The sequence below is a fragment of the Flavobacterium sp. GW821-FHT11G01 genome, assembly GCF_058808175.1.
Map to the genome: position 1 here is coordinate 1 of NZ_JBXARK010000009.1, position 57,671 is coordinate 57,671.

General features: G+C 33.8%; 53 protein-coding genes and 2 tRNA genes (1 of these 55 running past the window's edge). 28 read left to right on the plus strand and 27 right to left on the minus strand.

Annotation, left to right across the window (positions count from 1 at the left end; all coding sequences use genetic code 11):
• Positions 1–357: 357 nt before the first annotated feature.
• The 5 genes from AC1RRN_RS16045 to AC1RRN_RS16065 all read right to left on the minus strand — a co-directional run bounded on the left by AC1RRN_RS16045 (position 358) and on the right by AC1RRN_RS16065 (position 5,497).
• The gene (locus tag AC1RRN_RS16045; protein WP_492968267.1) at positions 358–2,256 is read right to left on the minus strand and encodes an amidophosphoribosyltransferase; all 1,899 of its coding nucleotides are present in this window, start codon (positions 2,254–2,256) and stop codon (positions 358–360) included.
• Between the two features lie 81 nt (positions 2,257–2,337).
• Positions 2,338–3,261 (minus strand): PfkB family carbohydrate kinase, encoded by a 924-nt coding sequence (locus tag AC1RRN_RS16050; protein ID WP_492968268.1) that lies wholly within the window; start codon positions 3,259–3,261, stop codon positions 2,338–2,340.
• 339 nt (positions 3,262–3,600) lie between these two features.
• Positions 3,601–4,521, minus strand: coding sequence for an alpha/beta hydrolase family protein (locus AC1RRN_RS16055; RefSeq protein ID WP_492968269.1), 921 nt, complete (start codon positions 4,519–4,521; stop codon positions 3,601–3,603).
• Positions 4,522–4,530: 9 nt separating this feature from the next.
• The gene (locus AC1RRN_RS16060) at positions 4,531–4,926 is read right to left on the minus strand and encodes a hypothetical protein (RefSeq protein WP_492968270.1); all 396 of its coding nucleotides are present in this window, start codon (positions 4,924–4,926) and stop codon (positions 4,531–4,533) included.
• The gene (locus tag AC1RRN_RS16065; RefSeq protein ID WP_492968271.1) at positions 4,910–5,497 is read right to left on the minus strand and encodes an RNA polymerase sigma factor; all 588 of its coding nucleotides are present in this window, start codon (positions 5,495–5,497) and stop codon (positions 4,910–4,912) included. Before AC1RRN_RS16065 ends, AC1RRN_RS16060 begins: the two co-directional genes overlap by 17 nt.
• A 375-nt stretch (positions 5,498–5,872) precedes the next feature.
• On the opposite strand from AC1RRN_RS16065, the gene AC1RRN_RS16070 reads away from it, so the two are divergent.
• Positions 5,873–6,220 (plus strand): DUF6249 domain-containing protein, encoded by a 348-nt coding sequence (locus tag AC1RRN_RS16070; protein ID WP_492968273.1) that lies wholly within the window; start codon positions 5,873–5,875, stop codon positions 6,218–6,220.
• Between the two features lie 60 nt (positions 6,221–6,280).
• Here AC1RRN_RS16070 and rnhA read toward each other — a convergent pair whose 3' ends face one another.
• Both rnhA and purN read right to left on the minus strand, forming a co-directional pair.
• Positions 6,281–6,760, minus strand: a complete 480-nt coding sequence (rnhA, locus tag AC1RRN_RS16075) for a ribonuclease HI (protein ID WP_492968274.1) — start codon at positions 6,758–6,760, stop codon at positions 6,281–6,283.
• Positions 6,761–6,842: 82 nt separating this feature from the next.
• Positions 6,843–7,427 (minus strand): phosphoribosylglycinamide formyltransferase, encoded by a 585-nt coding sequence (gene purN / locus AC1RRN_RS16080; protein WP_492968275.1) that lies wholly within the window; start codon positions 7,425–7,427, stop codon positions 6,843–6,845.
• Positions 7,428–7,602: 175 nt separating this feature from the next.
• Here purN and AC1RRN_RS16085 point away from each other — a divergent pair, with 175 nt between their 5' ends.
• The 16 genes from AC1RRN_RS16085 to AC1RRN_RS16160 all read left to right on the plus strand — a co-directional run bounded on the left by AC1RRN_RS16085 (position 7,603) and on the right by AC1RRN_RS16160 (position 26,977).
• Positions 7,603–7,839 carry an acyl carrier protein gene (locus AC1RRN_RS16085; protein ID WP_007137004.1) on the plus strand — a complete coding sequence of 79 codons (237 nt, stop codon included), beginning with the start codon at positions 7,603–7,605 and terminating at the stop codon, positions 7,837–7,839.
• A 184-nt stretch (positions 7,840–8,023) separates the two neighbouring features.
• Positions 8,024–9,277, plus strand: a complete 1,254-nt coding sequence (fabF, locus tag AC1RRN_RS16090) for a beta-ketoacyl-ACP synthase II (RefSeq protein WP_492968276.1) — start codon at positions 8,024–8,026, stop codon at positions 9,275–9,277.
• A 9-nt stretch (positions 9,278–9,286) separates the two neighbouring features.
• Positions 9,287–10,027 (plus strand): ribonuclease III, encoded by a 741-nt coding sequence (gene rnc, locus AC1RRN_RS16095; RefSeq protein WP_192186427.1) that lies wholly within the window; start codon positions 9,287–9,289, stop codon positions 10,025–10,027.
• Positions 10,028–10,151: 124 nt separating this feature from the next.
• Complete coding sequence (locus AC1RRN_RS16100) at positions 10,152–10,640, plus strand: IPExxxVDY family protein (RefSeq protein ID WP_026982519.1); 489 nt, start codon at positions 10,152–10,154, stop codon at positions 10,638–10,640.
• A 5-nt stretch (positions 10,641–10,645) separates the two neighbouring features.
• Entirely contained in the window at positions 10,646–12,076 is a 1,431-nt protein-coding gene (pyk, locus tag AC1RRN_RS16105) for a pyruvate kinase (protein WP_492968277.1), read from the plus strand.
• A gap of 543 nt (positions 12,077–12,619) precedes the next feature.
• Complete coding sequence (locus AC1RRN_RS16110) at positions 12,620–14,308, plus strand: arylsulfatase (protein WP_492968278.1); 1,689 nt, start codon at positions 12,620–12,622, stop codon at positions 14,306–14,308.
• Positions 14,309–14,370: 62 nt separating this feature from the next.
• A complete protein-coding gene (locus AC1RRN_RS16115; protein ID WP_492968279.1) occupies positions 14,371–15,387 on the plus strand; it encodes an HAD family hydrolase in 1,017 nt (338 codons plus the stop codon).
• 83 nt (positions 15,388–15,470) lie between these two features.
• Positions 15,471–17,093 (plus strand): arylsulfatase, encoded by a 1,623-nt coding sequence (locus AC1RRN_RS16120; protein ID WP_492968280.1) that lies wholly within the window; start codon positions 15,471–15,473, stop codon positions 17,091–17,093.
• A gap of 102 nt (positions 17,094–17,195) precedes the next feature.
• On the plus strand, positions 17,196–18,017 hold the full coding sequence (locus AC1RRN_RS16125; protein ID WP_492968281.1) for a hypothetical protein: 822 nt from the start codon (positions 17,196–17,198) through the stop codon (positions 18,015–18,017).
• 40 nt (positions 18,018–18,057) lie between these two features.
• Positions 18,058–19,509 (plus strand): DUF1254 domain-containing protein, encoded by a 1,452-nt coding sequence (locus AC1RRN_RS16130; protein WP_492968282.1) that lies wholly within the window; start codon positions 18,058–18,060, stop codon positions 19,507–19,509.
• 31 nt (positions 19,510–19,540) lie between these two features.
• Positions 19,541–21,016 carry a DUF1254 domain-containing protein gene (locus AC1RRN_RS16135; RefSeq protein WP_492968283.1) on the plus strand — a complete coding sequence of 492 codons (1,476 nt, stop codon included), beginning with the start codon at positions 19,541–19,543 and terminating at the stop codon, positions 21,014–21,016.
• A gap of 41 nt (positions 21,017–21,057) precedes the next feature.
• On the plus strand, positions 21,058–22,458 hold the full coding sequence (locus AC1RRN_RS16140; protein WP_492968284.1) for a DUF2252 domain-containing protein: 1,401 nt from the start codon (positions 21,058–21,060) through the stop codon (positions 22,456–22,458).
• Positions 22,459–22,755: 297 nt separating this feature from the next.
• Positions 22,756–23,337, plus strand: a complete 582-nt coding sequence (locus AC1RRN_RS16145; protein WP_492968285.1) for a DUF4136 domain-containing protein — start codon at positions 22,756–22,758, stop codon at positions 23,335–23,337.
• A gap of 547 nt (positions 23,338–23,884) precedes the next feature.
• Complete coding sequence (locus AC1RRN_RS16150; RefSeq protein ID WP_492968286.1) at positions 23,885–24,724, plus strand: helix-turn-helix domain-containing protein; 840 nt, start codon at positions 23,885–23,887, stop codon at positions 24,722–24,724.
• A 58-nt stretch (positions 24,725–24,782) separates the two neighbouring features.
• A complete protein-coding gene (locus tag AC1RRN_RS16155) occupies positions 24,783–25,748 on the plus strand; it encodes a SphA family protein (protein WP_492968287.1) in 966 nt (321 codons plus the stop codon).
• A gap of 158 nt (positions 25,749–25,906) precedes the next feature.
• Complete coding sequence (locus AC1RRN_RS16160) at positions 25,907–26,977, plus strand: BamA/TamA family outer membrane protein (RefSeq protein ID WP_492968288.1); 1,071 nt, start codon at positions 25,907–25,909, stop codon at positions 26,975–26,977.
• Between the two features lie 67 nt (positions 26,978–27,044).
• Here the strand turns inward: AC1RRN_RS16160 and AC1RRN_RS16165 are convergent, their stop codons facing one another.
• Together AC1RRN_RS16165 and AC1RRN_RS16170 are read right to left on the minus strand one after the other, a co-directional pair.
• Positions 27,045–27,917 (minus strand): CPBP family intramembrane glutamic endopeptidase, encoded by an 873-nt coding sequence (locus tag AC1RRN_RS16165; RefSeq protein ID WP_492968289.1) that lies wholly within the window; start codon positions 27,915–27,917, stop codon positions 27,045–27,047.
• A 73-nt stretch (positions 27,918–27,990) separates the two neighbouring features.
• Positions 27,991–28,788: a helix-turn-helix transcriptional regulator gene (locus AC1RRN_RS16170; RefSeq protein ID WP_492968290.1), complete on the minus strand. Its 798-nt coding sequence runs from the start codon at positions 28,786–28,788 to the stop codon at positions 27,991–27,993.
• Between the two features lie 277 nt (positions 28,789–29,065).
• Here AC1RRN_RS16170 and AC1RRN_RS16175 point away from each other — a divergent pair, with 277 nt between their 5' ends.
• Entirely contained in the window at positions 29,066–30,262 is a 1,197-nt protein-coding gene (locus tag AC1RRN_RS16175) for a C1 family peptidase (protein ID WP_492968291.1), read from the plus strand.
• A gap of 236 nt (positions 30,263–30,498) precedes the next feature.
• Positions 30,499–31,191, plus strand: coding sequence for a hypothetical protein (locus AC1RRN_RS16180; protein WP_492968292.1), 693 nt, complete (start codon positions 30,499–30,501; stop codon positions 31,189–31,191).
• 275 nt (positions 31,192–31,466) lie between these two features.
• Here the strand turns inward: AC1RRN_RS16180 and AC1RRN_RS16185 are convergent, their stop codons facing one another.
• From AC1RRN_RS16185 to rseP, 4 genes are all read right to left on the minus strand, one after another.
• The gene (locus AC1RRN_RS16185; RefSeq protein WP_492968293.1) at positions 31,467–31,748 is read right to left on the minus strand and encodes a GIY-YIG nuclease family protein; all 282 of its coding nucleotides are present in this window, start codon (positions 31,746–31,748) and stop codon (positions 31,467–31,469) included.
• A gap of 67 nt (positions 31,749–31,815) precedes the next feature.
• Positions 31,816–31,889, minus strand: a tRNA-Asn gene (locus AC1RRN_RS16190).
• 38 nt (positions 31,890–31,927) lie between these two features.
• Positions 31,928–32,001 (minus strand) — tRNA-Asn (locus AC1RRN_RS16195).
• A gap of 86 nt (positions 32,002–32,087) precedes the next feature.
• The gene (gene rseP / locus AC1RRN_RS16200) at positions 32,088–33,428 is read right to left on the minus strand and encodes an RIP metalloprotease RseP (protein WP_492968294.1); all 1,341 of its coding nucleotides are present in this window, start codon (positions 33,426–33,428) and stop codon (positions 32,088–32,090) included.
• A gap of 200 nt (positions 33,429–33,628) precedes the next feature.
• On the opposite strand from rseP, the gene AC1RRN_RS16205 reads away from it, so the two are divergent.
• The 7 genes from AC1RRN_RS16205 (at position 33,629) to hflX (ending at position 44,176) form a co-directional block, all read left to right on the plus strand.
• Positions 33,629–34,702, plus strand: coding sequence for an NADH:flavin oxidoreductase/NADH oxidase (locus tag AC1RRN_RS16205; RefSeq protein ID WP_492968295.1), 1,074 nt, complete (start codon positions 33,629–33,631; stop codon positions 34,700–34,702).
• Between the two features lie 120 nt (positions 34,703–34,822).
• Positions 34,823–35,863, plus strand: a complete 1,041-nt coding sequence (locus AC1RRN_RS16210) for a Gfo/Idh/MocA family oxidoreductase (RefSeq protein ID WP_492968296.1) — start codon at positions 34,823–34,825, stop codon at positions 35,861–35,863.
• A 268-nt stretch (positions 35,864–36,131) separates the two neighbouring features.
• Positions 36,132–37,352 (plus strand): MFS transporter, encoded by a 1,221-nt coding sequence (locus AC1RRN_RS16215; protein WP_492968297.1) that lies wholly within the window; start codon positions 36,132–36,134, stop codon positions 37,350–37,352.
• Between the two features lie 227 nt (positions 37,353–37,579).
• Positions 37,580–40,417 (plus strand): TonB-dependent receptor, encoded by a 2,838-nt coding sequence (locus tag AC1RRN_RS16220; protein WP_492968298.1) that lies wholly within the window; start codon positions 37,580–37,582, stop codon positions 40,415–40,417.
• 20 nt (positions 40,418–40,437) lie between these two features.
• A complete protein-coding gene (locus AC1RRN_RS16225; RefSeq protein WP_492968299.1) occupies positions 40,438–41,787 on the plus strand; it encodes a DUF5689 domain-containing protein in 1,350 nt (449 codons plus the stop codon).
• Between the two features lie 137 nt (positions 41,788–41,924).
• Entirely contained in the window at positions 41,925–42,791 is an 867-nt protein-coding gene (locus tag AC1RRN_RS16230; protein WP_492968300.1) for a hypothetical protein, read from the plus strand.
• Positions 42,792–42,946: 155 nt separating this feature from the next.
• Positions 42,947–44,176: a GTPase HflX gene (gene hflX, locus AC1RRN_RS16235; RefSeq protein ID WP_492968301.1), complete on the plus strand. Its 1,230-nt coding sequence runs from the start codon at positions 42,947–42,949 to the stop codon at positions 44,174–44,176.
• 57 nt (positions 44,177–44,233) lie between these two features.
• On the opposite strand, the gene AC1RRN_RS16240 is transcribed toward hflX, so the two are convergent.
• On the minus strand, positions 44,234–45,505 hold the full coding sequence (locus AC1RRN_RS16240; protein ID WP_492968302.1) for a hypothetical protein: 1,272 nt from the start codon (positions 45,503–45,505) through the stop codon (positions 44,234–44,236).
• A 137-nt stretch (positions 45,506–45,642) separates the two neighbouring features.
• On the opposite strand from AC1RRN_RS16240, the gene AC1RRN_RS16245 reads away from it, so the two are divergent.
• Positions 45,643–46,776: a hypothetical protein gene (locus AC1RRN_RS16245; RefSeq protein WP_492968303.1), complete on the plus strand. Its 1,134-nt coding sequence runs from the start codon at positions 45,643–45,645 to the stop codon at positions 46,774–46,776.
• A 63-nt stretch (positions 46,777–46,839) separates the two neighbouring features.
• On the opposite strand, the gene AC1RRN_RS16250 is transcribed toward AC1RRN_RS16245, so the two are convergent.
• From AC1RRN_RS16250 to AC1RRN_RS16275, 6 genes are all read right to left on the minus strand, one after another.
• On the minus strand, positions 46,840–47,790 hold the full coding sequence (locus tag AC1RRN_RS16250; RefSeq protein WP_492968304.1) for a DUF3078 domain-containing protein: 951 nt from the start codon (positions 47,788–47,790) through the stop codon (positions 46,840–46,842).
• A 79-nt stretch (positions 47,791–47,869) separates the two neighbouring features.
• Positions 47,870–48,379 carry a DUF2480 family protein gene (locus AC1RRN_RS16255; protein WP_492968305.1) on the minus strand — a complete coding sequence of 170 codons (510 nt, stop codon included), beginning with the start codon at positions 48,377–48,379 and terminating at the stop codon, positions 47,870–47,872.
• A gap of 163 nt (positions 48,380–48,542) precedes the next feature.
• Positions 48,543–48,866 (minus strand): SUF system Fe-S cluster assembly protein, encoded by a 324-nt coding sequence (locus AC1RRN_RS16260; RefSeq protein ID WP_017494560.1) that lies wholly within the window; start codon positions 48,864–48,866, stop codon positions 48,543–48,545.
• 173 nt (positions 48,867–49,039) lie between these two features.
• The gene (locus AC1RRN_RS16265) at positions 49,040–49,465 is read right to left on the minus strand and encodes a SufE family protein (RefSeq protein ID WP_492968306.1); all 426 of its coding nucleotides are present in this window, start codon (positions 49,463–49,465) and stop codon (positions 49,040–49,042) included.
• Between the two features lie 2 nt (positions 49,466–49,467).
• Positions 49,468–49,893, minus strand: a complete 426-nt coding sequence (locus tag AC1RRN_RS16270) for a hypothetical protein (protein ID WP_492968307.1) — start codon at positions 49,891–49,893, stop codon at positions 49,468–49,470.
• Between the two features lie 11 nt (positions 49,894–49,904).
• On the minus strand, positions 49,905–51,119 hold the full coding sequence (locus tag AC1RRN_RS16275) for an aminotransferase class V-fold PLP-dependent enzyme (RefSeq protein WP_492968308.1): 1,215 nt from the start codon (positions 51,117–51,119) through the stop codon (positions 49,905–49,907).
• A gap of 221 nt (positions 51,120–51,340) precedes the next feature.
• On the opposite strand from AC1RRN_RS16275, the gene AC1RRN_RS16280 reads away from it, so the two are divergent.
• Positions 51,341–52,690, plus strand: coding sequence for a serine hydrolase domain-containing protein (locus AC1RRN_RS16280; protein ID WP_492968309.1), 1,350 nt, complete (start codon positions 51,341–51,343; stop codon positions 52,688–52,690).
• Positions 52,691–52,796: 106 nt separating this feature from the next.
• Here AC1RRN_RS16280 and sufD read toward each other — a convergent pair whose 3' ends face one another.
• From sufD to AC1RRN_RS16315, 7 genes are all read right to left on the minus strand, one after another.
• Entirely contained in the window at positions 52,797–54,113 is a 1,317-nt protein-coding gene (gene sufD / locus AC1RRN_RS16285) for a Fe-S cluster assembly protein SufD (RefSeq protein ID WP_492968310.1), read from the minus strand.
• Positions 54,114–54,178: 65 nt separating this feature from the next.
• The gene (gene sufC, locus AC1RRN_RS16290; protein WP_492968311.1) at positions 54,179–54,925 is read right to left on the minus strand and encodes a Fe-S cluster assembly ATPase SufC; all 747 of its coding nucleotides are present in this window, start codon (positions 54,923–54,925) and stop codon (positions 54,179–54,181) included.
• Between the two features lie 13 nt (positions 54,926–54,938).
• Positions 54,939–55,427, minus strand: a complete 489-nt coding sequence (locus AC1RRN_RS16295; protein ID WP_492968312.1) for a flavodoxin family protein — start codon at positions 55,425–55,427, stop codon at positions 54,939–54,941.
• A gap of 6 nt (positions 55,428–55,433) precedes the next feature.
• Complete coding sequence (locus tag AC1RRN_RS16300) at positions 55,434–55,706, minus strand: Txe/YoeB family addiction module toxin (RefSeq protein WP_492968313.1); 273 nt, start codon at positions 55,704–55,706, stop codon at positions 55,434–55,436.
• Entirely contained in the window at positions 55,697–55,894 is a 198-nt protein-coding gene (locus AC1RRN_RS16305) for a DUF2683 family protein (RefSeq protein ID WP_492968314.1), read from the minus strand. The genes AC1RRN_RS16300 and AC1RRN_RS16305 overlap by 10 nt, the downstream gene beginning before the upstream one ends.
• Positions 55,895–55,909: 15 nt before the next feature.
• Positions 55,910–57,358, minus strand: coding sequence for a Fe-S cluster assembly protein SufB (gene sufB / locus AC1RRN_RS16310; protein WP_492968315.1), 1,449 nt, complete (start codon positions 57,356–57,358; stop codon positions 55,910–55,912).
• Between the two features lie 82 nt (positions 57,359–57,440).
• Positions 57,441–57,671 carry the 3' portion of a HesB/IscA family protein gene (locus AC1RRN_RS16315; RefSeq protein ID WP_035686721.1) on the minus strand. 99 nt of this gene lie beyond the right edge of the window, so 231 of the gene's 330 nt are visible here — the last part of the coding sequence; its start codon lies off the right edge, out of view — the gene reads right to left on this strand; it ends in the stop codon at positions 57,441–57,443.

Genomic DNA, 57,671 nt, shown 5'->3' on the forward strand with positions numbered 1-57,671 from the left:
AAATAAAAAAGGCGGAATCTCTTCCGCCTTTTTTGCCCCAAATCTACCATAAACTTAACCTACTAATGTTATGGTTCAGTAAATGTATGGTAGTTGTATATATATTAAAAACTTTTTAGACGAAAGGTAAATATATCCGATTAAGTGTGTTAAATTTTTAAATCGCTATATTTCAGTTTATTCCAATAAAAAAGGTGGAATTGCTTCCACCCTTTTTGCCCCAAATCTACCATAAACTTAACCTACTAATGTTATGGTATCCCAAAAGTAATTTAGCATTTCGGTTTTGCCAAACATATAGGATGAACGGCAAAAAAAACCGATGAAATGCACATTTTAACCTTTTGTTAATACTTTTTAGTATGCTCTTGCGTCTTTTCCTTCGTAAAAATTCATAAATGCACGGTTCACTACACGATTTCCTCCAGGGGTAGGATAGTCTCCTGTAAAGTACCAGTCTCCCAGGTTTTTAGGACACGCAATATGTAAATCTTCTACTTTTTGGAAAATTATTTTTACTTCAGCGTTAATTTCAGGTGAACTTAACATTTCGGCAATTTTATCTGAAATTTCTTCTGGCGTAAATTGATCATAAATTGCAGTTACATAATTTACCACATCGGTATCAATATAGTTTTCCTGAGCTTTACATTTGGCATAAACTTCATCAACTATATGATATAAGTTTCTTTCTTTCAATAAAGCCAAAGCTGCTCTAAAAGCAACAAGACCTTCCAATTTTGCCATATCAATTCCGTAACAATCCGGGTAACGAATTTGTGGTGCCGAAGAAACAATTACGATACGCTTTGGTTTCAAACGGTCCATCATTTTAATGATACTCATTTTAAGAGTTGTACCACGAACAATGCTGTCATCGATAATAACCAAATTATCAGTCGGTTTAATTACTCCGTACGTTACATCATAAACGTGAGCCACTAAATCATCGCGGCTGCTGTCTTCTGTAATAAAGGTTCTAAGTTTGGCATCTTTAATAGCCACTTTTTCTGTACGGATTTTTACTGCCAACAACTCTTGAAGTGTTTCGGCTGTAAGTGTATTTCTGTTTTCTAAGATGTAATTGTTTTTTCTCTGATTTAAGAAATCCTGAGCGGCTTCAACTAAACCATAAAAGGATGTTTCAGCAGTATTCGGAATATAAGAGAAAACGGTGTTATCTGTATCACTATCAATTGATTCAAGTACGGCAGGCAAAATTAATTTCCCTAAATTTTTACGTTCCTGATAGATTTCAGCATCACTTCCTCTCGAGAAATAAATTCTTTCAAAAGAACAAGCTTTCTTAACAGTTGGTTCTAAAATTTGCTGCATCGAAACTTTTCCGCTTTTTTTGATAATCAAAGCATTTCCCGGATCAATTTCCTGAACACTTTCAAAAGGTACATTAAATACAGTTTGAATAACAGGTCTTTCAGAAGCTACAACCACAACTTCATCATCCTGATAGTAATAAGCTGGACGAATTCCGGCAGGATCTCTAAATACGAAAGCATCACCATGACCTAATAATCCGGCCATTGCATAACCTCCATCTAAATTTTTTGCGGAACGTGCTAGTATTTTTGCAATATCCAATCGGTCTGCGATTACAGGCGAAGCTTCTCTTTTAGAATAACCTTCAGCTTTGCAATCCTGATAAAGTTGCATTACTTCCTTGTCTAAGAAGTGACCAATTTTTTCCATAACCGTTACAGTATCGGCCATTTCTTTTGGATGTTGTCCAAGCTCTACTAAATTTTCGAAAAGCTCTTTAACATTTGTCATATTGAAGTTTCCGGCCAAAATCAAATTACGGTGCATCCAGTTACTTTGACGTAAAAATGGGTGTACACTTTCGATGCTGTTTTTTCCGAAAGTTCCGTAACGAACGTGTCCTAAAAATAATTCTCCGATATATGGAATTTCTGATTTAAGTTTAGCTACATCATCAGCAATTTCCGGACGTGCAGTCAGTTCTTCATTAATACGATCATTGATCTGTTTGAAAACGTCTTGTATTGGTTGTGAATGATTCGAACGAACTCTGCTGATATAACGTTGTCCAGGCTCGACATCTAATTTGATGCTTGCAAATCCGGCACCATCCTGACCACGGTTGTGCTGCTTCTCCATCATCAGATACATTTTTTGTATTCCGTAAAAAGCAGTCCCGTATTTCTCTTTGTAATATTCAAGCGGTTTAAGAAGTCTAACTAAGGCTATACCACATTCGTGTTTTAAAGCGTCGCTCATTGTTTTTTGTATTTTGTGTTGTTGTAAGTTGTGTGTATTAACGTAATAAAAAAAGCCCCGAGTTATCGAGGCTTTCGGGCATTATATTTCTATGTCAAACTGAGTTAACGACTTAAACTGTTGTAATCGAATCGCTACTTCTGCTTTACTTAATGTTTCCATCCTTTCAGTTCCAAATTTCTCCACACAAAATGAAGCTAAATTAGAACCGTAAATAATCGCATTTTTCATATTGCCAAACGAAATGTTTTCGCTTTGTGTAATGAATCCAGAAAAACCTCCTGCGAAAGTGTCTCCTGCTCCTGTTGGATCAAAAACATCTTCTAATGGCAATGCCGGTGCAAAAAACACTTCTCTATTATGGAATAAAAGTGCGCCGTGTTCTCCTTTTTTGATCACCACATATTTTGGTCCCAATTCCTGGATTTTAGCCGCCGCTTTTACTAATGAATATTCTCCTGAAAGTTGTCTTGCTTCTTCATCGTTGATTGTAATAACGTCTACACGTTTAATTACGTCCAATAATTCAGGAAGAGCGCAGTCCATCCAAAAGTTCATAGTGTCTAAAACTACTAATTTTGGTTTTTTCTCCATTTGATCTAAAACGCTGCTTTGTACTAACGGATGTAAGTTTCCTAACATCACGACATCAGCATCTTTATAATTTTGAGGAACTTTTGGCTGAAAATCTGCCAAAACGTTTAGTTCAGTTACAAGAGTGTCTCTTGAGTTTAAATCGTTGTGGTATAAACCACTCCAAAAGAAGGTTTTCCCGCCTTTTACAATTTCGATACCAGAGATATCAATATTTTTTGAAGTTAAAAGATCTAAATGTTCTTGAGGAAAATCGTCGCCAACTATAGAAACGATGGCCGATTGCAAGTTAAAAAATGAAGCTGATAAACCAATGTACGTTGCAGCACCACCTAATATTTTATCTGTTTTTCCGAAAGGAGTTTCAATCGCGTCGAAAGCAACCGTTCCAACAATCAATAATTTATTCATTTTATGAATTTCGAATTAGGGTGCAAAGATACTCTATAAGTTACAATATTGCAATGGTTTAGGTTCTCAAAATTTTCTTAAAAAAAAGATATCGATTTCGGACTTAAAACTATTGTAAACGAGTAAATTACCTGAGGTTCTTTTGAATGCTCAAAATACCATTTTCAGAATTAAATTGCAATATTTATTTTGGAAAAAAACTTCAAGATTTTATTTGAGTTTTCTAAAAGACGAAGCTTTTCTTTTCCGTATAAAACTCCCAAATACAAACCGAACTTCTTTTAAACCAATTGTCCAGATTCGTTAAAGGAGCTATTAGCGATAGTGCCGCTAGTTTTTTTACTTATGATTCTTTAATTTTTCTATATTTTTAATCCAATTGATAGCATCTTTCATAGGTTCTTCAGCGTCTGAAAATGCTGTGTTGTGACCCAGGTTTGGGAACAATTCATATTCATAATGTTTCCCTTTAGATTTTAATATATCAAGATATTCGATTGATAGCTTTACAGGAACCTGAATGTCTTTGCCTCCAAAAATCCAGATTCCCGGAATTGATAATTTAGAAAGAACATCTTTGGGATTTGTGTCAATAAACTCATACCTGTCCGGATCATTAAATACATGTTTTCTTGCCTCTTCTTCTGAGTGCGTATCCCAAAAATTTTGATTTCCATTTGTATAAAATTGGAATCTCAATTGTTCTTTGACCGTTATAAGAGCGCCGCTAAAGATTGTCATAAATTTGACTTTCTTATTTTTCTCTGCAGCCAAAGGAATTATCCATCCAGCCTGACTACCTCCTATTAAACCTATTGGTATTTGATTATTCGATAAATTTTTGGATAAAGTATTTACAGCAGCGCTCGCATCTAAAGCTAAAAGATTTAAGTTTGCGAAATCAACATTGTTCGTTCCTACTTCAGGTCCGGCATATACACCCGCTGATTCTCCAACGCCACGTTTATCATACGTTAAAACGGCAATTCCATTATTGGCCAGGATTGTAGCAAAATCTATCATTCTTTTTTCTTGTCCAGATCCATGAACAATTACAACGGCTGCCTGTATGTTGTTAGGTGTAAAAATCGTTCCGGCGAGTGAAATTCCTTCACTAACAAATTTTATTTCCTTAGTAGTAAAGTTTGGTGGGATTGCAGATGCATAACTAGTGGCAAAAAACAAGAACATTAAGAGAGAATATGTGAATGTCTTTTTTGCTTTTAGAATGTGTTTAAAAATTACTATTTTATTTTTCATTTTTAAATTTTATAGTTGATACTTTTTGTCAAAATAATTCTTCAAAATCCCAACCTGAACCAAAACCATAAAAGGAACTATTAATAGAGAATACAATAAAGTCTTAGAAATATGAATTCCGGAAACGATTTCCGAAATTTTATCGGTATATGATTTTTCTATTTCTAAATTATTTTCTGCTCTGGCAAAAAACGAATTATAAATAACTAAAAGAGCTAAGGCAACTCCAATAAAAATCCATGTTGAAATTGAAATTAAAGGCTTGTAAGGTTTAATTTTTGCTTTTTCGGCAACTAAAACCTGAGCCATTATTTTTGAAGTAAAGTCAATTGATGGCGACTCCAAAGTATCTTCAGCCATCATTTTCTCAATAAGATTTTCTATATTTTTATCGCTCTCTTTCATAACACGCTACTATTTCTGGTTCTAATTGCTTTTTCAAAATTACAGCTAATTTCTGTCGGCTTCTAAATAATTTTACTTTGACATTGTTAGCATTAATACTCATAATCTTTCCTATTTCTTCTAAGCTCTGATCTTCAAAATAAAATAAAGTTAGCAGGAAATTTTCATCACTCGGCAACAAATTCAAACAATTCTGAATGGTCTGTTTTCGTTCTTTATCTTCTAAAGCACTCAACGCATTGTCCATCGTTTTAATTAAATGTGCCGAAAATTCATCTATTGATATATTAAGGTCTTCTTTTTTATTTTTCTTCAAACGATCTAAACATGTATTGTAGGCAATCTTATAAATCCATGTAGAAAATTTAGAATCGCCTTTAAACTTATTCAACGAACTATAAATTTTAATAAAAGTGTCTTGTGCAACTTCTTCGGCTTCTTCTCTGTTTTTAACCATTTTTAAAGCCAAAGTAAAAATCATATCCTTATAACGATCTACCAGAACGGCAAACGCATTAGTCTCGCCCTGTAGAATTTTATCGATATAATGTTGATCACTGATTGCACTCATATTATATAGGACGACGATTTGTTTATTTAGGTTACAAGATTTTAAAATAAATTTTAAAAGCAAATTCTAATTGTGGAATTCGTTAGAAGAGAACCTTGACAAAGCTTAACCATAATATTGTCATCTCGACGCAGGAGAGATCACACACGAAAATCAACAAAGATTGGCGTTTTACTTTGCGGAGCTCCTAGTGTGATCTCTCCTCCGTCGAGATGATAAAAATATTACTGCTAGTTTCGGTATTCAAAATTAACTGATAATCAGCAAGTTTTGGAATTTGGAACTTGTTTTTTGAATTTTTTCACCAAAAGTTGTAACCTCAATTTAAAAGATGTCGTCCTATGAAGTATCAATCAATTAAAAACATAAAAAATTATGGGAGCACAAATTTTAATACCAATTAGCCTTTTCTTAATGATCTTCGGGGTTTTCTATCTTATTTATTCAACACGAAACAGAGAACGTTTAGCCCTTATAGAAAAAGGAGTCGATGCAAGTATCTTTTTAAAAGGAAGAAGCAACGGAGTTCCATCCTGGAAAATCATCATTTTGAATACGGCTTTTCTTTTAATCGGAATTGGACTTGGTTTTTTTATTGCCTTATTTCTTTCTACTTATACAGCAATGAATTCAGATGTTGTTTACCCGGCAACAATCATTACAATGTCAGGAGTAGGTTTGCTTGTAGGGTTTAACAGAGCTAAAGATTTAGATAAAGAATAAAGTTTTTAAGTAGTATCTTTAATAAACGTATCAGGAATAATTTTTCCCGATACGTTTTTTTTATTCCATTTTTGAACCGATGGTTTCATAATAAACATCAACAGAAAGGTTGGGTTGCATGGAGGCCATAACAGCCAATTGATCACAACGTTCATTTTGCGGGTGATTGTTGTGTCCTTTAATCCATTTGAAATCGACTTGGTGTTTGCGGTAAATAATTAAAAATCGTTTCCATAAATCGGCATTTTTTCTTCCTGCAAATTTCTTTTTCTCCCAGCCTAAAACCCATTTTTTCTCAACAGAATCGACTACATATTTAGAATCCGAAATGACCAAAACCTTCATGTTTGGATTTTTTAATTTTTCCAAACCTACAATTACAGCCAAAAGTTCCATTCTATTATTAGTAGTCAGACGAAACCCTTCATAGAATTCTTTTTTATGAGGTGTTCCAACCAATTCCATTACTACGCCATAACCGCCGTTTCCGGGATTTCCTTTTGCAGCGCCATCAGTATATATGTGTACTTCGTGAGTCATTTATTTTAGATTGTAGAATTCAGATTTTAGATTTTTTCTAATCTATCTGAAATTGGTCCCGAAGCTTCGGGATGAGATTTTTTTAATTGGAATTTTCTTTTTCTGAATCTTCCAGTACTGTCTGAATTATTTCCGGAAAATACTTTTGTTCCAGTTCATGAATTTTTTCGGCTACTGTTTCTGGGGTGTCATCTTCTGTTAAGGCCACATTTTTCTGGAAAATAATACCGCCTTCGTCATAATTTTCATTTACATAATGAATTGAAATTCCGGTTTCTTTCTCCTTATTATTAACTATAGCCCTGTGTATGTGCATTCCGTACATTCCTTTGCCACCATAATTAGGTAAAAGTGCCGGATGTATATTGATAATTTTATTAGGATATTTCTCGATTATATTTTCTGGAAATTTCAATAAAAAACCAGCCAGAACTATCAGATCCGGATCGATTTCTTGTATTTTTTGTAGGATGTTTCGTTCTAAAAGTTCGTTTTTTGAGAAGATTTCGACTGGAATTTGATGATTTTTTGCTCTTTCAATGACTTTTGCCGAAGCATTATTAGTAAATACAGAAACGACACTTGCAATTTTGGTTTTTGCAAAATATTTTATAATATTTTCTGCATTAGTTCCTGATCCTGAGGCAAAAACAATAATTTTTTTCATAATCGAGTTTATTTTGAGAATGCAAAAAACGGAATAAAAATCGAAAATAAATAGTATTAAAAGGGCTTTCTTGAAATTAATTTTATAAATTAGTGTTACATTTATAAACTAAATCGTGGTTTTAAAATAAAGTTTTTTATTTTTGCCAACAAATTAAATTCTAAAATTAAAGATTATGTCAGACATTGCATCAAGAGTAAAAGCGATTATCGTAGACAAATTAGGTGTTGACGAAAACGAAGTTGTAACAGAAGCAAGCTTCACTAATGATTTAGGAGCTGACTCATTAGACACTGTTGAGCTTATTATGGAATTCGAAAAAGAATTTGATATTCAAATTCCAGACGATCAAGCAGAAAACATTGCTACTGTTGGTCAAGCTATTTCTTATATCGAGGAAGCTAAAAAATAATAATACCACACCCGATCTCTAGATTTATTTTTAGATATCGGGTGTTATTATTTTTTTAAAATTTAAATTTCGATTGATTTTCAATCAAAAAGATATATTTATATTGTAATGCCCATGGCTCTTAAGTAACAATACAATTAAGAAAGCGTGGGTTTTATTTGTTTAAAGTACAAAATACATATTTATGGCATTAAGGCGAGTTGTTGTAACAGGATTAGGTGCACTTACTCCTATCGGGAATAATATCCAGGATTATTGGAATGCACTTGTGAATGGGGTTAGCGGAGCGGCTCCTATAACATATTATGATACAGAAAAGCATAAAACGAAATTTGCCTGCGAAGTAAAAAACTTCAATATTGAAGACTACATGGATCGCAAGGAATCTCGTAGATTAGATAAATTTGCTCAATATGCTATTGCTGCCAGTGACGAAGCTATCAAAGATGCTGGACTTACAAATGATAATATCGATAAAACAAGAGTTGGTGTTATCTGGGGAGCAGGAATTGGTGGTTTGGAAACTTTCCAGGAAGAAGTAATTTATTATGCTAAAGGTGACGGAACTCCTAAATTCAATCCGTTTTTTATACCTAAAATGATTGCCGATATTGCTCCTGCGCACATTTCGATGCGTAATGGCTATATGGGGCCAAATTATACTACAGTTTCTGCATGTGCATCTTCTGCAAATGCATTAATTGATGCTTTCAACTACATTCGTTTAGGAATGTGTGATATTATTGTATCTGGAGGATCAGAAGCTGCTATTACCATTGCTGGTATGGGAGGTTTTAACTCTATGCATGCTTTGTCTACAAGAAACGAAAGTCCGGAAACAGCTTCAAGACCTTTTGATGCAACCAGAGATGGTTTCGTATTAGGAGAAGGAGCAGGAGCTTTGGTTCTTGAAGATTACGAACATGCTAAAGCCAGAGGCGCAAAAATTTATTGCGAAATTGGTGGAGGCGGAATGTCATCTGATGCTTATCACTTAACTGCGCCACATCCGGAAGGAATTGGAGTTATTGCAGTAATGAAAAATACACTAAGAGATGCTGGAATGAATCCGGAAGATGTTGATCATATCAACACACACGGAACTTCTACTCCATTAGGAGATGTAGCCGAATTAAAAGCAATCAGTGCTGTATTTGGTGATCATGCAAAAAACATCAATATCAATTCAACAAAATCAATGACAGGTCACTTGCTTGGTGCTGCTGGCGCGATCGAAGCAATTGCTTCTATTTTGGCTATGCAACATAGTATTGTTCCTCCAACGATTAACCATACCGTTGTTGACGAAAAAATTGATCCTGCATTAAACCTTACATTAAACAAACCTCAAAAAAGAGAAGTAAATGTTGCCATGAGTAACACTTTTGGTTTTGGTGGTCACAATGCTTGTGTATTGTTTAAAAAATTAGTTGACTAATTTCTGTATATGAATATTATCAAAAAAATATTTTCTAAATCCCGTTCTCTAGAAGACGGGATTTTTTTTGACACTATTCAGAAAATACTTGGTTTTCCGCCTGCAAATGTTGATTTTTATAAGAAAGCATTTACGCATCGATCTTCAAACAAACTTGATGAATCTGGAAATCCAATTAATTATGAACGACTGGAATTTTTAGGAGATGCCATGTTAAGTGCTGTAATTGCAGCACACTTATTTAACAAAGCACCTAATGGTGACGAAGGTTATCTGACCAAAATGCGTTCCAAAATTGTAAGCCGTGAGCATTTGAATGAATTGGGTAAGGACTTAAATTTAGTGCGCTTTGTAGAGAGTAAAGTGCCTATTCAGCATTTTGGAGAAAATATTCATGGTAATATTTTCGAATCACTTATTGGAGCTATTTATCTGGATAAAGGATATGCATTTTGCGAAAAATTTATTCAAAAAAGAGTAGTTACTCCTTATGTCGACATTGCACGACTTGAAGGAAAGGTAATTAGTTATAAAAGTTTGGTTATTGAATGGTGTCAGAAAGAGAAGAGGGTATTTCATTATGACATTTTTGAAGATAATGGTATTGACGGACAACGCCTGTTCGGTGTCAAATTAAGTATAGACGATAAAGTAATCGCAAGAGCGCGAGCAACTTCAAAAAAGAAAGCAGAAGAAAAAGCATCACAAAGAGCTTACTTTGCATTTCAGGAAAAAATAGATAAGAAATAACGACAAAAATACCGTTACTTCTTAAAGCTATAACGTTTTCGTTTATAAATTAACAAAAACAACCCCATCTTAACTATTGATGGTCCGTTAGAAATAGTATATTTACACCTTGATTTTTCATGATATGGCTATTCATAGATTGGATTTAGACGAATTTGACGAAATTGATTATTATTTAATGGCAATTCATACTTCTTTGGAAGATTATAGATTAGCCTATTTTATCAATAAAAACCTTCCGATCAACTTAAGTAAGAGCAAAAACGAGATCCATGCTCAGACTAAGGAAGGCGAGGCAAATTTTTCGAGATTTTATTATTATGATTCCGAAAAAGCCATTTCCTGGAATTTGATTCAGAATAAAAATGAAATCATTTCTGTGAGTACGAATGATTTCCAGAATTTGTTTTCTAATGAAACAAGTGAGGTTTCGACAACAATTCATTTACTTCCTGAATTCAAAAAAGTAGATTTTTTCCTGAAAATAGACAATAGCGATGAGGCTGTCGATTTTTCAGAAATTCAGCAACAATTAAATTCAATAGAAAGTATTGCAGCAATATATGCTGTGGATACCAACAAAATAAAATCAAAAAACAATCTAATTTTTTAAAAAAAATGTTAACAAACAAGAAAACCAAAATTGTTGCTACGTTAGGGCCTGCATGTAGTACGAGAGAGATTATCAAGGATATGATCGACGCGGGGGTTAATGTGTTTAGAGTGAATTTTTCGCATGCTGATTACGAAGGAGTAAAAGATAAAATTAATATTATTAGAGGGCTTAACGAAGAGTTTGGTTATACAACTGCAATCCTTGGAGATTTGCAGGGACCAAAACTGAGAGTTGGTGTAATGGAAGAAGGAACTGTAGTTCATGATGGCGATCTAATTACATTTACAACTGCAGAAGATATTATAGGAACGGCTTCTAAAGTATTCATGAAATATCAAAATTTCCCAAATGATGTTAATCCGGGTGAGCGTATTTTGCTTGATGACGGAAAACTTATTTTCGAAATTATTTCTACTGATAAAAAGACTGAAGTTGTTGCTAAGGTAATTCAGGGTGGAGAATTAAAATCTAAAAAAGGGGTTAATCTTCCAAACACAAAAATTTCATTACCGGCTTTAACTGAAAAAGATATTGCAGATGCTATTTTTGCTATTGAACAAAAAGTAGACTGGATCGCACTTTCGTTTGTAAAAACACCTCGCGATTTACAAGATTTACAAGAATTGATTGCTAAGCATTCTGATGTTAAAATTCCAATTGTTGCTAAAATTGAAATGCCGGAAGCTCTTGAGAACATGGATAAAATTATAGCATATTGCGATGGTCTTATGGTGGCTCGTGGAGATTTAGGAGTTGAACTTCCTGCACACGAAGTACCATTGGTACAAAAAGATTTGATTCGTAGAGCAAAAACAGCTAGAATCCCGGTTATCGTTGCTACGCAAATGATGGAAACAATGATTACAAGTTTGACTCCAACAAGAGCAGAAGTAAACGACGTTGCAAACTCTGTAATGGATGGAGCTGATGCTGTAATGTTGTCTGGAGAGACTGCTACAGGAAATTACCCGGTACAGGTTATCCAAAAAATGACTCAAATTTGTGAGGCAGTTGAAGATTCTCCGCTTATTCAGGTTCCACAAAATACACCACAAATTAAAACGAAACGTTTTGTTACTAAAACGGTTTGTCATCAGGCAGCTTTATTGGCAAATGAAATCAAAGCAAAAGCAATTTGTACTTTAACAAATAGTGGTTACACCGCTTTCCAGATTTCGGCTTGGAGACCATCTTCGCATATTTTGGTGTTTACTTCAAACAAAAGAATCTTAACACAATTGAATTTATTATGGGGAGTTAAATCATACTTCTATGATAAAGACGAAAGTACAGATGATACTGTAACTGATGTTAACGAAATTGCAAAACAAAAAGGGTATGTTGTAAAAGGAGATTATTTAATTAACCTTGCAGCAATGCCAATCAAAGATAAAGGAATGGTTAACACCATGAGAGTTTCTGAAATAGAATAGTTTTCTTTTTAAAGATTACATTTATAAAAGCCATTCGACGCATCGAATGGCTTTTTTTTGTTCAAAAGTTAACTCAATAATGTATTGATTTTTTATTGCAAAAAGAATCCTTCTATAAAAAGTTTAAAAAAAGTACTATTTGAAAAAAAAGTGTTTTTTCTACGCTTTTAATTTTCAAAAAATCCAATTTTCTAATTCGAGTAATTTTATAGGTTTCATTTTATAAAATGAAACCTAATGGAGCGATTTTAAATGGTTTTAACGTTTCAAGTTATAAAATGAAACAATGTCAGACCTTATAAATGCTATTCTTCCATTTTTTATTCTCTAATTTTGAAATACTTAATAAAAAGTTAAGAAAATTCCTGTTGCAAATTCACCCAAAATAATGATGTTTAAAATTTGAAACATCAAACTATAAATAGGACGAATCTTCTTCCTTAAAAATTTGAAAGTCTTTTTGATTTATATACAATGCCCTAACAATACAAAGAGTAATAACAAAAGAGTAATAACAAAAGAGTAATAACAAATTTTATCATCATGAAACAATTCAAATTTAAATGTGGATTTAAGAATGCACTGTTACTATTTGCATTACTGTGCTTTATGAGCACAGGACTAAATGCTCAAAACACAAAGAAACCCAACGTCCTTATTATTTGGGGAGATGACATTGGTATAAGCAATATTAGTGCTTACAGTGATGGAATAATGGGGTATACAACACCTAATATTGATAGAATTGCAAATGAAGGAATGCGATTTTTACAATACTATGGAGAACAAAGCTGTACTGCCGGACGCGCAGCATTATTAACAGGTCAACATGGTATTCGTACAGGACTTACAAAAGTAGGATTTCCAGGAGCGCCAATGGGAATGAGCCAATTGGATCCTTCAATCGGTGGTATTATGAAAAATCTTGGCTATGCTACCGGACAATTTGGTAAAAACCATGTTGGAGACCGTAACGAAAGTCTGCCTACCGTAAATGGTTTTGATGAATTTTATGGAAATCTTTATCATTTAAATGCTGAAGAAGAACCAGAATTGCCAGACTATCCTAAAGATCCTGCTTATCTAAAAAAATATGGCCCAAGAGGGGTTTTAAAATGTACTGCTACAAATGTTGATGATGGAAGCATTCCTGATCCACGTTTTGGAAAAGTGGGTAAACAAAGAATTGAAGATACAGGACCACTTACTAAAAAAAGAATGGAAACTGTTGATGATGAAACTTCAGCAGCAGCAATAGATTTTATTAAAAGACAACATGCTGCCGGAAAACCATTTTTTGTATGGTGGAATGGTACACGTATGCACTTACGTACACATGTAAGAGCAGAACATCGAGGTAAATATACACATGGAGACAGTGAATACATTGATGGAATGATTGAACATGATATTACAGTAGGAACATTATTAAAAGCACTTGATGATTTGGGTATTGCTGATAATACCATCGTTGTTTATTCTACAGATAATGGTCCACATATGAATACATGGCCAGATGGGGCAATGACGCCATTTCGTTCTGAGAAAAATACAAACTGGGAAGGAGCGTTTCGTGTTCCTTGTTTAGTTCGATGGCCAGGTGTAATTAAGCCAAATCAAATATCAAGTGAGTTAATGTCTCATAACGATTGGATGCCAACATTAGCATCAATAGCCGGAGAACCAGATTTAACCAAAAAATTGTTGACAGGTTATAATGCGAATGGTAAAAATTATAAAGTTCATCTGGATGGCTTTGATCAATCGGCGTTATTAAGAGGTACAGGACCAACTTTACGTGATAAATTCTTCTATTGTGATGATGACGGATTATTGGTTGGTATTCGTCAGGGGGATTATAAATATGTTTTTGCAGAACAACGAAAAGAAGGTACTATGGGTGTATGGGCTGAACCTTTTGTAGAACTGCGTTTGCAAAAAATATTCAATTTGTATCAGGATCCTTATGAAAGAGCCGATATAACTTCTAATACTTATTGGGATTGGGTTATTAACCATGTAGGATCAGCATATGGAATGATGCAGGAAGTTTTTGCTTTTGCAGATACATTTAAAGAATATCCTCCTCGTTCTTTCCCACCAAGTTTTAATCCAACATCTATACTTAAACAGACATTAAATGGTATTAAAGCGAAAACATTTATTGAAAAAACAATGATGCCTAAAGATGAAACACAAACACAAGATGAAAAAGCGGCAAAGAAAAAATAATTAATAATTAAAGGAACGGGATTCTTAAAAATCCTGTTTCTTTTTATTTAAAAAATATAATCATGTATAGAAAAATATATATAGTGCCCCTATTTTTACTTTTACTGATTTCATGTAAAAAAAATGAAACTTCTACAACAGTAAATCCTAAAGATAGTACAGCAGTTGTTGCAACCAGTGGTGATCCGTTGCCAAGTTGGAATGACGGAGCTTTAAAAAAAGACATTATTGCTTATGTTGAAAAAGTAACAAAAGAAGGAAGCCCGGATTTTATTCCGGTTGAAAACAGAATTGCCACTTTTGATAATGATGGAACGCTTTGGGCTGAAAAACCTTATGTTCAGGAATTGTTTGCCTTTTACAGAGTAAAAAAAATGGTCGAAGCCAATCCAGAATTAGCAAAAAAACAACCTTTTAAGGCCGTTGTCGAAAAAGACAAAACTTTTTTTGAAAAAGGAGGAGATAAAGCCCTTATAGAATTGGTTGCCGCAACTCACACGGGAATGACCGAAGATGAATTTGAAGCTTCTACAAAAGAGTTTTTTGCTGGTGCTCAATATCCTGGTAAAAATGTTCCACTAAAGCAAATCAGATACCAGCCTCAATTGGAGCTTTTGAATTATTTGCGTGCAAATGGTTTCAAAACTTTCATTGTTACCGGTGGAACGATCGAATTAGTACGAGCAATATCAGCTGATTTTTACGGAATTCCAAGAGAACAAGTTGTAGGAACTTCTTTTAAATACGCCTTTGACGACGCAACAAATAGTATTAAAAGAGAACCAGCTTTAGATCTTTTTGATGATAAGGCAGGAAAACCAGTTGGCATACAATTGCACATTGGCCAAAGACCCGTTTTTGCCTGCGGAAATGAAGGCGGAGCCGGCGATCTTGCTATGCTTAGATATTCTTCAGGAAGCAAATTTCCTTCTTTTCAAATGATCGTCAATCATAACGATTCTATTAGAGAATACAATTATCAGGAAAAGGATAATCTTTCCTTAAATACTGCAGCCAAATACAAATATCATGTAATCAGCATGAAAGACGATTGGAAAAAAATATTCCCAGACAAATAATTAATTAGAATTTGAAATAAAAATAGATTTTCTGCCCTAAAATTTTAGAAGTAATGATTGTATAATTTATTCCAAAATACCATATGAAAACAAATTTTAGATCAATCAAATCAGCCAGTCTCCTGAAGACTTTTGGCTTGTTTTTTTGCTTCTTTATAGCCAGTTTTGGTTATGCGCAAAAAAGCCCTAATATTATTATTTTATTATCAGATGATACCGGTTGGGGAGATTTAGGTCCTTATGGTGGTGGTGAAGCCAGAGGAGCCGCAACTCCAAATATCGATCGAATGGCAAATGAAGGAATGCAGTTTTGGTCCTTTTACGGACAGCCAAGTTGTACACCTGGAAGAGCAGCATTAATAACAGGAAGAATACCTAATCGAAGCGGGATGACAACTGTAGCTTTTCCTGGCGATGGCGGAGGTTTGCCAAAAGCCGAATGGACATTGGCTTCTTTATTAAAACGTAAAAATTACAATACCTTTTTTGCCGGAAAATGGCATCTCGGCGAGGAAGATTATTCTATGCCAATTGCACAAGGTTTTGATGTTATGAAAAATGTAACATTGTATCATTTAAATGCATATACGTATACTGATCCAGATTGGAATGCAGACATGCCAGATGATATTAGAGCAACATGGGTTAAAGGAACTAAAGGTGCTTTAGAAGGAGAGGCTGGAAAGCCATACAGAGAAGTTAGAAAAATAGATGGAAAAGTAATTCCATTTTTAGATCAATATACAGAAGAAGAATCTATAAAATGGCTTAAAGAAAATGCGAAAAAAGACAAGCCTTTTTTCATGGAAATTTCTTTTGCTAAAAATCACCAGCCTAATTTACCCCACCCGGACTATGCTGGGAAATCTGCTGGGAAAAATAAATACGCCGATTGTATTGTTGAACTAGACGCAAGAATTGGCCATATTATGGATGAGGTGCGCAATCTTGGAATTGCAGAGAATACTTTAATTATCTACACCGTCGATAATGGCACATGGCAAGACGTTTATCCTGATTGCGGTTATACTCCGTTTAGAGGAACAAAAGGTACAGATCGCGAAGGCGGTAGCCGTATTCCAACTTTGGCATGGTGGCCCGGAAAAATTAAACCCAATAGCAAAAATAGCGACATTTTAGGAACACTTGATTTTATGGCAACCTTTGCTGCGCTATCTGGACAAGAATTACCAACTGTAGATCGAGATGGAAAGCCAACAATTTTTGATAGTTATGATATGTCGCCGGTTTTATTTGGTACAGGAAAATCTAAGAGAACAATGTGGTTTTATTTTACAGAAGATGAATTATTGCCGGGAGCTGTGAGAGTTGGAAAATTCAAAGCAGTCTTTAATTTACGTGGCGATAACGGACAAGCTACAGGAGGTTTAGCGGTAGATTCTAATTTAGGCTGGAAAGGGGCGGCGAGTTATGTAGCAACTGTACCACAAATATTTGATTTATGGGCAGATCCGCAAGAGCGTTACGATTTATTCATGAACAACTTCACAGAGAAAACCTGGTTCTTGCCAACTATTCAGAATATTATTGGAGAATTTGCTAAAACCTATGAAAAATATCCACCTCATGTAGTACAAAGTAACCTATATCCTGGTCCAATTACTATTGATAATTATTTGAAGCTTAAAGAGGCACAAGAGAAATTAAAATCCATATCAACTGCTAAAAGAAGCGGTGGAGGGTGATAATCTTTGAATTTTATAAAAAAGAGGAACAACTTTTCAACTTATAAAAGTTGTTTCTTTTTTTGATTTTAGAATAAATTAAAAATCAAAAAAGAAAAAATCATGAAAGTATCTTCCACTTCAATTAAATTTTTATTTGTCACGCTTTTTTTTCTTTTAAATTTTGCAGCTTTTGCTCAAGAAGAACCAAAAGCTGGATCAAGTGCACAAGAACTCGCCGATAAATTGGCAAATCCAGTTGCGAGTCTAATTAGTGTCCCGCTGCAAAATAATCTTACTTACGGGATTGGTCCTTATAATGGTTCAAAATACCAAATAAATATACAACCTGTTATTCCTTTTAAATTAAGTGATAATCTAAATTTAATTACCCGTTATATTCTTCCTGTTGTAGATCAACAGGATGTTACTGGCGAAAACACACATGAGTTTGGTTTAAGTGACGCAACAATAACAGCTTTTTTTGCTCCTAAAACCAAAGGAATTATTTTAGGTGTCGGCCCTGCTTTTTTAGTGCCAACCGCCACAGAAAAATTTTTAGGTACAGAAAAATTCGGAATTGGACCAAGCGTTCTGGTAATGCATCAGGGAAAAGGACTTTCTATAGGTTTTTTAGCCAATCAAATTTGGTCTGTAGCAGGAAATGCTGAAAGAGCAGATTTCAATCAGTTTTACACTCAAATATTTCTAACGCATAGTTATAAAAGTGGCGCAAGTTTAGGTATTAGTTCAGAAATTACGCAAAACTGGCAGGGAAATACAACCCTAATTACACTAAGTCCAAATGTTGGTGCGATTACCAAATTAGGAGGTCAGACCATGCAATTTGCTGTTATGCCTTTAATACCAATTGTAGGCCATTCAGACATAAGACCAGATTGGGGATTAAGAGCGGTGGTATCTTTTATATTTCCAGGTTCGTAAAATTGTTTGGTTAGTTTCTTTCATCATTAAAAAACAAAACATGAAATCAAAAATTTTAGCCCTTTTAATAATCGGTTCTTTGGTAGCTTGTACTAAATCTACAACAAAAAATGAAACAGTAGAAGTTACAGATACAACGAAAGTAACAGCTTTTAAACCTGCCAATTTTGACGAACAAATAATATATAACCGTGCCATCGAAGCCGTTATTTGGGGAATGCCTGCTGTTAATTCGGAGTTGCTGCATGAAAGTCTGATAAAAGTAAAAGGAGATTATAATCAGATTATTTATTGGTCAGGATTAATCAGTTCCAAAAATCAGACGCTGACTCCAAATCCTGACGTAATTTATATCAATCCGCTTTATGATACCAGACAAGGGCCTGTCGTTTTAGAAATTCCGGCAGTTGAAGGAGTTTCTTCATTAACGGGAAGTTTAGACGATGGATGGCAGACAGCTATAGAAGATATTGGCCCTGCCGGAGTAGATAAAGGTAAGGGAGGAAAATACCTTATTTTGCCGCCAAATTACAAAGAAGCAATTCCATTAGGCTATATTCCAATGCCTTCTTCTACATATACAGGTTACGCTATTCTTCGATCCAATCTTACTGACGGAAGTCCAAACGACATTAAAAGAGCAGTCGATTATGGGAAAAAAGTAAAAATTTATCCGCTTTCTGAAGCCGATAATCCGCCGGAAACAACCTTTGTAGATTTGATCAATGTTTCATTTAGCAACACAATTCCGTACGACCTTCATTTCTTTGAAATTCTAAATCAATTTATTCAAAGAGAACCTTGGCTGACAAGAGATTTAGCAATGATCGATCAGTTAAAAACAATCGGAATCGAAAAAGGAAAAACTTTTCAGGCCGATACCAGAAAACAGGAAATCTTAAATGCAGCAATTAAAGATGCACATAGCTGGATTGATAGTAAGTATGAAAAAATCTTTACTCCTCCATTTTATGAAGGAACAAATTGGGCATTGCCTGCCTCGCAAGATGTAGTTAAAGCAATTATGTCAAATTATCTGGCTCCAAATATTTACCCAATTGACGAAAGAGCAATTAGTTATTCGATGGCTTATTTTAGTGCCAAAAAACTAGGAACGGGTCAATATTATTTAATGACTATTAAAGATAAAGATGGGCAGGAATTTGATGGTTCAAAATTGTACAAACTTCATTTGCCTGCAAAAGTTCCAGTAAAATTATATTGGTCTGTTACAGCATATGATCGTGAAACACATGCTCTTATTCAGGGAATGAAATATTCCAGCCGTGCTTCTACAACGCCGGGACTTCAAAAAAATAGTGATGGTTCTGTAGATATTTATTTTGGTGCCAAAGCTCCGGCAGGAAAAGAATCGAATTGGGTTCCGACAGATTCAAAAGGAAAATTTGAATTACTGGCTCGTTTCTATGGTCCGGAAAAAGAATTTTTTGAGAAAGCCTGGAAAATGGATGATGTTGAGGAAGTGAAATAAACAGACATTTCAAATTTAAAAATTTATAATTATGAAAAATAGTTATCTAATCGTTCTCGTTTTTACTTCTCTAATATTAAATTTTGGATGCAAAAAAGATGCGACAACTTCAGCAGAAAATACATCTTCGATTTCATCATCTGGAACTGAAATAAAAATGGATGGAGAATTGCCTTCAAAAGAGTCTATTCCGAAACTGTTTGACGAAATGGACTTTCAGCAGGCAACGCAATGTTATTTATGGGCATTGCCAATTGTAACTTTTGCCGAATGGCAGAATGTACATTATACACAATTTAAGGCTACTAGTAACGATCTTGTTTTTTATAACACATATAACGATCGATTAGGTATTCTTACTGCCAATGGAACAACACCTTATATAATGTCATTTATTGATTTGGCTAAAAATGGGCCTACAGTTCTTGAAATGCCTGCTGGACATACTGCTGGCGGGCTTGGAGATTTCTGGCAACGTGAGCAGGCAGTAATCGGTGAAATGGGGCCGGATAAAGGCAAAGGTGGAAAATATTTGTTAGTACCACCTACAATGAAAGATTTAAAACCAGCCGGATATTTTATCGTTCCTTGTAATACGATGAATATGTTTTTTGGAATCCGTTCATTGGATCCGGATCCAAAATCCACGGAAGATATTGTAAAAAAAGTCAAGATTTATCCCTACGCACAGCGTGCTAACCCTACGGCAACAAAAATAGTAAGTCCGCCGGCAGGGAAAAAATGGTTAGGAAATCAACCAACAGGAATTGCATACTGGGAACGACTTCATGCTATTTTACAAAGTGAGCCTGTTGAAGATCGTGATCGATTTTTTATGGCCTGGCTTAAAAATTTAGGTATCGAAAAAGGAAAACCTTTTGCTCCCGATGAACGGCAGAAGAAAATTTTAATTGCTGCTGCCGAAAAAGGACAGCAAATGGCGATGGCGAATTCGTTTAGTAAACGTTTTGCGGATGTAAAACATTGGCCAGATAAAAAATGGGATTATGTGATGATTATTACAAATCCATCACAGCGTGATCAAAATTATGACGAATTTTTTGAGCGCGCCTCTTATTTCTATGAGGCAACAGGATATTCTAAAGCGATGATTACCAAAACACCAAACGTTGGACAAGCGTATTTAGGATCATATTATGACAATGAGGGAAATTGGCTAGATGGAGGTAAAAATTATACGTTAAATGTTCCTGCAAATCCTCCAGCAGTTAATTTTTGGTCGATTACGGTTTATGATTCTGCTACACGTTGTTTAATTGATAATCCACAACAAAGCGGTGATTTATCTTCCCGTAAGGATTTGATAAAAAATACCGATGGTTCTGTTGATTTGTATTTCGGGCCAAAAGCTCCTGCAGGAAAAGAGAAAAATTGGGTGCAGACTTTACCAGGAAAACATTGGTTTACTTATATGCGTTTCTACGGACCAACAACCGCTTATTTTGACAAAAGCTGGAAAATGGATGATATCAAGGAAGTGAAATAGTAACTGTTTTAATATCTAATCTTTTTTCAAAAACATTTTTTATGACTGAGAAATTTGCAGATACAGACGAGAATTCATTTAATCCGGCAGCATCAAAAGCGGCACGGTTTGAAAAAGGGGTTGAGATTAGAAAGCTGGTGCCCCGCTCAAGTCATGCAGAATGGAATCCGTTGGAAAGTCGGGAAGATCCGGTAGAAATTCTGATTCGAACAAGTATCGGCAGAATGGAAAATCTAGTGCCAATACGGTACAGCCGAATGATGGAAAGTCCGTTTTCATTTTTTAGAGGTACCGCCGCAATTATGGCTGCAGATTTAGCAAAAACACCCAATACAGGAATTGAGATTCAGCTTTGCGGTGATTGCCATTTGATGAATTTTGGAGGATTTGCAACTCCCGAACGAAAATTAGTTTTTGATATAAATGATTTTGATGAAACTTTCCCAGGTCCTTGGGAATGGGATATTAAAAGATTAGCAACAAGTTTTGTAATTGCCGGAAGATGGAAAAAATTCTCGAATAAAATCTGTAAAGAATTTGCCTGGCATGTTGCCGACAGTTACAAAAGACATATGTTGGAATACAGTCAATTATCGGCACTACAAATTTGGTATGCTGATATTGATCTTGCGGAACTTATCGAAAGAGGAGATGATGAAGAACTAAAAGAATTTCAACAAAGAAGATTAAAAAAAGCATCAGAATTTACAGCTCACGAAAAAGAGTTTGCAAAAATGACTTATCTGGAAGGTACTCGTGCGCGAATAAAAGATGATCCACCTTTGATTTTTCATCCAACAGGAGATGAATGGAAACGACTGGAAAGTGAAGCTAAAACTATTCATAAAAGATATCTGGAAACACTATCTGACGAAAAAAAAGTATTACTGAGTCGATATGCTCTACATGATTTTGCCATAAAAGTGGTGGGTGTTGGAAGTGTAGGAACACTTTGCGGTATTAGTTTGTTGATGTCAGCTACAGGCGAACCTATTTTTTTACAGTTTAAAGAAGCCAGACAAAGTGTACTGGAACCTCATGTAAAAACAAAAGGCAAATATAGTCACCAGGGCGAGCGGATTGTCAGAGGGCAAAAGTTGATGCAGTCTGCTTCGGATATGTTTTTAGGATGGACAAATGATAGTGAAGATAAGTTTTTTTATATCCGTCAGCTTCGTGATGCTAAAGTAAAACCGGTTCTTGAAATTATGAAAGCCAAGAACATGGCAGATTATGCAAAAGCTTGTGGTTGGGCGCTGGCAAGATCGCATGCACGTACCGGAGATCCTTCAGTCTTATCAGGATACCTTGGAAAAGGAAATGAATTTGCCAATGCCATTGCAAAATTCTCTATTTCATATGCCAATCAGAATGATACGGATTACTATAAAATGCTGGAAGCAATTAAAGAAGGGAGGTTACCAATTTCAGACGAAGTATAATCTCAAAAGATGATAAAGGATAGTTATGTTGTTGTTCAGAAAAATAATGATATAGGCTTTAAGGTGCTTTAAATGAAAAAAAATTAGACACCTTTAAAATAAGTAAGAATTTTATCCATACTGCTATGTTAATTAAACAAAATGATTTATCTTTGAGTGTGTGGTAAGGAATTGTTATATAAGTAGTTGTGTTTATTTGACAATTGTTTAACATGATTTGCCCTTCATACTGGATTTGATCAGCATTTTAATAATTTCACATTAAACTAATTTAATCATTAATTTAAATACCACAAAATGAATATTAAAAGAAAGAATCTTCGTATAATTCCATTTTTCATATTGGGATTGATTTACAGCTGTTCTCCAACTGTAAAAGTGACTACTGATTATGACCATTCTGCTAATTTTGGCGAATATAGAACTTTCACTGTTTATGACTTAAAAGCACAGGAAGGTCAGGTAAATCAGCTTAATGTAGATCGTGTTGCGAAAGCTATTCGTGCCGAAATGACTGCAAAAGGCTTTACAGAATCATCTTCTAATCCGGATTTAAAAGTAAATGCGGTATCCATTCTAAAAAATAAAACACAAGTAACAGCCGATACTAATTTCTATGGTTATGGAGGTATGTACCGTCCGTACGGATATTGGGGTGGTGGCGCCATGATGGGCGGTGGCTCAACTACATTTAATTCTTATGATTATGTAGATGGTTCATTAATTATTGATATTGTATCTACCAAAAGCGGTAAGCTGGTTTGGCAAGGAATTGGGAACGCTCAAATTGATAGCAAACCTGATAATCCGGAAGAATTTATCAATGGTGCAATTAAAAAAATATTAGAAGGTTTCCCTCCGGGATTAGCCAAAAAATAAAAAATAGTTGACAAGTTTTATAGCTTATAAATTTAATGTATAAAGGTGTTTACTTATTTGTTTCGGCAAATAAGTATAGCCTTTTTAATGACTCCCCAAGTCTGTTCTTTTAGATTTTATTTAAAAGAAATACCTTTTAAAATTTAAGCCAGAAATTATGCTCGATATAGTACTTTCTCTTTTCTTTTTTATAGCTACGATAGTTGGTTTTGCGACGTCATTTATGGTCCTTTTTTCAAAGAAAAACTATTCAAAGAGTTTCTTTTTAGGGCTGTTTCTGTTTAGTCTCGCTGTTGTGAGCATTTATAATTTTTACTTATCGGCCAATACTTTTAAACCTTTTCCTGATCTGTTTATGATCACAAAATCCTTTATATTTTTAGTTGCTCCTTCCGCTTTTTTATATGTAAGAAGTGTTTTATTTTCAGATAAAATATTTAGAAAATACGATTGGTTGCATTTCTTACCTTTTATCTTTTATTTTAGTTTAACAATAATTGTATGGGTGGATAGATATGTTGATCTCCCAGTCATCAATTATCTTTCGATGAAAATAAAGAGTCCGTTTTCGATGCTGAGTCTAACGATTTGGCTGATGTATGCTTTTTGTCAGACTATGATGATTTTGAATTATGATTTGAAAAAATTCAAAGTAAATCACTTTAACAGAATAAAAGTTTTAAGCTGGATCCGCTTTTATAATTTGATGATTTTGTTTTTGTTTTCAACCCTTTTTGTACATTATTTTTTAGTGAATCGGGTTGATAGTATCGACTTCTCCTGTTATATCCTGATTTCTTCAGTGCTTGTTTTTACAGTAGGCTGGCTTTATTTTAAACCACAAATTTTCTATGATGCAAGTGAAATAGACAATGTAAATACCAGCAATGAAATAAATGAAAATTTTGACTTTGATCAGGAAAATAATCACTTGATAATCGTTTCAACAAATGAAACAAAAAATAATTTGCCGTTAGTAAAGGAATTAACATTAGAAAAAAAACAACAATATCTAGCCAAATTAGAAAGCATCTTTGCGTCAAAAGAGCTTTTTCTGAAGAAAGATTTAGTGATTCGGGATATTGCTGAAGAAACAGGAATATCAGTACATCATCTTTCTAATTTAATAAATTCTGAATTTAACCTCCATTTTCAGGATTATGTAAACCTGAAGAGAATTGAATATTTCAAAGATAAAATAAACGACCCTGAGTGGAAAGATTTATCTCTTGAAGGAATGGCATGGGGATCTGGTTTTAAATCAAGAACGACCTGTTTCAGAGCTTTCATCAAACATACCGGAAAATCACCTTCAGAATATTTCAAAGTAATTAGAATCAATCCTGAAAAAACAACTACTTATTATTTAAAGCAATCGTCAAACTGAAAAGTAAAAGTTTGTGAAAGATGTTTGTTAGGTCTTATTAATTTTTAAAGCAGAAATGATGAAAACGAAATTTATACAAAGACAAACAATAAAATCAATAATAACACTCTTATCCCTTTTAGCATCTTTTGCAGGACAGTCGCAACTTAAAGGCGGTCATATTCTTGGATCTTCCGGACTTCAGGCTGGAACTCAGGCACCAGAAAATGTTTTGAGTGTATATGTACCGGGTTATTTTTATGAAGCAGGTTCATTACGAAATGCTGATGGAGATAAAGCCATTGCGAACCCTGATATAAATATGTTTTTAACAGGAGTTGGAGCAAATTATGTAACCGATTTTAAGATTTTGGGTGCCAATTACGGAGCAACAATTTTGCTTGCTTTTGCCTCAAACACTATTCAGGGAAGTTATGTCGATTCAAAAAGTCCATTTGCTTTTACAGATATGCTTGTGCAGCCTGTTCAATTAGGATGGCATCATAAAAAAGCCGATTTTGTTTTTAGTTACCAGCTCTACCTTCCTACAGGCAGATATGAATTGGGTGCAAGTGATAATAGTGGCTTGGGAATGTTTATAAACGAATTTTCAGCTGGAACTACTTTATTCTTTAACGATAAAAAAACAGTTCATTTTTCAGCAGTAGCAGCTTATGAGTTAAATGGTAAAAAGAAAGATACCGATATAAAAACGGGTGATATTTTGAGTATTGAAGGAGGTTTGGGCAAAACGTTTTATATGATGAATGCAGAAAAAACCGCTCCAAAAGGAATTCTTAATGCAGGATTAATTTATTACCTGCAATATAAAGTTTCTAATGATAAAATACCTGTAGGAACTCTGGTGCTTGAACCAGACAAAGACAGGGTTGGAGCTTTAGGTGCTGAGGTAAATTATCTTCATCTTGGTTGTAAAACCTCGGCAGGTTTGCGTTGGGTTTCAGAACTTGGAGCCGTAAATCGTTTTCAGGGAAATACTTTTTTCCTGACACTGGCTCATATATTTAGCTTTAAAAAAGAATAGTTTAAAAAAAACGGAGTTACAATTTACAAGGAAAAACATCTGACAAAATGAAAAAAACGCACCTGTCTCATAGAAAATTTACTTGGAAAACGAGATTAACTTTGGTTTGCTTTCTCCTGTCATACACAGTTATGATCGGACAAAAAACAAACACAAATATGCGCTTCAAAGATTCTCTTGATGGCGCGATCGACTTAAGTAATTTTCTCATTTATGCAAATGGTTTTCTTGTAGTTCCTGCCATTATATCTGAACCGGCTTTAGGAGGATTTGGAGGCGCTTTAGCTCCAATTTTTCTTAAAAAACGAGCTCCTGTAATCGATGAAGACGGTAAAAAACGTTTTATAAATCCGGATATAACAGGAGGATTCGGAATGTACACCGCAAATGATAGCTGGATGGTCGGAGCATTTCGTTCTGCAACTTTGGTTAAACCAAAAATATTATATCGCATTGGAGCGGCTTATGGAGATATAAATCTGTCATTCTACGCTAATAATTTGCCTTCTGGAAACGACCAGGAATTTAAACTGAACTTTAGGTCTTCGGTTTTTTATACACAATGGTTAAAACAATTTAGAAATGCAAAATGGAGCGCAGGTCCCCAATATTTATTTTTAAATTCTAAAATCAATTTACCTGATTTTAATCTTCCTCCCCCATTTGTTAAGCCTGGTGATATCAAAAGTACGGTAAGTCAGCTTGGAGGAGCACTTCAATTTGACGGGCGTGACAATATATTTACGCCCGATAAAGGAATACGTCTTCAATCAGATTTCTTTTGGTCAGATAAAGCAATAGGTAGCGATTATAATGCCTGGCGTGTCAATTTATCGGCGATTGGCTATTATCCTATAACAGACAAATTAATTGGTGGTTTGAGGATTGAAGGAGAGCACGCGTTTGGAAATCCTCCTTTTTATTTAAAACCGGGAATTAATTTACGAGGAATTCCAACTGCTCGTTATATGGGAAACTCCAGTATTGTAAACGAAGTTGAATTACGCTGGGATTTGTACAAAAGATGGAGTCTAATGGGGTTTGGTGGTCTTGCAAGTGCTTTTGACGATTGGGACCAGGCTTTTGCCAAACCTGTTGTTTACAGTTACGGAACAGGTTTTCGGTATTTAATAGCCAGAAAATTTAAACTCCGAATGGGAGTAGATGTCGCAAAAGGAAATGAAGATTGGGCCTATTATATAGTTTTCGGAAGCAATTGGTTACGATAAATCTTTAGCAGAAATAAAAAAGAAAATCCCGATAAATAGTTATCGGGATTTTCTTTTTAAGTGATTTCTATTTTTTCTTCCAGTAAGGCAGAACTATTTTATTTTCTTTATGGCATAAAAACAGTAATATGCCTGATGCAATGGAACAAAATATGATGGCCTGAATACTTCCTTCCGGACCAAATTCGCCTCCGGTTATCCATGTTGAGCCTTCAATTTTGGAAACCAATAAACTATCTACTTTTTTATTTCCTGATGTTATTGCTCCAAAAATTCCGGATTGCATAAAGTTCCATGCAAAATGAATCGTTATCGGAAACCATAAATTTCTACTGTACATAAAAGCTGCACCTAATAAGACACCAGCTTCAATAGCAACACACAAAGCAGAAATTAATGTAGCACCCGGATTTGCCAAATGCAAAGCTCCAAAAATTACAGCCGAAATAAATAAAGCGATATAGCTTCCCAGTTTTTCTTCCATGATTCTGAAAAGAATACCACGAACTAAAATCTCTTCAATAATAGCGGCGGTAAAAGCCAAAGTAAGCGGAATGATAATAAACGAAACAGGATTTACAGAAAGAACAGTATAACCGTCATTTAGATAAATAACTAAAATGGTAAGCGATTGTAAAACCATTCCAATAAAAGTTCCAAGTATTAAATTTTTGGCAATTCCTTTTAAAGCGAATTCGGTTACCTGTCTTTTTTCGTAATATTTAAAGAAAACAATGTAGCTGGTTACAGCCAGAGCAGAAACAATTATTCCTTTAATGAGATTTCTGTAATTCTTATCAAGGGGCGTCATCAATAATAATTTTGCCGCAATTGCTTGTCCAATGTTTATTAAAGCAAGACAAACGATCAGCGCCAATATAATTTTGATTAACGGAAAATTAAATATTTTTTGTTTTGTGGTAAGAGTTTGAACTTCCATTTTGGTTTTAGGTATTTAAGTTGAAGCAAAGATAGATTGCATTAAAACCAAAAAATAGAATGAAATTTGCCTGTTACAATTTTTGAAATTGTTTTGGTAAAAATCCCGTTTGATTTTTAAATGTTCTTATAAAATGGCTTTGATCTGAAAATCCGCATTGAAAACTAATTTCTGTTAAATTACTTTTGTTGGATTCTATCAGCGAAAGCGAACGATTTATCTTGATTCTTCGCATGTATTCGCCCAAAGTACAGCCAAAATATTTAGGAAAATGTTTCGAGATCGTAATCGGATTTAAATTTAAAACCTGGGCTAAATCATGCAAATTTGGATTCTCATTCCAACAATCATTCAATAATTCATTTAAACTTTTTACCCAAAATGGGCTTTTTTCAAATCTTTCTAAATGAGCATTCGAATGGGTTAATTGTGCAAATAACATCGTAATGGTATCGCTGGAAAAAGTATCGGCAACAAGACATTCCTTAAAAATCTTCAAAATCAAAAATTTGGATAATGTTGAGTTTTGTACCGATTTCTCGATGATAGCTTCTGAAAGTTGAAGTTCTTTCAAAAGACTTTCTTCAATTTCAATATTAATGTTTTTAGACGGAAAAAGGGTTTCGTGATTCAGATGCATTTCATCACTATGATAAAATAAAAGTGAACCTGGCCCTAGAACTTCACTAAAGTTTTTCCGTTTTTCGGTAGTTCCGCCTTTTAGGAAAAGTGTTATATGCGCATTATTGTGTGAATGCCAGCCTTCATAAACTTTACTTTTATACTCCGTTTCAACAACTGCAATTCCTTGCTGATTGTTGAAAATATTTTTGGTGTTGCCTAAGTATTTTTCCTTTTGTAATTCGAACATTTCCAAGTTTATTGTGTGTCAAAACATGAACCAAAGTACCATTTAATTTATAAATACTAAAACAAAAACTATCTTATTATCCAATTGGCAAATTCTCTAATTAAACACATTTTCTAATTCATTTCTCTTTTACATATTTTGTAAGTTTTTATAGATTAATAAAAACATTGTGTAAAAATTAACGGCAAAGGTTTAGTTTTATTAGTTAATATTTAATTGATTTGTAACAAAAATTAATTAAAGGTTACTAATAAGTTAACTATTTAAATCATTGATTATGTATAAAATTACGATGAAATCAGTTTTTGTAGCATCAGCATTTTTGGTTGGTGTAAGCAGCTGTTTTGCACAAGACGTTTTAGTAAATTCATTAAAACTGAATGCGAGTGATAAAAGTAAAGAGAACTTTAAATTCACAGAGCAAATTAACCTTGGAACAACTTCGGTAAAATCGCAAGGATCTTCAGGAACGTGCTGGAGTTATTCTACAAACTCATTTTTAGAATCAGAAATGATTCGTTTAGGAAAACAACCTGTAGAATTATCTCAGATTTACTCAGCGAGAAATGTTTATGTGGAAAAAGGAATTAATTACGTGCGTATGCATGGCGCTGTTTCTTTAGGTGACGGAGGTGCGTTGCATGATGTAATCAATATGTATAAAAAATACGGAACTGTTCCAAGAGAAGTTTACACAGGATTAAACTACGGAACGGACAAAAATAAATTTGGAGAAATGGCAGCGCTTATCGAAGGCGTTTTGGCTGCTGTTGTTAAAAATCCAAATGGAGAATTAACTCCAAACTGGCAAAAAGCATATGCTGCAGTTATTGATACTTATTTAGGAAAAGTGCCGGATAACTTTACATACAAAGGAAAGAATTACACACCGCAATCTTTCGCAAAAGAAGTTGTTGGAATCAATCCTGATGATTATATCGAAATGTCATCGTTTACAACAGCTCCATATTACCAAAAAACACTTTTGGCAGTTCCAGACAACTGGTCATTTGATCAGGTTTACAACGTAAAAGTAAATGATATGACCGATGTTATTGACAATGCGTTGAAAAAAGGATATACAGTAGCGTGGGCAACTGACGTGAGCGAGAAAAGCTTTAGCTGGAAAAATGGTGTAGCATATGTTCCGACAAAGAAATTTGATGATATGACAGCTGAAGAAAAAGCAGACATGTTCAACGGACCAAAACCTGAGCCGGAAATCACTCCGGAAATGCGTCAGGCTGCATTCGATAATTATACAACAACAGATGACCACGGAATGCATATTATTGGCTTAGCCAAAGATCAAACCGGAAGAGAATATTACATTGTAAAAAATTCCTGGGGAGAAACAAACGACTACAAAGGTTTCTTGTTTGTAACCAAAAATTTCGTGAAATATAAAACAACTGCCCTAATGGTAAACAAAGGCGGAATTCCAACTGATATTGCTAAGAAATTAGGGGTTTAAGTTTTAAACTGTTTTTGAAAAATAGAAAAGCGCTGCAAGTAAAATTGCAAGCGCTTTTTTTGTTATAATTAATTTCTGTTCTTCTCTTTTTAAGCTTGTTCAATGTATTTTTATGCTTAAAAAACAGTACTTTAACGTTTTTTAAGGTTGTTCGCGGGTATAATAAAGTTAAAAAAGGAACTATAAGTACCTTTAAAGTAACATTTCAATAAACCCAACAAATTAATCTAATCATCATGAAAACTTATGCAGTAAATTTTACACTAATTGCATGTGTTTTTTCTTTTAATTGTTTTGCACAGCGTGCCAGTTCAAGCACTCCTGTCATTGCATCAATAGCAAACGCACATTCACAATCTGACAATAAACAAGATAACGATCTTGTTGTTGATTATTATCATGTAGAAGAAACCATTAATATGACTTTTGGAAGAAGAGTTACTAAATATGAGGTCTCAAAACTTGATATGGTAAATACGTACGATCTTGGTCCAAATAATACCAGAACTGTAACGCCAGTTTATAGAAAAGCCAAAGTAAAACCAACAGAAATTGCCATGCTGTCAAAAACGATTAATGATACAGTTTCGGCGTCTATTTCTCCGGTTAAAGTTGCCATGATTGCACCAACCCAAAAAGCGAAATATCTCACTGTAAATCGAACAAAAACATATATGCAGGTTGTAGACAAAGGTTATGCTTCGGCAGACATGCTTAAAAAAGTCGCAGATCAACATTATTTTGATGGCGAAATGAGCGCGGCAGCTAAAAATTACGCACAATTGCTTGAGATGGCGTCAGATTTAGAACCATCCTATTATTATAGATATGCCCAATCATTGAAAGAAATTGGCCAAACAGAAAAAGCCAATGAAATGATGGTGCTATTTGAAAGTAAAAATATGGTGAATAAAATTGCGAAAGAATAGTTCCACGTATTCTCAGAGCAAGAAAAAAGACTATCATGGAAGTGGTGGTCTTTTTTTTATGGGTTTTAATTATAGCTTATTAAAATAAATATATTGATTGATGTAAAATCTGTTTAGTTTAATGGAGTGAAGAATATAAACACAATTCATATTATTGTTTGGATGAAATGGACACAAAAAAAATACCACTTACATAATATGTAAGTGGTATTTAATAAGCTCCCCCTCTTGGGCTCGAACCAACCCCGATAGCTATCGGGGCTCTGATTAACAATTTATATATATTTATTTTTAAGCTTAAGAATAATTTCCGGATACTTAATTAAATTTTCAATATAAGCTTTGCTTTTCATTTTCTTAATATGTTTTTCAATGTTTAAAGCTTGAGTTTTGCTTTCACAGGATATTGTGAAAAATAATTTCCAATCATTAGTATTTGCGGTAAATTTATTTGATTCAGCATTTTTATGAAATTCTATCCTAGTATCGAAATCAGATGTATATCCAATGTAAAATCTGTTTAGTTTAATGGAGTGAAGAATATAAACACAATTCATATTATTGTTTGGATGAAATGGGCACAAAAAAAAATACCACTTACAGATGTAAGTGGTATTTAATAAGCTCCCCCTCTTGGGCTCGAACCAAGGACCCTCTGATTAACAGTCAGATGCTCTAACCAACTGAGCTAAGGAGGAATCACCTTAAAGGTAAATATGTTTGCTAAAAAAAGTTGCTCCCCCTCTTGGGCTCGAACCAAGGACCCTCTGATTAACAGTCAGATGCTCTAACCAACTGAGCTAAGGAGGAAGTTGTTGCTCTTTTTAGCGAGTGCAAATATAGTTGATTTTTTAATTTACCAAAAATATTTTAACTCTTTTTTCTTGATTTTTTTTCTACTTCATAATTGCCTTATAAATATCGTTTCCGTTTGCGAACAAAAGCAATGCTATAAGTAGTACGAAGCCAACCATTTGGGCGTTTTCAAGGAATTTATCACTCGGTTTTTTACCACTAATAATTTCGTATAATAAAAACATAACATGACCACCATCAAGGGCCGGAATTGGCAATAAATTCATAACTCCAAGCATAATTGACAATAAAGCCGTGATTGACCAGAACACTTCCCAGCTCCAAGAACTCGGAAAAATGTTAAAAATCGCCGCAAAACCACCTACTTGTTTGTATGCTTTCGTTTCCGGATTAAAAATCATTTTCAATTGTTTTCCGTAACCTACTAATTGGTTTTTTCCTTTTTCAAGTCCAACCGGAATAGATTCTGCAAAACTATATTCTTTGGTACTGATTTTATAGTAGCCTAATTTTTCTAATGCTTTAATATCTAAACCACCAGCAACTACTCCTAATTTTCCAGCAGCAGAAACCTTAACCGTAATGGGTGTTTCTTTTAAATCGCGTAATACAACAGCAGGAATTGTTTTTCCTTTATTGTTATCCAGGATAGCTTTTACCTGATCATAATACTTAGCTTGTTGTCCATTTAAGGAAACAAGTAAATCTTTTGGTTTTAAAGTAGTATTTACAGATTCTGCAGGAACATCTTTAATAGCAAAAGGAATACGCATTTCTACAAGAGAAGATTTTTCATGTTTTGAAAGTTGATCAACAAAATCTTTCGGCATTTTGATCGTTTGTTGTTGTCCGTTTCTTTCGATCAAAACTTCCTTAGCCATGATAACTTTCATGTTGGTATCATTATCAAAATTTTCTACTGCCTGTCCATCAATAGAGATGATTTTGTCACCTGTTTTAAATCCAATTTTTTGCATCACCGGATTTTCAATCCAAACACCATCTTTCAAATCGGCATTGGCCACATAAGTATCACCATATGCAAATGCCATTCCGATATAAATAATAAAAGCCAATATAAAGTTTACTGTAACACCACCTAACATAATGATCAAACGTTGCCAGGCCGGTTTAGAACGGAATTCCCACGGTTGAGGTGGTAATGCCATTTGTTCCTTGTCCATACTTTCGTCGATCATCCCTGAGATTTTTACATAACCTCCAAGTGGCAGCCAGCCAATACCGTAAACAGTTTCGCCAATTTGTTTTTTAAACAATGAATATTTAACATCAAAAAATAAGTAGAATTTTTCGACTCTGGTTTTAAATAATTTTGCAGGAATAAAATGTCCTAATTCGTGAAGAATAATAAGTAAAGATAAACTCAATAGAAATTGAGAGAGTTTGATAACTATATCCATTTTGTATTTTTAGTTCGTAATTTAACGCACAAAAGTAACGTTTCTATTTTAATTTGATAGTGCAATATAAGACATAAGGTTTTAAATGTTTGTTAATTAATAAACATTTAGATTTCTACTTTTAACAAGAAGCTTTAACTTTACTTTTTTAAACGCTATCTACCCAATTGGTAGCTTAAAACCATTAAAAGTTACATAATATGGCTTCATTGTTATTTTCTCCACTCACTATAAAAAAAATTACATTAAAAAATAGAATCGTTATTTCGCCAATGTGCCAATATTCAGCAGTTGACGGATTTGCAAACGATTGGCATTTGGTTCATTTAGGAAGTCGTGCCAGCGGAGGCGTGGGCTTAATTATTCAGGAAGCCACAGCCGTTTCTCCTGAAGCCAGAATTTCTCCGGCCGATTTAGGAATTTGGAAAGACGAACACATTCAAAAACTTAAAACAATTAATCAATTTATAGTTTCTCAAAATTCAATTCCCGGAATTCAGTTGGCACATGCAGGTCGAAAAGCCAGTGTTTCATCTCCTTGGGAAGGCAATAAAAAGTTAGATTTCGCTCAAGGCGGATGGCAGACCGTTTCTTCAAGTTCGATTCCGTATCATGAAAATGAACCTTTTCTTCCAACAGCCTTAGATAAAGATGGAATTCAAAAAGTGATTTCCGATTTCAAATCGGCAACCAAAAGAGCTGTTGAAGCAGGTTATCAGGTTGTAGAAATTCATGGAGCGCATGGCTATTTATTGCATCAGTTTTTATCTCCTTTAACGAATAACAGAACCGATCAATACGGCGGAAGTTTCGAAAACAGAATAAGATTAACATTAGAAATTTTAGAAGCTGTTCAGTCAGAATGGCCTTCAGATTTACCTTTATTTGTTCGAATTTCAGCAACAGACTGGGCAGAAGGTGGTTGGAATCCAGAAGAATCAGTAAAACTTTCTGAAATCTTAAAAGAAAAAGGAGTAGATTTAATTGATGTTTCGTCTGGCGGATTAGTTTCAAATCAACAAATTCCGTTGCATCCCAATTATCAGGTTCTATTTGCCGAAAAAATCAAAAAAGAAGCAAATATCTTAACCGGAGCAGTTGGTTTAATAACACATGCAGTACAAGCCGAAGAAATTCTAACTAATAATCAGGCCGATTTGGTTTTATTCGCCAGAGAATCTTTAAGAAATCCTAACTTGCCGTTAGATTTCGCCAGAGATTTAAATGAAGATATTCAATGGCCAAAACAATACGAACGCGCTAAAATTAAATAAACCATAAGGTTTTTAATTTGAACCATTAAGATATTAAGTTTCATTAAGCTTTGAACTTAATTTTCTTAATATCTTAATGGGAAAAACATTAAAATTTATTTTGATAAAAATTATACACAAATGCAAAAAATAAAAACAGCACTATTATCATACGGAATGTCGGGGAAAGTTTTTCATGCTCCATTTTTAGACATTCACCAGGGATTTGAATTGTTAGGTTCTTGGGAAAGAAGTAAAAAACTCATTCAGGAAGATTATCCTTATGTAAAAAGTTATTCTTCAATCGATGATTTATTAGCAGATGATGTCGATTTGGTAATTGTAAATACACCAGTCGGAACCCATTACGAATATGCTAAAAAAGTTCTTTTGGCCGGAAAACATGCTGTTGTTGAAAAAGCTTTTACAACTACTGTTGCTGAAGCTGAAGAACTAGCATCAATCGCCAAAGAAAAAGGATTAAAATTAGCCGTTTTCCAAAACAGAAGATGGGACAGTGATTTTAAAACCATTCAGAAAATAATCAATGAAGGTGTTTTGGGAGATTTAGTCGAAGCCGAATTCCATTTTGACAGATATAATCCGGTATTGAGCCCGAAAGCACATAAAGAGACAGCCAATGACGGAGCTGGAATTTTGAAAGATTTAGGACCACATTTAATCGATCAGGCCATTTGTTTGTTTGGTTCTCCAAAGTCGGTTTTTGGAGATATTCGATATACCAGAGAAAATTCTGTAGTAGATGACTGGATTGATTTATTGTTGATTTATGACAATTTCAGAGTTCGTTTAAAAGCAGGTTTTTTTGTAAGAGAAGCCAATCCGGCGTATACGATTCATGGTAAAAAAGGATCGTTCTTAAAACCTCGTGGTGATGTTCAGGAAGATGAATTGAAAATTGGTAAAAAACCAAATTTAGAATCTTGGGGAACTGAATCAGAAACGCTGCAAGGACTTTTACATACAGAAATCAAAGGAGAAGTAATCCGCGAAAAAGTGCCAACGCTTCAGGGAAATTACTTTTCATTTTTTGATGGTGTTTACGATTCAATTGCCAATAATAAAACAGAGCCGGTTACCGCACAAGATGGTGTAAAAGTAATGCAGATTATTGAAGCTGCTATTGCAAGTAATGCACAACAAAAAATAATTAATTTGTAAATAATTGGCCCACGGATTTGATGGATTAAACAGATTAAAGTAGATTATTCTAATTATAGCTTATTAAATTATACCATAGAGACGCACTGCTGTGCGTCTTTTTTTATGGAGGTAGATAGAAAACCTTTGTCCCTTTGCTCCTCAGAACCTTTGTTTCTTAAAGAATTTATAAACATATAACGTTATAAATTGAGGAACTGGTGGTCTTCGTTAGTGTGCAAAGTACATTTTTTGTATTTTTATAGTAGCAATCCAAAAATCCATTATTTTGATCAATTTCAATCCGTTATCACTTTTCCAAACAAAAGGGAAAATCAAGAAAGTCTATAGAGAAGCCAAAGCTTCTTATTTAAACCGAATTCGTTTTGCTGTGGGAATGTTTTATTTCGGAATGGGGTTAAGTTTTGCAACCTGGGCAAGCCGAATTCCAGATATTAAAACCGCTTTGCATTTAACAGAAGGCGATTTAGGTTCTATACTTTTTGCACTCCCAATGGGGCAATTGGTGATTATGCCTTTTTCAGGAAAAATGGTAACCAAATTCGGGAGTCATCGCATTTTGGTTTTCTCCTTAATAATGTATGTTTTATGCCTCGCCAATTTAGGGTTGGCAACAACAGCCTTTCAATTGTCTTTAGGTTTATTTTTGTTCGGATTGTTCGGGAATCTTGCCAATATTGCAGTAAATACACAAGGTGTATATACAGAAGTACTCTTCAAAAAAACGATAATGTCCTCGTTTCATGGAATGTGGAGTTTCGCCGGATTCACAGGCGCTTTAGTAGGTTTAGGAATGTTAGCTTTAAATCTTACACCACTTCATCATTTCTTAATTGTTGGTGCTGTAGTATTACTTATGGTTGCCTTTAATTTTAAATTTTTGGTTAGAGCCAAAGAAAAAATCAAACATAAGGCTTCTGAAGGGAAAAAGTTATTTGTAAAACCCGACAGCGCTTTAATCTGGCTTGGCGTAATTGGCTTTTGTAGTATGGCCAGCGAAGGTGTAATGTTTGACTGGAGCGGTGTTTACTTTAAAGATATTGTAAAAGCACCCGGACCATTGGTAATTTTAGGATATACATCTTTTATGATTATGATGGCCAGCGGGCGTTTTTTAGGCGATGGTCTGATCAATAAATTTGGACGTGAGCGTGTGATGCAAATTAGCGGCGTAATGATTTCGGCCGGACTTTTTACAGCCGTTTTTCTTCCTTATTTAATTCCGTGTACCATTGCTTTTATGGCAGTTGGTTTAGGCGTTGCAACTATTGTTCCTACAGTTTATAGTATGGCTGGGAAAAACCCAACCGTGCCACCAGGAGAAGCTTTAACTATTGTTTCAAGTGTAAGTTTTCTTGGATTCTTAATGGGACCACCAGTAATTGGACACATTGCGCAAAATTTTGGACTTCAATTCTCTTTTGCTTTTATCGGAATCTTTGGCGTTTTAATTGCTTTTATGGTTTCTAAAATTAGAACTTCAGCTTAAAATATTGAACTCAAAAAACCAAAAAATAGGCAAAGCTACTTAATTAATTTTAAATTTCAATTAAAACATTAGTAGGAATTTATTTATATTTTTAAATGTTTTATTTACATTTGGACTTTTAGATTAACTAAGAATCTGAATTAAAATACTTTTTCCAAAAACCAATTTTATCTTTTGAATAAGGATTAATATCCGAAATCTATTTTCAAAGTAAATTGGAATTTTTAATGGGAAAAAATTACTTGCTCTTTTTTGTTTTACTGCCTTTTAATTTTGTTTTTGCACAAGAAGAAACGACTTTTTTTGGATTCGTGATTGATGCCAAAACACAAGATCCAATAGAGAATGTGGTGGTTTCTATTCAAAATTCTTCTTTAACACAACTTACATCAGCCGACGGAAGATTCGAACTTCATTCTCAAATAAAAGGAGAGCAACTGCTTTTGATTCACAGCCAGGGTTACAAAGATTTGCTTTTAAAACTGGAATCCAATTTTGGATTTAAAGTTAATCTCGGAATTTTACAATTAGAAGATAATTTCTCCGATGAAACTCCGGCCGCTCTAATTACTTTATTAGATAGTGATTTAACAGATGATAATAGTTCATCTGAAATGACTTCAGGGCTTTTACAATCTTCAAAAGATGCTTTTATGCAGGCTTCAGCTTTCAATTGGGGTCAAGCCCGATTTAGAGTTCGTGGTCTAGATAGCGAAAACGGAACCATGATGCTCAACGGTATGGTCATGAACAAACTTTATGACGGAAGACCACAATGGAATAATTGGGGAGGTTTGAATAATGTACTTCGCAATCAGGAATTTTCGATTGGCACGGCTGTTTCTAATTACACTTTTGGAGGCATCTTAGGAACACAACAAATATTCACCAGAGCATCAATGTATAGAAAAGGAGGACAGTTAACGTTTTCGGGAAGTAATACTTCATACAGCTGGCGTGCAATTGGAACATACGCTTCCGGAATGAATGCTTCTGGTTGGGCGTATGCAGTTTCAGCAGGCAAACGTTGGTCAGATGAAGGTTTTTTTGAAGGAACGAATTTCAAAGCAGAATCTTTTTTTATCAGTATTGAAAAGAAATTAAATGCAAAACAATCTTTAAATTTTACAGGTTTTTATACACCCAATTCCCGAGGGAAAAATTCTGCAAATACAAATGAAGTGACCCGGCTAACGAATGAAAAATACAACTCGTATTGGGGTTTTCAGAATGGAGAAAAACGAAATGCAAGAATAAAAACGGTTGAAGAACCGCTTTTAATGCTCAATCATTATTTTAAAATTGATGAAAAAACAAATCTGAATTCGAGTATAATGTATCAGTTTGGAAAAGTTGGAAACAGTAATATAGATTATCAAAGAGCAGACAGTCCGGATCCAACTTATTACAGGAAATTGCCCAGTTATTTTAGTTCGCTTTATGCAAAAGATCAGGGAGAATTTTCAGGAGCTTTTACTCCGGATTATGAAAATGCAGAAAAGAACAAAATCTCATTTTTAGAAAATCCACAAATAGACTGGAACGCCATGTATCGCACCAATCAAAAACAAATTGCAAATTCCAGCAGCACAATTAGTGACTATGAACCTTCGCAAAGTCATTATGTTTTATATGAAGATCGAACGGATGATAAAACTTTTGCAATAAGTTCAAATTTGAATTCACAGCTAACACAAAATATTTTTTTTGATGCTGGTTTTACTTTTAGAAACCTGAAATCACATAATTTTCAATATCTTTTAGATTTACTCGGAGGTGAATATTTCGAAGATATTGACCCTTTTTATAAAGGAAACCAGTCGCAATCAGATTTACAAAATCCAAATAGGAAAGTAAAAGAAGGAGAAATTTATGGTTATAATTATAATTTTCTGGCTAATACAGTAGATGCTTTTACTCAGTTTAGATTTACTTATAAAAAAACGGATATCTATTTGGCACAATCGTATTCTGTATCTAATTATCAACGGGAAGGTTTATATCAAAACGGAATTTATCCAACAACTTCTTTCGGCAAAAGCCAAAAAGCAAATTTTGAGAATTTTGGCTTCAAAGCCGGATTTACCTATAAAATTTCAGGAAAACAATCTTTGTTTTTTAATGGATCACATTTGACAAGAGCGCCTTCACTCCGAAATACATTTTCGAATTCACGCTTAAATAATTCCATTGTTAACGGAATCGAAAGCGAGAATATTTCAAGTGCCGAAGCCAATTATGTTTATCATTCGCCCAAATTGAAAATGCGTTTGACTGCTTATTACACTTTAATTAAAAACAGTACAAAAACTTCCTTTTTTTACGCCGAAGGTATTTTTGATAACGGAGCAGGTTATGATCCCACAGATGCTTTTGTGAGTCAGACTCTAACACATTTAGATAAGAAAAATATTGGAGCAGAACTGAGTTTTGAATATCAAATTTCCTCTACTTTAAAATCAACTTTATCTGTTGCATATGGTAATTATACTTACAATAGTAATCCGGATGTTTTAATAACTAATGATACGAATGCTGTAAAAGCAGACAAACAAACCACTTTTGATTTTGGGAAGGCTTACATTAAAAATTACAAACAAGCCGGAATGCCACAGCAAGCCTATTCAATTGGTTTAGAATACAGAGATCCAAAATTTTGGTGGATTGGATCGAACATAAATTATCTCTCTAAAAGTTATCTCGATTTTTCTCCCATTGCCAGAACAGCACAATTTTATATCAATCCGGCAAATGGTTTTTCTTTTCCGGAAGCGACAAAACAGCGAGGTGATGAATTGTTAAAACAGGAAAAGTTTAACCCAATTACATTATTAAATGTTTCAGGAGGAAAATCCTGGCGTATACACGGAAAATATGTTGGGCTTTTTTTAAGTATGAATAATGCTATGAACAGAACCTATAAAACAGGAGGTTTTGAGCAGGCAAGAAATGCCAATTTTAGAGCTTTAAATCAGGATATTTCTAGCGGAACGCCATCCTTTGGCCCAAAATATTATTACGGATACGGTCGAACGTATTTTGTAAATCTTACGATCGGTTTATAAACCTTAAAATTAGAATTCTTATGAAAAAGATATTTTTAAAGTCAATTTTGGCACTTTCATTATCACTTATTTGCGGATGTAATAATGATGTTGAAACACCAAAATTAGAATGCACTCAACCTGATTTGACGGTGAATAAAACAGTCGAAAAAGTACACGATCTTGCTGGTATAGTGGCAAAACAATATGTTTATGATGATATCATAGAAGCCTATGTGGTGTCTAGTGATGAAGAAGGGAATTTTTTTAAGACGATTTCGTTTCAGACTTTGGCAAAAGAGAGAATTCCGGCAATTGGTTTTAGTGTACCAATTGATGCTTCCAATACTTATATCGATTATCGTGTTGGAAATAAAGTATATATAAAACTTAAAAATCAGTTTACAGATTTATTTTACGGCGGACTGCGAGTAGGAAGTTTGAATGTGAGTAATGCCGGAGACCCAACTATTGGCAGAATTTCACAAAATGATTATAAAAATGTATTGAACCCTTCCTGTATAATGGCTGATGAAAATTTATTGGTTAAGAAGGTTTCTATCGAAGAAGCATTAGATGATACTAAATTGAATACTTTGATAGAACTTACTGATGTAGAATTTACAGAAGGAGCATTGGGACGTCATTATTTTGAAGAAACGAATAATGTTGGAGGGTCGACAAATTGGAATTTGCGGGATAAAACAGGAAATCAGATTATTTTCAGAACAAGTAGTTACGCCAGTTTTTCAGATCATTTAGTGCCCGAAGGAAGCGGAACAGTTCGTGGTATTTTGACAAAATTTGGTTCCGATTATCAAATGGTGATTAGGTCAGAGCAAGATGTTGTCATGGGTGGAAAGAGAAATGTTCCGTTTTTTGCTGAAGATTTTCAAACAGTAAAAAACAATGTAAATTTTGTACTGCCTGGCTGGAGTAATATTGTAGAAAAAGCAACAAAATTATGGAAAAGCATGGTTTACGGAGGTAATGGTTATGCAGAGTTTAATACCACAAGTACAACAGCAGCTGAAAATGTTGCCTGGTTAGTCTCGCCTAAAATTAACATGACAGGTTATAAAAATGCAGTACTGTCTTTTAGAAGTGCACAGCATGATTTGAAGATGGATTCTCCATTAAATGCCTTAGAGATTTATGTATCAACAAATTTTGATGGTTCAAATATTTCGAAAGCAAAATGGACAAAATTAGAAGCAAAATTTCCCTCTTTGTCAACACCAGCCCGTGCATTTATAAGTTCTGGCGCAATTGATTTATCCGGTTATTCAGGAAGCATTCATATTGCGTTTAAATATATTGGATCTGGAAAAGATAAAACACTAAATGGCGCTTTTATGGTTGATGATATTAAAATTTTTGGCGAAAAGTAGGTTGTGTTTTTTTTAAAATATGTTTAAAGTATTGATTTTTTGGAAGCTAGTTTAATAGTGTACTTTTTTTGAGATTTAAACTATTAAAATTTGATGGAATTTTGTATTTTGGTCATCCCAAATTGATACTTAAAATTATGAAAACCTACTTTATCGCCATCTTGATGATGGTACTTCCATGCTTAGTGCATAGCCAGGACAACACTGCACCTGTTCGTTTAAAGCAAATCAATATTGTAAAAACAAACTATCAGAACTCAACAGATGGTGAAATTGTAAATAAAACAGTCGTGTTTAAAGAAGGAAAAATACAGACTATTACCACTTCGGATGTTGTACAGCATTTCTTTTACAACAAAGTTGGATTGCTGGATATGACTATAAAAGACAAAGTTGGAAGCGATTGGAAAGAAGTCGTGAACTACACTTATGATGCAGACAATAATATTATAAAATTTGTAAAAAAATATCAGGAAGGCCCGGATTATATTACAAAAGTGGTGACTTTTGGCTATGAAGGAGCAAGAATAAAAGTAACAACTAAAAAAAGTACCAACCATCAAAATTTAGTGGATGATATTGAATATATTGTTGAAAACGGTATTATTGTCAGACGTACTTCTCGTGATAAAAACAAACAAATTGTTGGTAAAATAGAGTATGTTTATACTAATGATAATGTAATAAGACACAAAGGTTTGGTAGGAGATAAAATCTCTAAGACGTATACTTTTGATGATAAAAAATCTGTAGATCAACTTATTGTTCAGAATTTGTTTGGTGATAATTATAAAGTAATTGTACCGATGATTTCTTATCACGAAGAGGAGTTTAGTTTTGAAGCTATATCCTATAATAATGAAGTTAATTTTAGTCCGTCATCTGCGGCTTTGGTTGCTGTAAGCAGAAAGTATAAATATAATAAATTGAATTTTCCAATTTTCTGTACTCAAATTGAAGAGAACGGAATTGTAAAAACGGAGAAAACATTTATCTACGAATAAAACGGTATTTTCAGTTTGATTAAACCATTTAGAAAGTAATTTCTAAATGGTTTTATTTTTTAAAAAAGAAACAAACTCTTAAATAGAACTTAAAAACAATATTCTATAAGGGTTAGTGTTCTACAAATCATTAAATTTGCACCTTATTCAAAGCTATGTTAGAAAAAGAAGTTATAAATTTTGAAAGAACAGCCATTGTTGGTATTGTAACTCAAAATCAAAGTGAGGAAAAACTTAACGAATATCTTGACGAATTAGAGTTTTTAACTTTCACCGCTGGTGGTGAAGTGATCAAACGTTTTTCGCAAAAAATGGAACGCCCGAATCCAAAGACTTTTATGGGAACGGGTAAAATTGAAGAAATCAATCTTTTTGTAAAAGAAAATGATATATCGACTTTAATTTTTGATGATGAATTGTCGCCTTCTCAGCAAAAAAATATCTCTAAAATTATTGATTGTAAAATCTTAGACAGAACGAATTTGATTCTGGATATTTTTGCACAAAGAGCTGAAAGCTCTTATGCAAGAACACAGGTTGAATTAGCACAATGTATCTATTTATTACCTCGACTTTCTGGTTTATGGACGCACCTTGAGCGTCAAAAAGGGGGTATTGGTATGCGTGGACCTGGGGAAACAGAGATTGAAACAGATAGACGTATCGTTCGTGACCGAATTTCGTTGCTGAAAGAAAAAATCAAAACGATTGACAAACAAATGGGTGTTCAACGTAGTAATCGTGGTGCGATGGTACGTGTGGCGTTGGTAGGTTATACCAATGTTGGAAAATCGACCTTGATGAATGCAGTTGGTAAAAGTGATGTTTTTGTTGAGAATAAATTATTCGCAACGCTGGATACAACAGTTCGAAAAGTAGTAATCAAAAATTTACCATTTTTACTTTCTGATACTGTTGGTTTTATTAGAAAATTGCCAACACAATTGGTAGATTCTTTTAAAAGTACATTAGATGAGGTTCGCGAAGCCGATTTGCTTTTGCATATTGTAGACATTTCGCATCCTGATTTTGAAGATCACATCGCATCTGTAAATCAGACTTTGCAGGATATTAAAGCACATGAAAAACCTGTAATTATGGTTTTTAATAAAATTGATGCTTACAAACATTTGACGATCGATGAAGATGATTTAATGACGGAGAAAACGCCAAGACATTACACGCTTGACGAATGGAAAGCAACCTGGATGCATCGTTTGGGAGAAGAAAATGCATTATTCATTTCGGCTACCAATAAACAAAACTTTGAAGAATTTAGAGAAAGAGTTTACGAAGCCGTTCGCCAGATTCATATTACAAGATTTCCGTATAATAAATTTTTGTATCCGGATTATAAGGATGCGATTGAGAAAGAAGAAGAATAAAACAAGAATAAAAAAAATCCCAAAATTATATTTTGGGATTTTTTTATGGGAATAAACTTATGCTTTTTTCAATTCTAATTTTTCATCATCCGGAGAGGTGTAAACGTCATCAGACTCGCTTTCGTATGGTTTAAAAGTACCATCGGCATTTTTTACGACCATGATAGCTTCTCCTTGGTATTTCTTAAAAGAGATTTCTTTTCCATCTTCAGTTTTAACATTGAACTGATTTCCATTTGGCCAAACATAACCTGCTTTATCAGTACCTTCATAAATAGCTATAGCAGGAGAGTAAGAATCTAAACTAATCATACCACTTGAACCAGTTGCAGCGGGTTTAAATCTTGTAAATTCAAAAGTTCCCACGAATATTTTCTTTTTATAATAGGCAGTTCCTTTAAGAGTAATGCAATAAGCAGATCTTGAAGTTAAAGTTTCTATTTTGTGTGTAAAATTATTCTGGTTTACAAATCCTAAAATTTGAAGATTCTTTTTGGCATTGTCCGGCCACATGGCTAACATACCAGCGTTATCTTTAGCAATAGCAAGATATTCATTTGCTTTTGGAAAATTAACTTTGAAAATTTCAATTAAGCTTAAGTTCAAATTAACGATTTTCGTAATTTCCTTATCCTTAATTTTTCCGTAAGGTTTTCCAAGATAGCCTTTGTAGAAATTTTGCATTTGATCTAAATAAGCGTCATCAAATGTAAGTGCTTCAAGTTTACCAAGTAATTCTTGTGTTTTAGTATTAAAATCAACTAATTCAGGGAAAGCTTCACATTTTTCGAAAATTCCGTAATTAAAGGTTAATTCAACTTCATTTTTTGTGATAAGATATCCATCTAATAAGTCATAAGCCTGAAGACATAAAGCATTAGCCATCTCAGTCTCCTGATTACGTCCCTTAACTCTGTCTAATGGAACTGTTCTGTTAACAGATGCCATAGTTATTATCTCATTGTTTTTCCCTAATATTAAAAAGCTAAGATCGCCAGTTACACTTGGTTGACCAGATGCATTAAAAAGGTATTTTGAAGGATTTAAACCTACTATAATTTTCAGATCCGGATTAATAGAATCAATCTGTTTGTCATTTTTGTATTTATCAAGAGTAATATCCTTTTGAAAAGTTTCATTTGGAAGAAATTCTCTTGATCTATCCCATTTATTAATACCCTGAACAATGATATGGTATTTTTTAATGGCATTAAAATAATCTGATTTTGGTACAGGAATTTTGAATTTTTTAGTTTCTGTGTCAGTTTTTTGTGCATTTACAGCGACAGAGATCATCAGAAAAAAAGCGGCAATGTGAATTTTAGTCATATAATTGGGGATATAGTTTAAGGACGTTAAAAATAATATTTTATTTGTTTGAAAATTAATATGTTTGTAAAAATTTTCTAATAATTTATTATTTAATTTTTTTTAAAAAGACAAACCCTTAATCAACCTAATTTGCTATGAAAAAAATTACTCTTTTATGTTTTTCGTTGTTCTCAGTTGCATCTTTTGCACAAAAGGTCGACTTAGATCGCTTTTATTTCAATGTTAGTTATCAGGATCTTCCTAAAACTATAGTTCCTTTAGAACAAAGAACTTATGCAACTAATATTATTACCGACGGACCAATTTCTATTCAGTTTCCAAGTGCAAAAGTTTTAAATAACCAATTAAATATTTATGGTTGGAAAAAAGTAACGGAGAATGCAAGTCTAACTGTCGACCTTAATTTGGCCGATTTTTATGAAGAAGGAACTACTGTTGAAACAAGAAAAGTAGAGGAAAAAGATAAAGACGGAAAAGTTTTGAGATCATATCCAATGTATACACTTGTAACTACTTACAGAGGTAAAGGATATGCTGTTGTTACTGCTCCGGTTGTGGCAAAAGCTCCTGTTGCTGCTGCCCCGGTTGAAGCAGCTCCAAAACCAACTAATAGATTCCTGAAAAGTACAAGTCAGGATGCTCCGGCTAGCGATGCAGGTTCGGGAACAAATACAATGAAATTTAATTTTTCTGATCAGTATACTTATAAAACGGCAGAAAATGCAAGCCAGTCTTATCTTGAAAGAGAAAATGCAAAAAACAGATCTGTGAATTTACAAAACAGATTAAGAGAGTATGTAGAAAACGCTATTAAAAGCGCAAATACACAATTGAATTATAATTTTGGTTTTACGCCAATCAGTTTTCAGGAGCAACTTTGGATTATGGATTCAAAAGAAGAAGAAGGTGCAATTCAAAAAGAAGCTATCGAAGCTGTTAAAGTGCAATTTGCAGGAATGAAAGCAGATCAGCCAATTGATAAATTAACTCAGGATTTACAGCCTTTAATAGAATATTTTGAGTCTCTTAAAACAAAATATACAGAAGACAATAAAGGAAGCAAAAAAATCAGATATTCTGCTTATTATAATTTAGGAAAAATTTATTTGTATTTAGATCAACCTGAAAAAACAATAAAAGAAGGAGAAGGATTAATTGCAAATGATTATGATAAAGGTGATGGTAAAGACCTTATTTCGAGTGCTAAAAAATTAATAGATAAATTTAATGCAGCACAAATCAGAACAAGACACAATCCATCGTTATAAACCTGGATTTTAAATAAAAAAGGGAACATATTTTTGTATGTTCCCTTTTTGCTTTTATGATATTTAAAATCCGAAATTAAGTCCTAAGCCAAATACTTCTCTGGTCTGAAGACCTTGATAGGCATTGTCGTCATAAATTGCCTGAAATGATAAATTGGCTGACAAAAATTTATTCACTTTCATGATAATATTCAATGAGTAATCTATATCAACATTTTGAGGATCTTCTAAATAATTAGAATATAAATTCAAAGTATTTTCAGCTGTTACGTTGGTCATGATAGCCAGTTTGTAATAAACGGAAGCATAAAAACCTAATTCATAACGCATACTTTTGCCTTCATCAACGCCAAAATAATCTCCATCTACATAAGGCAAACCTGAAAACCTGTCGATTCCGCTCGTATAAGCGTTGTCTACAAAAGTGAATTTTGAAGTTAGAGGCGCAAAATTTATTTTTAGGTTAGCATCTTTTGTCCAATAAATACCTGGACCTGTAGTAAGATAACCCGGAGACATAAATTTAGTTTGTTCAGTCCTGATTTGTTTTCCATTTGCATCCTGACCATAAATGTAACCTGTAGAAAATTGCGTTCTAAAATTTAGGAAATAAGAGTAATACCATTGACCGAAAGCTTTTTTTCCAACTATTGAATTGAATTCTAAACGGTCATCTGTTTTTTTTGTGAAGTCATCATTTTTGGTCTGTAAAAGTCCGTAGGAGGCAAGAATTTTATTGTCCCAGGTTATATCATCTTTTTTGTAATTGAAATCATAGTTGATTCCCAGAGTTCCGGAAAAGCTATCTTCTCCACCTGCAATCCAGTTGTTAAAACTCGATTGATTTAATAAAAGTGATACTGTTCCTTTTGTTTTCCAACCTTCTCCTTCAATAGTGTCGTTAATTTTTTTTACTGCTTTTTCAGTATTCTGAATTAATTCTTTTTCTGAATTTTGGGCTTGTACAAAAGTGAAGTTTACTAAAATGAAAAGTAATAACGCTAGCTTTCTCATAGTCTTTAGTTTAGAAGTGTATTAACAAATATACTAAAAACCGTCAAAAGGTTCGGAATTAATTGATCGTAAAAGAAAGTTATTTCTTAGTTTCTTTGTATAAAGGAACCGCTGAACAAGCCTCTCCATACATAATACTTCTGGCAAAAGGTTGCAGATATGTTGTCGCTAGAATGTATGCACGCATTGGAACTGGTTTTTTTGAACAGCCTTTTACGATGACAGGTTTGTTTTTGTATGCTGAATAATCGATCGCAGGTAAGATTTCTTCGTATAAGCTTCCGTCTAAGTCTTCTATGGTTCCATTGACTACTTTTTTAGCATAAGGAGCCAATTGTACTGCTACTAAAATTAAAGCCCAAGCCGGAACAATAGCATCTGTACTGCAATGTACAGCCACATATTGATCTTGATATTGCGACCAATCGTGATTTTTTAAGTGCTCTCTAAAGTCTTTTTCTTTCAATAAAAATCCTTCTAAAAGCCATTGCGAAATGTCAATTTGCACACGCATTCCCTTTGGATAATAATCTTCCAAATCAAATACTTCTAGTACACTGTTGGCAACTTTATTGATAATTTCTTCCATTCTTTAAGTCTTAAAGTCGAAGGTCGAAAGTCATAAAGTCTCTAACTTTGGACTTCATGACTTTCAACTTTGTGACTAATTGTTTTTTTAAGTCTTAAAGTCGAATATCAAATGTCATAAAGCCTTAACTTTTAGACTTTCGACTTTTGACTTTACGACTAAATTAAAGCATTCCTAATTCTAATTTTGCTTCTTCGCTCATTAAATCTTTGCTCCAAGGCGGATCGAAAGTAATTTCTACATCAACATCTTTAATGTTTTCGATTGTTTTTACTTTTTCTTCCACTTCTCTAGGTAAACTTTCCGCAACTGGGCAGTTTGGAGACGTTAATGTCATTAAGATTTTTACTTCATAATCGGTATTAACCATTACATCGTAAATTAATCCTAACTCATAAATATCAACAGGGATCTCAGGATCGTAAATTCCTTTTAAAACTTTTACGATTGATTCTCCTAATTCGTTTGTGTCTATTTCTTGTTCCATTTTTATTTTTTATTTTTAAACACTAAGTGTTTTTATTTTTTACCATTAAGATATTAAGGAAATTAAGTTTTGCTTTTGTGTCAAAACAGTAAGCTTAATTTTCTATTTGACCATTAAGAATAGTAAGATAAGCCTGAGCTTTATGAAACTTAATATCTTAATGGTTTAAATTTTTAATTTTTGTTTTTAGCATCAAAAGCCAAAGCGTACATTTTGATGTTTTTTATCATCGAAACCAAACCGTTTGCACGTGTTGCTGATAAATGTTCTTTTAAACCAATTTCATCAATAAATTCAGTATCTGCATTTATAATGTCTGATGCTTTTTGGTTGGAGAAAGCACGAATTAAAATCGCGATTATTCCTTTTGTCAGGATTGCATCGCTGTCTGCTGTAAAGACAATTTTATCATCGTTTTGTTCGCCTTGCAACCAAACTTTTGATTGACAGCCTTTGATTAAATTTTCGTCTACTTTGTACTCTTCTTTAATTAACGGAAGATTTTTTCCTAATTCGATGATGTACTCGTAACGTTGCATCCAATCATCGAACATTGAGAATTCGTCTATTATTTCGTTTTGTATCTGTTTTATTGTCATAATTATTCTTTAGTAAAATCTGTCAGCAAATTTACCAATTTTTCGATTTTCTTTGGAGGAAAACCATTATCGAAACCTTTTGTTTCGTATGTTTTTGGATTCTGAATTATTTTTAAATTTCCAATTGTGGCACCATCGTAAAAACGTTTTTCTGTTGGCGCTTTTAAAGCAGAAAGACTATCTAAATTTATTTTTTCAAATTCGGATACAATTTTATTCCATTTTGAATTATCTATTTGGCTTACAATTGCTTCCGTGTCTCTTCCGTTTGTTATCGAAACTTTTTGATCTTGAACGACAATCCTTTTGTAAAGTCCTCGAGACATGGCGGTGTATTCAATTTGAGTTCCTGTCATATCTGCTTTTTTTTGACTTGAACAGCCTGTTCCAATAAAAAGAATCAGGAGTAGTAAAGATATTGTTCTCATAAAAGGTTTTTTTAGCTTAACATTGTTTTTGCTTTCTTAACAGCTTCGACCATTGCGTCAATTTCTTCTTTGGTATTATAAAATGAAAAAGAAGCACGAATAGTTCCCGGAATACAGAAGAAATTCATGATGGGTTGTGCGCAATGATGTCCGGTTCTAACCGCAATTCCTAATTTGTCGATAATAGAACCAACGTCGTAAGGATGAATTCCATCAATATTAAACGAAACGACAGAAGCTTTATTTTTTCCGGTTCCGTAAATTCTTAAACCATCAATTTCTAATAAACGTTTTGTAGCGTGTTCTAAAAGTTCGTGTTCGTATTCCTGAATATTATCAAAACCAATATTGTTTAAATAATCAATAGCTGTTCCTAAAACAATTCCACCCGCGATATTTGGAGTTCCGGCTTCAAATTTATGAGGAAGATCTGCGTAAGTTGTTTTTTCGAAAGTCACTTCTTTGATCATTTCGCCACCACCTTGGTAAGGAGGAAGTTTGTTCAGCCATTCTTCTTTTCCATATAAAATTCCGGTTCCGGTTGGACCGCACATTTTATGACCTGAAAAAGCATAAAAATCACAATCTAATTCCTGAACATTTGGTTTTAAATGTGGAACAGCCTGTGCACCATCAATTAAAACAGCCGCTCCAACAGCATGTGCTTTATCAATAATATATTTAATCGGATTTATAATTCCGAGTGCGTTTGAAATATGATTTACCGTAACGACTTTTGTTTTTTCTGAAAGAAGAGCATCAAAAGCTTCGATGATTAATTCACCGTCTTCGTTCATCGGAATAACTTTTAAAGTTGCTCCGGTTTTTTCGCATAACATTTGCCACGGCACGATATTACTATGATGCTCTAATGATGAAACAATAACTTCATCGCCCGGTTTTAAAATAGAAGCAAAACCGTTTGTAACTAAGTTGATTCCGTGTGTTGTTCCCGACGTAAAAAGCACTTCGTGGGCAAATTTTGCATTAATATGTTGTTGTACTTTACCACGAGAAATCTCGTAAGCATCAGTAGCTAATTGACTTAAAGTATGAACACCTCTATGAATGTTGGCGTTAATTTCTTGGTAGTATTTTTCGATGGCATCAATTACAATTTGTGGTTTTTGCGATGTCGCACCGTTGTCGAAATATACCAATGGTTTTCCGTTTACTTTTTGTGAAAGTATCGGAAATTCAGCTCTTATTTTTTGGATATCTAGCATGTCTTATTTAGAAAAATTCTATTTACAAAAGTACTAAAACTAAATTTGTTTATACAGCAATTCTATAATTTCCTTTTATAACGCCATTGCCAGAAGGCGTAAATGCTGATTCCATAAAAATCGATTCGGTTTTCTGCATTATCCTAATTGTATTTGTAATTTGGGTTCTAAAATCGTGAAGATAAATTATTTATATTGCATTAAAAACATCTAACATCATTATGAAAAAGTTTCTCAAAGTATTTGCGATTGTTTTGGTTCTTGCTTTCTTGTATTTCGGATTTACAACGTATCCAAAACTGGATTTGATTTCTGGTTTCTCAGCGAAAAGTGTGGCTTCCGGACATTTTATGGATAATCGATCGTTAGACCTGATTCAGAAAACGGACAATGATATTGATATGATTGATTTGGCGAAAAATTCTATTGATGAAGCAGGTAAGTTTACAACGGCTTCGGTTTATGGTTTAAAAGAAAGAAAAGCTATTTATCGAGAAGGTTTAGGAGCAACTTTAATCAATGATGATTTTGATGTTTCGAAACCGTATTTACTTCCGAAAAGAACAAAATTAGTCAACAATTTTCCTTTTCCTTATGGGAATAATGAACCAAAAGATACTGTTTTTTCAAATGTTGATTATGCAAAATTGAAAAGTGCTGTTGATAATTCATTTGATAAAAATGGAGGAAAGAAAAAGAGAACCCGCGCCGTTGTGGTTTTGTATAAAGATAAATTGATAGCGGAGAAATATGACGTCGGTTTTAATAAAGACAGTAAAATTTTAGGCTGGTCGATGACGAAAAGTATAACAAGTTCTGCTTTTGGAGTTTTGGCTAAACAAGGCAAAATTGATATTTATAAGCCAGCGCCAATCAAAGAATGGCAAAATGACGAACGCAAAAATATTACTGTAAACGATTTACTTCATATGAATTCTGGTTTAGAATGGGAAGAGAATTACAGCACGATTTGCGATGCCACACAAATGCTTTTCCAATCTGAAGATATGGGAAAAGTACAAATGGATAAACCAGCGAAATATAAACCAAACACACATTGGTATTATTCATCAGGAACAACCAATTTATTATCCAGAATTTTAAGAAACCAATTTAAAACACAACAAGAATATCTTGATTTTTGGTATAGCGCCGTAATCGACAAAATCGGAATGAATTCGATGATTGTCGAGCAAGATATGTCTGGAACTTTCGTAGGTTCTTCTTACGGATGGGCAACGCCAAGAGACTGGTCAAAATTTGGATTATTATATCTCCACAAAGGAAACTGGAACGGAGAACAAATTTTGGATGAAAGCTGGGTGAAATATACTGCAACTCCAACAAATACTTCTGAAGGAAAATATGGAGCTCAATTTTGGCTAAACGCCGGAGGGAAATTCCCGGATGTTCCTCGTGATATGTTTTATTGTAGCGGTTACCAAGGACAAATGGTGGCGATTATTCCGTCTTTGGATATGGTTATTGTCAGAATGGGAGTGAAGGAAGAAGAACCTGGATTTGATTTTAATGGGTTTTTGAAGGGAATTATTTCTTCAGTAAAAAAATAAAATTTAACCGCAAAGACGCCAAGTAAAAAGCGCAAAGTTCGCAAAGTTTTAAACTAAACCTTGCGAACTTTGCGTAAATCTTTGCGAATCTTGCGGTTAAACAATACTACAAATCAAATCCTAAATTCACGCCTAATTTCATGGCGATGATTTTAGTAATTCTTTGTTTTAATTCCGGTATTTTAATGCTTTCGATAACGGCATTTGAGAATGCGTACATCAATAAAGCTTTAGCTTCTTTTTTAGGAATACCACGCGATTGCATGTAGAACATAGCTGTTTCATCAAGTTGTCCAACTGTACAACCGTGAGAACATTTTACGTCATCGGCAAAAATCTCCAATTGTGGTTTTGCGTTGATCGTTGCTTTGTCACTCAATAAAATGTTGTTGCTTTTTTGGAAAGCATTTGTTTTTTGAGCTTCTTTTTCAACCAAAACCTTTCCGTTGAAAACTCCGGTCGAACGATCAGAGAAAATTCCTTTATAATCCTGGAAACTCTCGCAATTTGGTGTTGCGTGGTTTACCAAAGTATAATGGTCAACGTGTTGTTTGTCATTTAAGATCGAAATTCCGTTTAACGTACTTGTCAATCTTTCACCAAAGTGATAAAAGTTTAAGTTGTTACGAGTTAAATTTCCACCAAAAGAGAAAGTGTGTACATAAGCATGACTTTCTTGTTGTTGCGAAACGTAAGTGTTGTCAATTAAATTGGCTTCACTATTATCGTTTTGAATTTTGTAATAATCAACTATCGCACGTTTTTGAGCAAAAATCTCTGTAACCGAATTGGTCAAAACCGGATTTTCATTCAAACTTTGGTGACGCTCAATAATTTGAACATGTGAATTTTCACCCACAATAACTAAATTTCTTGGCTGAACCATTAAAGCTGATTCGTTTCCTGTTGAGAAATACATGATCTCAATAGGTTTGTCAGTTACTTTTTTCTTCGGAATATTGATAAATGCACCTTCACTTGCAAAAGCAGTATTCAATGAAGTTAAACTATCATCTTTACTTGCAATTTGATTAAAGTAGGTATCAATAATCATTTTATATTTTGGTTTGGTCAATGCCGATGACATCAAACAAACATCAACCCCATCATGTGTTGTAGAAGACAAATGCGAACTAAAAACACCATCGATAAATACTAATTTATAAGTATCAATTTCGTGTAAAAAGTATTTTTTTACCTGATTAAATTCGATTGCATTTTCTTCCTTTGGAAAAACCGTAAAGTCATTTTTTAAGATGGCGTTTAACGATGTATATTTCCAGGCTTCATCTTTTTTGGTTGGGAAACCTTTATTTTCGAAGTTTTTTAAGGCATTTGTGCGTATGTCATGTAAATCTGAATGTACATCGACACGCTCTTCAAAAGCCATAAAAGACGATACTAATTTTTCTTTTAAATCCATTTCTTTAGTTGTAAGTTATGAGTTATGAGTTATGAGTTTTGTAAACTGTTAACTGTAACTGTAAACTAGTTTTCTGCCTTGATCCAATCGTATCCTTTTTCTTCTAGCTCATAAGCTAGTTCTTTTCCACCTGATTTTACGATTCTTCCGTTGTAAAGAACGTGAACGAAATCAGGAACGATATAATCTAACAAACGTTGGTAGTGTGTGATAACAATGATTGCATTTTTCTCGCTTTTCAATTTGTTAACTCCGTTAGCCACAATTCTTAAAGCATCGATATCAAGACCAGAATCGGTTTCGTCAAGGATTGCTAATTTTGGTTCTAACATTGCCATTTGAAAAATCTCGTTTCTTTTTTTCTCCCCTCCTGAAAAACCTTCGTTTAAAGAACGAGATAAAAATTTACGATCAATTTCTAATAACTCCGATTTCTCACGAATTACTTTTAGCATTTCGTTAGCCGGCATTTCGGCTTGACCGTTTGCTTTACGAGTTTCGTTGATCGCAGTTTTCATGAAGTTCGTTACACTTACTCCAGGAATTTCTACTGGATATTGAAACGAAAGGAAAACTCCTTTGTGTGCTCTTTCTTCAGGAGCAAGATCAGCAAGATCTTCTCCGTCAAGGAAAACTTCTCCGTCAGTAACTTCGTAGTTTTCGTTTCCTGCGATAACTGCAGAAAGTGTACTTTTTCCAGAACCGTTTGGCCCCATGATAGCGTGTACTTCGCCAGCTTTAACTTCTATATTAATTCCTTTAAGGATTTCTTTATCACCAATTCCGGCGTGAAGGTTTTTTATTGATAACATTGTTTTTTTATTTTTATATAAATGTCAATTCTATTTTTGTTTGTTGGTTTAGGATATTGGCATTAAAATGCGCGTGTCCTAAATATTCCATGCCTAAATAATCGGCTGATTTTTTGAACGGAATGTAAAAACTATCCTCTATTTCGTTGTCGTGTGAATTGGATATCACACCAATTTTCTTTCCTCTAAGTTTTCTTCCGGTTTCTTTTTCAATTCGGATTAAATCTGAAAAACGATCAAAGAAAACCTTCATTATTCCACTCATATTGTACCAATATATTGGCGTTGCAAAAATTAAAGTGTCGTACTCTTCAAGTATTTTTCTTATTAAAGGCAGAAAATCATCTTCTCTGTTTTTGCTTTCGTAATCATAATAAGAAATATTATAATCACTTAAGTCAATCACATCTATTCCGGTATCTTTAGAAATTTCATCCACAATTCGGGTTGTGTTTCCGTTTTTTCTGGATGAACCTAAAATGATTACTTTTTTGTTTTCCATTAATACTTATTCGTAATGTCCTTTCAGAGAAAGAATATTTAGTATTTCGATATTATTTTCTTCTGTAATTCTGTAAATAATCCTATGTTCTTTATCAATTCTTCTTGACCATCTTCCGGATAATTCATATTTTAATTGTTCGGGTTTTCCAAGTCCTTCGTAAGGATGAATTAAAATGTCTTGAATTAAACTTGTGATCTTTTTCATTATTGATTTGTTTCCAGACTTCTTCCAAAAAAGAATGTCTTTTTGTGCCTTTTCAGAATAAATTATTTCCACAAATCCTCAACTTTTATTTTAACTCCTTTTCCTTCTTCAATACTTTTTTCAGCATTAAGAATCTCTTTTACAAATTCTGGATTATATGGTTTCTCTATTTCTTCAATAATTTCAAAACCAAGAGATTTTGCCAGCGATTTTAAAACCGGAAAATCTTTTTTCTTTACATTTTTTAAGATGATATCCATAATTGTTGCTTTTTATTATCCAACAGATCCTTCTAAAGAAATCTCTAATAATTTTTGAGCTTCAACAGCAAATTCCATTGGTAATTTGTTCAAGACATCTTTACTGAAACCGTTTACAATTAAGGCAATCGCTTTTTCAGTCGGGATACCTCTTTGGTTGCAATAAAAAACCTGATCTTCTCCAATTTTACTTGTAGTTGCTTCGTGCTCGATTTTAGCCGATGGATTTTTACTTTCGATATAAGGGAAAGTATGCGCTCCACAATTGTTACCCATTAATAATGAATCACATTGTGAAAAGTTTCTTGCATTCTCAGCTCTTGGGCTAATTTGCACTAATCCACGGTAACTGTTTTGTGATTTACCAGCCGAAATACCTTTAGAAATAATAGTCGATTTAGTGTTTTTGCCTAAATGGATCATTTTAGTTCCCGTATCTGCCTGTTGGTAATTATTGGTAACGGCAATTGAATAAAATTCTCCTACCGAATTATCTCCTTTAAGTACACAAGAAGGATATTTCCATGTTACAGCTGAACCGGTTTCAACTTGTGTCCAAGAAATTTTAGCATTTGTTTCGCATAAACCTCTTTTGGTTACGAAGTTGTAAACCCCACCTTTTCCTTCTTTGTTTCCTGGGAACCAGTTTTGAACGGTAGAATATTTAATTTCAGCATCGTCAAGAGCGATTAATTCAACCACAGCAGCGTGCAATTGATTTTCGTCACGACTTGGAGCTGTACATCCTTCAAGGTATGAAACATAACTTCCTTCGTCAGCAATAACAAGTGTTCTTTCGAATTGTCCGGTTCCTGCCTGATTGATTCTGAAATAAGTTGAAAGTTCCATTGGGCAACGAACGCCTTTTGGAATATAACAGAAACTTCCGTCAGAGAAAACCGCTGAGTTTAATGCTGCGTAAAAGTTGTCTTTTTGAGGTACAACAGTCCCTAAATATTTTTTTACCAATTCCGGATGTTCTTTGATAGCTTCAGAAATTGGACAGAAAATAATTCCTTTTTCTCCTAATGTTTTCTTGAAAGTAGTTGCAACAGAAACAGAATCGACAACAATATCCATAGCGACATTGTTCATCATTTTTTGTTCGTCAACAGAGATTCCAAGTTTTTTGTACATTTCTAACAATTCCGGATCAACGTCGTCCAAAGTTTTGCTAGGATCTACTTGTTTTGGAGCTGAATAATAAGAAATGGCTTGGAAATCTGGTTTTTGATAATGAACATTTGCCCATTCCGGCTCAATCATTTCTTTCCAGGCACGAAAAGCCTCGATGCGCCAATCGGTCATCCATTCTGGCTCTTCTTTTTTAAGAGAAATAGCTCTTACGATATCTTCGTTTAAGCCAATAGGGAATGTCTCCGATTCGATATCGGTGTAAAACCCGTATTCGTATTCTTTAGTTTCGAGTTCGATTTTTAAATCGTCTTCTGTGTATTTGCTCATTTTTGATGTAAAGATTTAAAGATGTAATTTTCAAAAATTTCAAAGAATTACTCTTTATTAGCCTTGTTATTCTTTAATTAATTTATAGAGAGAATGATTCTCCACAACCACAAGTTCTGCTTGCATTTGGATTATTGAATACAAATCCTTTTCCATTTAGCCCTCCAGAAAATTCTAGAATTGTTCCTGCTAAATATAGAAATGATTTTTTTTCAACTGCAATTGTTATGTCGTTGTCTACAAATATTTTATCGTCGTCGCCTTTGGTTTTATCAAATTTTAAATCATATGACAAACCAGAGCATCCGCCACT

Bases quoted from the DNA above. Each gene is read 5' to 3' on its own strand.
- AC1RRN_RS16045 (WP_492968267.1), bottom strand. From the start codon at position 2,256: ATGAGCGACGCTTTAAAACACGAATGTGGTATAGCCTTAGTTAGACTT.
- AC1RRN_RS16050 (WP_492968268.1), bottom strand. From the start codon at position 3,261: ATGAATAAATTATTGATTGTTGGAACGGTTGCTTTCGACGCGATTGAA.
- AC1RRN_RS16055 (WP_492968269.1), bottom strand. From the start codon at position 4,521: ATGAAAAATAAAATAGTAATTTTTAAACACATTCTAAAAGCAAAAAAG.
- AC1RRN_RS16060 (WP_492968270.1), bottom strand. From the start codon at position 4,926: ATGAAAGAGAGCGATAAAAATATAGAAAATCTTATTGAGAAAATGATG.
- AC1RRN_RS16065 (WP_492968271.1), bottom strand. From the start codon at position 5,497: ATGAGTGCAATCAGTGATCAACATTATATCGATAAAATTCTACAGGGC.
- AC1RRN_RS16070 (WP_492968273.1), top strand. From the start codon at position 5,873: ATGGGAGCACAAATTTTAATACCAATTAGCCTTTTCTTAATGATCTTC.
- rnhA (WP_492968274.1), bottom strand. From the start codon at position 6,760: ATGACTCACGAAGTACACATATATACTGATGGCGCTGCAAAAGGAAAT.
- purN (WP_492968275.1), bottom strand. From the start codon at position 7,427: ATGAAAAAAATTATTGTTTTTGCCTCAGGATCAGGAACTAATGCAGAA.
- AC1RRN_RS16085 (WP_007137004.1), top strand. From the start codon at position 7,603: ATGTCAGACATTGCATCAAGAGTAAAAGCGATTATCGTAGACAAATTA.
- fabF (WP_492968276.1), top strand. From the start codon at position 8,024: ATGGCATTAAGGCGAGTTGTTGTAACAGGATTAGGTGCACTTACTCCT.
- rnc (WP_192186427.1), top strand. From the start codon at position 9,287: ATGAATATTATCAAAAAAATATTTTCTAAATCCCGTTCTCTAGAAGAC.
- AC1RRN_RS16100 (WP_026982519.1), top strand. From the start codon at position 10,152: ATGGCTATTCATAGATTGGATTTAGACGAATTTGACGAAATTGATTAT.
- pyk (WP_492968277.1), top strand. From the start codon at position 10,646: ATGTTAACAAACAAGAAAACCAAAATTGTTGCTACGTTAGGGCCTGCA.
- AC1RRN_RS16110 (WP_492968278.1), top strand. From the start codon at position 12,620: ATGAAACAATTCAAATTTAAATGTGGATTTAAGAATGCACTGTTACTA.
- AC1RRN_RS16115 (WP_492968279.1), top strand. From the start codon at position 14,371: ATGTATAGAAAAATATATATAGTGCCCCTATTTTTACTTTTACTGATT.
- AC1RRN_RS16120 (WP_492968280.1), top strand. From the start codon at position 15,471: ATGAAAACAAATTTTAGATCAATCAAATCAGCCAGTCTCCTGAAGACT.
- AC1RRN_RS16125 (WP_492968281.1), top strand. From the start codon at position 17,196: ATGAAAGTATCTTCCACTTCAATTAAATTTTTATTTGTCACGCTTTTT.
- AC1RRN_RS16130 (WP_492968282.1), top strand. From the start codon at position 18,058: ATGAAATCAAAAATTTTAGCCCTTTTAATAATCGGTTCTTTGGTAGCT.
- AC1RRN_RS16135 (WP_492968283.1), top strand. From the start codon at position 19,541: ATGAAAAATAGTTATCTAATCGTTCTCGTTTTTACTTCTCTAATATTA.
- AC1RRN_RS16140 (WP_492968284.1), top strand. From the start codon at position 21,058: ATGACTGAGAAATTTGCAGATACAGACGAGAATTCATTTAATCCGGCA.
- AC1RRN_RS16145 (WP_492968285.1), top strand. From the start codon at position 22,756: ATGAATATTAAAAGAAAGAATCTTCGTATAATTCCATTTTTCATATTG.
- AC1RRN_RS16150 (WP_492968286.1), top strand. From the start codon at position 23,885: ATGAAAATAAAGAGTCCGTTTTCGATGCTGAGTCTAACGATTTGGCTG.
- AC1RRN_RS16155 (WP_492968287.1), top strand. From the start codon at position 24,783: ATGAAAACGAAATTTATACAAAGACAAACAATAAAATCAATAATAACA.
- AC1RRN_RS16160 (WP_492968288.1), top strand. From the start codon at position 25,907: ATGCGCTTCAAAGATTCTCTTGATGGCGCGATCGACTTAAGTAATTTT.
- AC1RRN_RS16165 (WP_492968289.1), bottom strand. From the start codon at position 27,917: ATGGAAGTTCAAACTCTTACCACAAAACAAAAAATATTTAATTTTCCG.
- AC1RRN_RS16170 (WP_492968290.1), bottom strand. From the start codon at position 28,788: ATGTTCGAATTACAAAAGGAAAAATACTTAGGCAACACCAAAAATATT.
- AC1RRN_RS16175 (WP_492968291.1), top strand. From the start codon at position 29,066: ATGTATAAAATTACGATGAAATCAGTTTTTGTAGCATCAGCATTTTTG.
- AC1RRN_RS16180 (WP_492968292.1), top strand. From the start codon at position 30,499: ATGAAAACTTATGCAGTAAATTTTACACTAATTGCATGTGTTTTTTCT.
- AC1RRN_RS16185 (WP_492968293.1), bottom strand. From the start codon at position 31,748: ATGAATTGTGTTTATATTCTTCACTCCATTAAACTAAACAGATTTTAC.
- rseP (WP_492968294.1), bottom strand. From the start codon at position 33,428: ATGGATATAGTTATCAAACTCTCTCAATTTCTATTGAGTTTATCTTTA.
- AC1RRN_RS16205 (WP_492968295.1), top strand. From the start codon at position 33,629: ATGGCTTCATTGTTATTTTCTCCACTCACTATAAAAAAAATTACATTA.
- AC1RRN_RS16210 (WP_492968296.1), top strand. From the start codon at position 34,823: ATGCAAAAAATAAAAACAGCACTATTATCATACGGAATGTCGGGGAAA.
- AC1RRN_RS16220 (WP_492968298.1), top strand. From the start codon at position 37,580: ATGGGAAAAAATTACTTGCTCTTTTTTGTTTTACTGCCTTTTAATTTT.
- AC1RRN_RS16225 (WP_492968299.1), top strand. From the start codon at position 40,438: ATGAAAAAGATATTTTTAAAGTCAATTTTGGCACTTTCATTATCACTT.
- AC1RRN_RS16230 (WP_492968300.1), top strand. From the start codon at position 41,925: ATGAAAACCTACTTTATCGCCATCTTGATGATGGTACTTCCATGCTTA.
- hflX (WP_492968301.1), top strand. From the start codon at position 42,947: ATGTTAGAAAAAGAAGTTATAAATTTTGAAAGAACAGCCATTGTTGGT.
- AC1RRN_RS16240 (WP_492968302.1), bottom strand. From the start codon at position 45,505: ATGACTAAAATTCACATTGCCGCTTTTTTTCTGATGATCTCTGTCGCT.
- AC1RRN_RS16245 (WP_492968303.1), top strand. From the start codon at position 45,643: ATGAAAAAAATTACTCTTTTATGTTTTTCGTTGTTCTCAGTTGCATCT.
- AC1RRN_RS16250 (WP_492968304.1), bottom strand. From the start codon at position 47,790: ATGAGAAAGCTAGCGTTATTACTTTTCATTTTAGTAAACTTCACTTTT.
- AC1RRN_RS16255 (WP_492968305.1), bottom strand. From the start codon at position 48,379: ATGGAAGAAATTATCAATAAAGTTGCCAACAGTGTACTAGAAGTATTT.
- AC1RRN_RS16260 (WP_017494560.1), bottom strand. From the start codon at position 48,866: ATGGAACAAGAAATAGACACAAACGAATTAGGAGAATCAATCGTAAAA.
- AC1RRN_RS16265 (WP_492968306.1), bottom strand. From the start codon at position 49,465: ATGACAATAAAACAGATACAAAACGAAATAATAGACGAATTCTCAATG.
- AC1RRN_RS16270 (WP_492968307.1), bottom strand. From the start codon at position 49,893: ATGAGAACAATATCTTTACTACTCCTGATTCTTTTTATTGGAACAGGC.
- AC1RRN_RS16275 (WP_492968308.1), bottom strand. From the start codon at position 51,119: ATGCTAGATATCCAAAAAATAAGAGCTGAATTTCCGATACTTTCACAA.
- AC1RRN_RS16280 (WP_492968309.1), top strand. From the start codon at position 51,341: ATGAAAAAGTTTCTCAAAGTATTTGCGATTGTTTTGGTTCTTGCTTTC.
- sufD (WP_492968310.1), bottom strand. From the start codon at position 54,113: ATGGATTTAAAAGAAAAATTAGTATCGTCTTTTATGGCTTTTGAAGAG.
- sufC (WP_492968311.1), bottom strand. From the start codon at position 54,925: ATGTTATCAATAAAAAACCTTCACGCCGGAATTGGTGATAAAGAAATC.
- AC1RRN_RS16295 (WP_492968312.1), bottom strand. From the start codon at position 55,427: ATGGAAAACAAAAAAGTAATCATTTTAGGTTCATCCAGAAAAAACGGA.
- AC1RRN_RS16305 (WP_492968314.1), bottom strand. From the start codon at position 55,894: ATGGATATCATCTTAAAAAATGTAAAGAAAAAAGATTTTCCGGTTTTA.
- sufB (WP_492968315.1), bottom strand. From the start codon at position 57,358: ATGAGCAAATACACAGAAGACGATTTAAAAATCGAACTCGAAACTAAA.